A 55,948-nucleotide genomic window follows, 5' to 3' on the forward strand; every position below is an offset into this window, starting at 1 on the left:
ACGCGGGCGCAGCACGGACGCGGGCGCAGCACGGACGCGGGCGCAGCACGGACGCGGGCGCAGCACGGACGCGGGCGCAGCACGGACGCGGGCGCAGCACGGACGCGGGCGCGAGGCGGCAAGTGAGCAGTCGATGACCCAATGGCCATGCGGCGGGCAAGCGGCCGGCGCGACGAGGGCCGGGGGGCACGCGGTGGGACGGGTCAGGGGCGCAGCGCCTCGGCGAGGGCGCGGGCCGGTGGGGTGAGTGAGCCGTGGACGAGTTCCGTGCGGTGCACGAGTCGCGGCCGCGTCACCGGGACGCCGGCGACGCCCGGGTGGGTCAGTGGGCCGGGCAGCAGCGCCAGGCCCGCGCCCGCGGCCACGAGGGCGAGCAGGCCGCCGGTGTCGGTGCCCTGGTAGGTGAACCGTTCGCGGAACCCGCCGCTGTGCGCCAGCGCCCGCAGTTGCGGCAGGGGCGTGGCGACGTCGGGCGCGTCGATCCACGTCGCGTCGGACAGGTCGGCGAGGCCGACGGATGCGCGGCCGGCTAGTGGGTGGCCGGTGGGGAAGGCGACCAGGGCGGCGGACTCCGCCAGTACCGACGCCGCGAACTGCCCTGCGTCGGGCAGTGGCAACGGGTCGCTGGGTGCTGTCACGCCGTCGAGGAGTCCGACGTCGAGCGTCCCGGTGGCGACGCCGGTGGCCACCGCCTCGCGGCCGGCCAGCAGCAGCGTGAACCGCACGCGGGGCATGGCCCGCTGCACCTCGGCGAGGACCGCGGCGGCCCGCGCGCTGCCGGCGAACGGCGTGGCGCCGAGCACGACCGTTGCGGCGGGCTGGCCCGACAGGCGGGCCACGTCGGCGCGGGCGGCGCTCAGCCGCAGCAGGATCGGGCCGGCGTGTTCGAGCAGCCGCGCGCCCGCGTCGGTCGGCGCGACCGGCCGCCGGTGCAGCAGGGTGGTACCCAGGTCGGACTCGAGCGCGGCGATCTGTTGCGACACGGCGGACTGCGTGTAGCCCAGGTCCTGCGCCGCGGCGGAGAACGACCCGGCGCTCGCGACCGCGACGAACGTGCGCAGCAGGTGCGGATCCACGCCATCAGTATTGCTTATCCTGCTACGCGAATCAGTTGTTGGACTGATGTACGCCGGTCACGGGACAGTGGATGCATGACAGCGACCCGCACCGCCCGCATCGCCCTCGTGGGCGACCGCTCCCTGCACGTCCGTTCCCACTCCCGGATTCCGGGGCTGATCGACGTCCTCCGCGCGCAGCACGGCGTCGGCGTCGACGCGTACTGGATCCCGACGCCCGACGCGCCGGCGACCGACCTCGCCGGGTTCGACGGCATCTGGCTGCTGCCGGGCAGCCCGTACCTCAGCGAGGAGGGTGCCCTGCACGCCGTGCGGGTCGCCCGGGAGCACGGCATCGCGTTCCTCGGCACGTGCGGCGGCTTTCAGCACCTGCTGCTGGAGTTCGCCCGCACGGTCTGCGGCATCGCCGACGCCCGGCACGGCGAGTCCGAGCCCGACGCCGGCAAGCAGCTGATCGTCCCCCTTGCCTGCTCGCTCGTCGGCCACGAGGGCGCGGTCAACCTGACCCCCGGCTCGCTCGCCGAGCGCGTCTTCGGGGTCGAGCGTTCCATCGAGCGGTACCACTGCGCGTACGGGCTGGACCACGCCTTCCTGCCGGAGCTGACCCGGCACGGGCTGCGCTTCACCGGCTTCGACGACGAGGGTCAGGTGCGGGTCGCGGAGCTGGCCGGCCACCCGTTCCTGATGGGCACCCTGTTCCAGCCCGAGCTGGCCGGCGACGGCTCCCGCTGCCACCCGGTCATCCGCGCGTTCGCCGAGGCCGCCGTCTCCGTCGCCGGGCGGTCGCTGGTCGCATGACCGCCCGGCGGCGGCGCCTCGTTCCTGGGTCGGACAAGGCCGGGACGCCCGAGCGGCCGACCGGAAGCCGGAGGTGGTGTGCGATTCAGCGCAGGTCGGCGACGACGGCGAAGTGGTCCGACGGCCAGACGCCGTCGTGGGGGACGGTGCCCGCCAGGCGGACGCGCTCGACGGACCCGCGGCCCGGGCCTTGCAGGCCCACCAGGACGTAGTCGATCCGGGCGTTCGGCGTCGCGTGGCAAGTGACGTGCGGGTTGCGGCGGTCCCAGGTCCACCCTGGGTCGTCGCGGCCGTGGTACCGCCACGCGTCGACCAGCACCAGGCCCGGCACGACCGGCGCGGTGAGGTGTCCGCCCAAGCGCCGCATCTCGTCGGACTCGGGTTCGGCGTTGAAGTCGCCGGTGAGCACCGGCGGGTGCTCCGGGACGCGGTGCTCGGCCACGAACGGCACCAGCCGCTCGACCTGCGCGCACCGGGCCGCGGAGCCGTCGGGCGGGGAGTCCAGGTGGGTGGTGAACACCGGCACCGGACCGTCGGGGGCGTCGATGCGGGCGTGCAGCACCGTCCGGCCCTCGCCACCGAGGTCACCGATCGCGGTCGCACCGATCGGCCACCGGCTCAGCACCGCGTTGCCGACATCGATCGTCGTGTCGCCGACCCGGTCGTGCCAGCGCCCCGGCATCGGCGAGCTGCTGAACGCCCAGTGCATGCCGAGCTCCCTCGCCAGCAGCTCGACCTGGTGCTCCCCGCCGCGGACCGCCCAGGCCTCCTGCAGGCAGCACACGTCGGGCTGCTCGGACCGGAGGGTTGCGAGGATCGCCTCGTGCCGGGCCCGCCAGTCGCCGAACCGCCACCACACGTTCCACGTCATGACCCGCACCGTGCCGATCGTAGATCACCGATCCGTCGGGTGGTCCGCTCAGCGCAGGGCGGCGAGGACGGGCAGGAGCGCGGCGGGGTCCTCGACGTGGGCGTTGTGACCGAGGCCGGGAAGGTCGACCGGCTCCGGGACGAGCGCCGCGAGCTGCTCGTGGCTCACCATCTGGTCGTGCTCACCCCGGGCGAGGACGACCGGGACACGCGCGGCGGCGAGGAGGGCGGCGACCCCGGGCTCGCCGACCGCGAACGTCCGCGGGTCGTGCGTGCTCCGCCAGCCCTCGCCGTCGCGGGCCACGGCGGCGTCCGGCGCGTCGTCCTTGACGCCGACGAGCCCGGCGACGCGCTGGAAGCGAGTTGCGGCCTCCTCGCGGGTCGGGTGGATGATCGGCGGCTTCCTGGCGAGCGCCGCGGCGCGGTCGAGCTCCTCGGCGGTCCAGGCGACCTTGATGCCGAGCCCGACGACCGCCCGCACGCCGGGCAGCCCGGCGAGGTGCAGGCCGATCACCCCGCCGAACGAGTGCCCGACGACGACGGTCCCGCCCGGGTCGACCAGCCCGGCGACGGCGTCCGCGACCCCGGCGAACGTGTACTCCTCCTGCCACCCCGAGCCGCCGTGGCCCGGCAGGTCGGGTGCCACCCACGCCGTGCCGAGGAGGGCGGTCAGGTCGTCCCACACGTCGGCGGTGGCGCCGAGGCCGTGCAGGAGCAGGATCGCCGGGGTGCCGGAGCCACCGCGGAGCACTCGAAGGTCGGTCACCCCGACAGCATCCCCCACAACGGCGCCGGCACGAGCCGGCAACCACCCGCGCCCAGAATGAACGGGTGGCCCGCCCCGCGCCGGGACGAACGGTTCGGCGCTGGTTGTTGGCGCGTACGAGCGTCGGGTGGCCCGCCCCGCGCCGGGACGAACGGGTGATGCCTCGCGTGCTTCGCATGAGCACAGGTCGGTCATCACCCGCACGCCCACGACCGGGCCAGGCCGGGCCGGTCAGAGCGGCCCGGGTCGAGACGGGCGGCGGTGGGCGTTATCTGGCGGTGGCGTATGCCAGGAGGCGAGGGGTCGTGACGTCGCCCCAGGCGGCGGTGAGGGTCGGGGCGCCGGGAGGGGTCGGGGCGTCATCCTTGAGGACCCTGAGCACGGTGAGCTCGTGGGAGCTTGTTGCGATGCGGGTCGGGTCGGCGTCCTCCACGTGGAGGAGGTCGGTGATGTCGGGGGCCGCGGCGCCGGCGTGGCCGCTGCCGTTGGCCTGCACGTCGCTCGGGCGGGCCTGGCGGACGCCGTCGACCTCGAACTCCTCGGCGGCCTGGGGTTCGGCGGTCAGGATGATGCGGGCGAGGGCGGCGGCGTAGACGGGGTCGCCGGTCGCGTCGTACACCCACCTGGTGCCGAGGACCGAGTGCTCGGTGGTGCCGACGAGCCAGCGGTCGGCGCCGTCGAGCGGTGCGCCGCGGTAGGTGAGCGGGACCTGCAGGACCGGTCCGTCGCCGGCGCGGACGAGGATCGTCTCGATGCCGACCTCGTCGGCGGGGTCGTCGAAGCGGAACGCGCCGACCTTCGTGACGTCGGGGGTGGCGGGACCGACGTACCAGGATCGGGTGGGCAGCCACGCGTTGAGCAGTTCGAGTTTGGTGGGCGTCAGGTCCGCCCGGTGCAGGAGCGCCATGATCGCATCGTAGTGGCGGCGGCGGCCGTCCTGCTCAGGGCAGCGGGCTGTCGTCCTGCTCAGGGCAGCGGGCTGGCGGGCCACGCCGCAACGGTGTTGCCGCCGGTCCAGACGCAGTCGTCCAGGATCCAGCGCACCACGCCTGCGTCGTAGGCGCCGGACGCGGTCGCCCGCAGCACCCCCGCGCCCTCGTCGACGGTGACCTCGAGGATCCGCCGGCCGTCGGCGGTGCGCTCGGAGAGGCGGGCCGGGTGGCCGCCGATCGTGGTGTCCATGGCGGGCAGCCGGGCCGGCACCTGCGGCGGGACGCTGGTCAGCCTGAGGTCGGACGTGCCGTCGGTGAGGTCGAGGATGGTGTGCGTCTCGCCGGAGAGGAACGTCATCGTGCAGCGGTCCGCGTGCATGCCGTCGGGGAGGTTGGTGAGCCGGTAGGGCACGACGCAGCGGTACGCGCGGTCGAGGCGCACCCCGGTGGCGAACACCAGGGCGCGCGGCTCGTCGAGCGTGGTGACGACTTGCAGCCACAGTCCGTCGGCGTCCTGCCAGCGGATGACGGTGGTGCCGCCGAAGGAGGTCAGCACGGCGGGCCGGCCGGCGACGGTGACCGGGGTGGGTGCGCCGATCTGCGGCTCCCAGCCCTCGGTGGTGACGCCGGCCCGGACGGTGGTGCCGCCGAGCCGGTCGGTGGCGCCGGTGAGCTGGTCGGCGGTGCCGGCGAGCTGGTCGGTGGAGCCGGTGGAGCCGTGGAAGGTGAGGGATTCCTGGCGTTCGCGGACGAGCTGCTGGTAGGTGACGCCGAAGGACGGTGACGGCAGCCGGTCCACGCTGAGGTGCAGCACCAGGGGGCGGCCGATCCTGCCGGGTCCGGCCTCCGCGGCGGCCTCGCCGGTCGCGACCGGTGGGCGTGGCACGTCGACCATCAGCTCACCCCGGACCGCCCCACCCGCGCCGGGTGACGGCGACGCGCCGCCCGACGGGTTCAGGTTGGCCGGCAGGCCGGTGAAGACGTCCGAGGGTGTCGTCGGCGCCGGGTCGCCGCCCGGGAGCAGCGCCACCGCCGCGACGGAGGCGACGACAGCGGCCGCGCCGCCGAGCAGCAGCCACCGGCGCGGCCAGGAGGCGGTGCCCCCGCGGGACACAGCGGCCACGCCCCCGCGGGACACAGCGGCCACGCCCCCGCCGAGCAGCGGCCACCGGCGCCACCCCGGGTCGGCAGCGGCCGCACGGGACGACAGCGACGGCGTCGAGGCCGGTGCGGCAGGCATCACTCCGCGGGCAGGACCGGCGGTGGCGGCCTGTCCACTGTGGGCGTCGGTCCCGACGGCCGGGTCGTCGGTCATCGCGGCTCCGGGGGCGGTGAGGGGTGACTCAGCCATCGTGACCCCCATCGGCAAACCACGAAGCCGACGGCGAGATCGGTCATCGTCCATCCCTGACCCACGAAAAGGAGCCCGTGTCACGACACAGACGTCGGGAGAGGGGGTGGAGGTTGCATGGGCGCAGCACTCGAAGCCCGACGGCACGACGGCACGACCGAGCAAGGCCGACGCCAGGCCCGGGATGCAGGCGGTGGCGGAGCTCAGGCCAGGGGGCGGGCCGCCAGGGCGAGCAGGCCCAGGTCGTGCCCGGGCGGCGCGATGACGGCGACCCCGGCCGGCGGCGTCGAGGAGGTCGGCACGGAGACGCTGGGCAGGCCGAACGCGCTGGCGGGGACCGCGCACCGCAGCGTGTCGCGGCGCCAGGTGTCGCGGGCGGAGGGGCTCAGGTCGCGGGGGTGGCCGGGGCCGCCGGCCGGCAGGACGAGCCAGGCGTCGCGGTCGGCCAGCAGGTCGAGCAGCTCGGCCCGCAGCCCCGCGAGGAACGACCGGGCCGCGGCCTCCTCGGCGGCGGTGACGGACGCGCCGAAACGGAACCGGTCCTCGACGTCGACGGCGAGCGCCCGCGGGTGCGCGGTGATCCACTCGCCGTGCGCCCGCCACGCCTCGGCGGCCTGCACGCGCCGGAAGGCCAGCAGCAGCGGGTCGGGATCGTCCCAGGTGGACAGTGTGACGGGCGAGACCGGCAGGCCGAAGAGGGAGTCACCCGACAGGCCGGGGACCTCGCCGGCGGCGAGCAGCCGCGACGGCGGTGCCGACGGCCCGGACGGCAGCAGGACGGAGCCGACGAGGGCCAGGTGGGACGCGGTGGCGGTGATCCAGCCGACGGTGTCGAACGACGGCGCGAGCGGCAGCACCCCGCCGGTGGGCACGGCGCCGTGGGTGGGCCGCAGGCCGAAGAGGCCGCAGCAGGACGCGGGGACACGGATGGAGCCGCCGGTGTCGGTGCCGAGGCCGATGTCGGCGTGGCCGGTCGCGACCGCCGACGCGGGGCCGCTGGAGGAGCCGCCCGTGACGAGGCCGGGTGCCGAAGGGTTGGGCGGGGCACCATAGTGGACGTTCGTGCCGGAGAGGGAGTAGGCGAGCTCGTCGGTGTGCGCGATGCCCTGGATGGTGGCGCCCGCGGCGCGCAGCCGGGCGACGGCGGGGGCGTCCTCGGCGGAAGGCAGGGCGGACGCGAGCCACGTGGGGTTGCCGCCGCCGACGGCGAAGCCGGTGACCTCGAAGAGGTCCTTGACCGCGACCCGCAGGCCGTCGAGCGGGCCGTGCCCGGTGGCGTGGGCCAGCGGCATGCCTTTCACCCGCCACACCGTAGGGTCCGCGGACATACCGTCGCCTCCCACCTGCCGCCGCAGCGTCGCGGCGGGCCGTTGAGTGAGCGTAGCGCCCGCGCGACGAACGCACAGGGGGTCGGACCTCACCAGTCCGGCGGGCCGAGCCAGGTCGCCTTCGCCAGCGCGTTCTGCCCCGCGGAGTTGGGGTGGAAGAAGTCCTGCGCGACCACCATGTCGAGGGTGAACGCGACCCGGTGCGCCGCCCCGCCGTCGTCCCGGCACCGGGGGCCGTAGGCCTTGCAGGCGGCGGCGAGCTGGGTGTTGTACGCGTCGACCCGCGCCCCGAACGCCTTGCGCCGCGCCACGTCCGCGGGTGCGGTGGAGGTGGGCGCGGCGAGCAGCGCCTGGCAGATCCCGAACGACCAGGCCTTCACCGCGACCTGGCTGGTGTGCCCGATCTCCCAGAGCCGGTTGATGTCGGGGATGCTGACGACCAGGACGCGCGCCTGCGGCAGGCCCTGCTTGAGCACGGCGAGAGCGTCGTCGACCTGCTTGCGGAACGTGTCGACGGGCGTCATGTCGCCGAGGCCGGGGCGGCAGGCGTCGTTGGCGCCGATGAGGATCGTGACGTAGTCGGCCTTCGCGCCGACCGCGGCGCGGGCCTGCCCGGCGAGGGCGTCGGCGCGGGCGCTGCCGGCGGCGGCGTTGGTGCCGCGGAGGCCGGGGTGCTTCTTGGCCAGCCGCCGGTAGTGGCTGTCGACGCGGGTGCCGTCGCCGGTCGACCACGAGTTGCGCGGGCACGGCGAGGGTGCGAGGCACGACGCGAACGCGGTGGTGAGCGAGTCACCGAGGGCGGCCATGGCCAAGGAGCCGGACGACGGGGCCGGGCCGGCAGGACCCCCGCCACCCTCGCAGGCGAGCGCGAGGACGACGAGCGCGGCGAAGAGCACGTTGCGTGCCCAATTGACGACGATCAGCACATGGTAGCGTGCAGACGCTTCAGCAGCGACATCTCCAGCTCCTCCGGCAGCTGGAAGAAGCCGTCCTCGGTGAGCAGCCGGTGGTGGTCGTTCGGCCGGTAGGACATCGGCACCAACGCGCCGTCGCGCACCTCCACGCTCCCGATGACGTCGCACGCGGGGACGTCGCCCGAGGGGTCGGGGGTACGGGCGTCCAGCAGGTCCACCCAGCCGTGCCCGCCGACCTCGGCGGCCTGCTCGCGGATGCCGGGCACCACGAAGACGTCGTCGGCGATCATCTCGTGCAGGAAGCGCACGAACGCCGGGTTCTCCTCGAAGTGGTCGGGCTGCATCGCGGCGGGCCCGTCGACGCCGACGGCGAGGAGCCCGACGACCGCCTCCGGCAGCAGCCCGTACTGCGCGACCTCGTCCGGTTCGAGCGGTGACACCAGATGGCGCAGCCGCTCACCGACGTACACCTCGTACACGAACAGCGAACGCTTATCGGTCTCCACGGAGCTTCCCGTAGACGAGGACGTCGCGCCAGGCGCCGTCGCGGAACTCCGCGGAGCGCAGGATGCCCTCGCTGAGGAACCCGACCTTCTCCAGCGCCTTCTGCTCCGGGATGTTCTCCGGCTGCGTGCGGGCCTCGATCCGCGGCGCCGCGCTGTTGGCGAAGAGGTAGTCGCACAGCAGCGTCTGCGCGCGCCAGCCGACGCCGCGGCCGCGCCACTCGGGCAGCAGGATGATGCCGATGCTCCAGTACCGCGACCAGCCGGTGCCGGTCGCCTCCCAGCTGACGTAGCCGGCGGCGGTCTCGTCGGCCTCGACCATCAGCCGGCCGTCGTGCTCGCCGAGGAAGCCGTCCTCGGCGAAGCGCCGGGCCGGGCCGGTCGGCTCGCGGTAGCCGGACCAGGCCGGGCCGGCCAGCCCCGGCTCCGTCACGAACCGGCGGAACATCCCCAGATCGCTCTCGACCACCGGTCGCAGCCGAACCCAGGTCTTATTCAACGTTGCCTCACCTCGCCTCGGGGAACCGCCGAACGGGCCGCCGATGTCAGCCGGCCGCCCGCGCACGACGCGCAAGATCGTCTGCCATCCTCGCCGATGATCGGGGCGACCGCCATCCGACCAACCGCCGGGAAAGGCCAACCGACGGTAGATCGGCCACGCTACCGTCTGAGCCCATGTCCGTCGATGCCTTCGCGCACACGTTCCTCGTGGCCGCCCCGCCCGCCCGGGTCTTCGAGCACCTGGCGGACCCGCACTCGTACGTGGGCCTGTCGCCGCTCGTCGTGGCCGTCCGCGACGTGCGCGCCGACGGCGACCAGGTCAGCTACGTGGCCCTCGAACGGTTCCGCTTCTGGACGAACCCGATCCGCGTGACGATGACCCTCGACCCGGCGGCACCGGCGGTGGTCAGCGACGTCGTCTCGCCCGGCCGGGTCCGGCTGCGGGCGGCGGTCACGCTGGCGCCGTCCGGGGCCGGGACCGAGGTCACGGAGACGATCACGGTCGACTCGCCGTCGTTGCTGCGCCGGTACGTGGTGCGCACGGCGAGGTCCGTGCAGCTGCGACGGGCCGCCGAGCTGACCCGTCGCATGGCGGACCGGCCGGCCTAGCGGGTCAGGTGCGCCGCGACGTGCTCGCGGATCAGCGCGAACGAGCGGGCGCGGGCCTCGATGTCGTACACCATGCAGGTCAGCATCAGCTCGTCCGCCTGGGTGCGGTCCAGCAGCCCGGTCAGCTGCGCGCGGACGGTGTCCGGCGAGCCGAGGGCCTGACCCTCGCGCCGCTCCAGCACGAATTCGCGTTCACGGTCGCTGTACGGGTAGGCCGCCGCCTCCTCGGGCGTCGCCATCGCCTCGGGCCGGCCGGAGCGCAACCGCAGGAACGACAGCTGGCTCGGCCCGGCGAGGAACTCGGCCTCCTCGTCGGTCGGGGCGCAGACGGCGCTGACGGCGACCATCGTGTAGGGGGCGTCGAGCCACTGCGACGGCCGGAAGCTGTCGCGGTAGAGCCTCAGCGCGGGCAGCGTGTTGGCGCTGGAGAAGTGGTGCGCGAACGAGAACGGCAGGCCGAGCAGGCCGGCGAGCTGGGCGCTGAAGCCGCTGGAGCCGAGCAGCCACACGTCGGGCTTGTCGCCGCGCCCCGGTGAGGCGAGGATGCGCTGCCCGGCGTCGTCGCCGGTGAAGTAGGCGATGAGGTCCTGCAGCTCCTCCGGGAAGTGCTCCGCGGACAGCCCTTCCATGGTGCGGCGCAGCGCGAGCGCCGTGTGCTGGTCGGTGCCGGGCGCCCGGCCGATGCCGAGGTCGATGCGGCCCGGGTGCAGCGCCTCGAGGGTGCCGAACTGCTCGGCGACGACGAGCGGCGCGTGGTTGGGCAGCATCACGCCGCCGGAGCCGACGCGGATCGTGGACGTCGCGGCGGCCAGGTGCGCCAGCAGCACCGCGGGCGTGGAGCTCGCGATCGCGGGCATGTTGTGGTGCTCCGCGACCCAGAACCTGCGGTATCCGAGCGCCTCGACGCGTCTGGCCAGCTCCGTCGTGTTGCGCAGGGCATCGCCGGCGGACGCGTTCGCGGCGCGGGGCGCGACGTCAAGGACGGAAAGCGGAATCTCGGTCACAAGTCATGGTCAACAGCGCCGTCCCGGGGAATGTTCCCGAAGGCGGCGCCGTGTGACGTGACGCTGGTCGTACACCTGCCGCAAACGCCAACAGGCGCGGCCCTCCCCAGTGCGAAGGGGCGGGCCGCGCCGCGGTGCCGGTCAGACGCGGCAGGGGTTGCCGGTCGGGTTGACGGCGCTGCCGTGGACGTCGGCGCGCGCCTCGCCGATGACCACGTCCGTCAGCAGCGTGTCGAGGACGACGGCCTGCTGGGTGACGCTGGTCGGGGTGGTCGTGGTCGCGTTGAGCTTGAGCGCGCCGACCACCAGCGGCACGGTGAGCGGTGCGCCGCCGACCGCGACCGCGACGCCGTTGATCCTCAGGTACGCGACGCTCGAAGACCCGCTGAGGACCGGCGCGAGGCCGCCCGGGCCGGACGCGCAGGTCGCCTTCGCGGTGGCCTGGACGAGCCCGAGCTCGATCGTCGTCGGGACGAGGCCGCCGATGGTGATCTTCACCGCCTCGACGGTGGCCCTGGCCGTGCCGTTGTCGCCGGCCGCGGGTGCGGTGCCGAGGTCGTCGGGGGTGAGCGCCGTGTTCGCGTCCAGGGTCTTCGACTCCACCTTGATCAGGCCGGAGTCGAGGGTGAGCTGGGCGAGGACCTTGCCGTCGTCCACGCACGGCACGCCGGCCGGGTTCGCCGCGGGCGAGGACAGCGGGCCGACCCGCAGTACCTGCGCCGTGCAGGAGAACGTGCCGTTGCGGTCGGCGTCGACGATGGTGCCGAGGCCGGTGCCGTCGGCGATCGCGGCGCCGGTGGCCGCGGACAGGTTGACCGTGAAGGTCTCGTCGAGCTCGTCGAGCGCGTCGTCGACGATCGGCACGGTGACCGGCCGGCTGGTCTGGCCCGGCTGGAACGTGACCGTGCCGCCGCCCGCGGTGTAGTCGGCGCCGGCGGTGGCGGTGCCGTCGGCCGTCGCGTAGTTCGCGCTGACCGGGGACGTCGGCGGGCCGGAGAGCGAGACGGTGAAGGTCGCGGTGCCCGCGTTCTCGTCGACGACGACGTCGTTGACCGACATGGTCAGGACGGTGACCGACAGCGTCTGGACGAAGGCCGCACCCTGGCTGACCCCGTCCACCGTGAAGTCGACCTTGCAGGTGTACGTGCCGGGCGCGGCACCTCCCGCGACCGTGACGTGCTCGGTGAAGTCGGCGGCGGCGCCGCTGTCGACGGTCTTCGCGGCCGGGTCGAACGTCACCGACAGGTCGGCGGCGCAGTCGAGGACCACCGGGGTGACCTTGACCTGGATCGCCTGGACGCCGGCCAGGATGGCGGCGCTGACCTGGTCGGCGGGCACGTTCGGCAGGTACACGCCGCCGGTGCCGGACGTGATCGCCTCGGCCTGGCCGCCGGTGTTCATCGCGCCGACGTCGACGGCGACGACGCGGATGTGCGCGGCGTTGAGCGCGGCGACGGTGTCGGCGAGGTGGTGGCCGAGGCTCGGGTCGTGCGACGGCGCGTCGCCGAACATCACGATGATGCGGGTGCCGCCGTCGCGGAAGTGCACGGCGCCGTTCGCGAGCTGGAACAGCGCGTTGATGCCGTCCTCGGGCAGGTCGCCGCCGCCACCGGCGACCCACTGGCCGATGCCGGCCTGGACCGCCGCCTGGTCGGCGGTGACGTCCTGGCGGACCGTGAACGGCGCGGAGTCCTCGAAGTCCTTGTACTCCGCGACGCCGAACCGGGCCTGCGGCTGCGCGGCCGCGATCTGCCCCAGGACCGACGCGGCGTTCGCGCGCACGTCGGCGATCGGCCCGGTCATGCTGCCGGTGGTGTCGGCCAGGAAGACGATGTCGGGCTTCGGCGGGACCGGCGCGGTCTCGACGTGCTTGGCGATGTCGGCCGACTGGCCGGGTCCCAGCGTCAGGCTGACACCGGGCGGGGTGACACCTGGAGCGGCCTGCGCGGCGGTTGCCGTCGCGAGGACGGTCACCGCCCCTGCGGTCAGCGCCAGGCTGAGTAATGACGCGAGTTTCACGTGCTCCTCCTGCGACGGTCGGCGGTTGCCGAGGAGAAGCAAACAATGGTGCCGTCCGCGCGAAACAGGACTTGCCGGCCGGGCCGGCGTCGGATAAGAAGCGCTCAGCCACCCTTACGAATTCACTCCTGTGAGTGTCCGTGAATCGCGGTTCCACATTCAATTCAGTCCTTCGCCCGGGTGTACGAATGTCGACACACCCGCAGGAGTTACGGTTGTCCTCTACCGACGTACAGGGGGGTGGCGGCATGGCCGGGAGAACGCAGCTGACCGCGGCGCGGGCCGTGCAGCTCGTCAAGGAGCCGTCGGGGGCGCCCGCGGTCAACCTCGCCAAGGTGCGCGAGTCGGGCCACGTCGACCTCGCCAAGCGCGCCGACAAGGCCGGCCTGGCGCTCAGCAGGCGCGGGCTCGGCGGCATCCGCGCCCAGGCGATGCTCGTGCTCGACCACTCCGGCTCGATGCGCCCCGACTACAAGTCCGGCGCGGTGCAGACCCTGGTCGAGCGGGCCCTCGGCTTCGCGCTGCAGATCGACATCGACGGCACCGTGCCGGTCGTCCCGTTCGACACGAAGGTCCTGCCGACGGTCGCGGTGACCGTCGACAACTACAGCGGCGTCGTCGACCGCGAGATCAACCAGGGCTGGATGGGCACGACCAACCTCGCCGACGCGCTCGCCGTGGTCCTCGCCGAGGCGGAGCAGACGACGGCGCCGATCTTCTGCATCGTCGTCGCCGACGGCAGCCCGGACAGCAAGCGTGCGACGACCAAGGTGGTGTGCGAGCTGTCGCGCTACCCGGTCTTCCTGAAGCTGCTCGCCATCAAGCCCGTCGAGTACTTCCAGAGCCTCGACGACCTCGACGACTCCAAGCGCCTGCTGGACAACGTGGACACGAAGTACTCGACCGAGGCGCTCGACCTGCTGACGTGCAGCGACCTGCAGTTCGCCGAGGCGATGGCCGACGAGTGGGACACCTGGGTCGCCGCGGCCACGGCCGCCGGCATCCTCACCCCCTGACCGCACGGCCGGGGCGCCGGTCTCACTGCGGGCGGGTCCCCCGCACGATCTCGTCGACGATCTGCTCGGGGGTGGCGTCGATCGACACCGCCAGGATGTCCTCGCCGGGCTGCGGCGGCTCCAGGGCGGCGAACTGGCTGTCGAGCATCTCCACGCGCATGAAGTGACCGTGGCGGGCCGCGAGCCGGCGCGTGATCAGCTCGCGGGAGCCTTCGAGGAGCACCAGCCGCACCTGCGGGCGGCCGTCGCGCAGCTGGTCGCGGTACGCCCGGCGCAGCCCCGAGCACGACACGACCCCGGGGGTGCCCTCGGCGGCGTGCCCGTCGATCCAGCGGCCGATCGCCGCGAGCCACGGCGCGCGGTCCTCGTCGGTGAGCGGCTGCCCCGCCGCCATCTTGGCGACGTTGGCCGGCGGGTGGAAGTCGTCCGCCTCCGCATACCGCCAGCCGAGCCTCCCGGCGAGCAGCGCCCCGACGGTGGTCTTGCCGGTCCCGGCGACACCCATCACGACGATCACTGGAGGCGGGCTGTCCGGCATGGCGACACGGTACCCAAGCGACCGGTTCGCCACACACTGCGGTCGCTGCCGGAATCCGGGGTGGGCCGGTCGGTGGTCGCCGACCGGCCCTTGACGGCGCGCGGTCAGGACGCGGCCATCGCCACCAACGGGGGGAAGTGGCGGGCGACGAGCTGCTTGGCGACGGTCGCCGGGTCGGCGATGTCGCCGACCCGGTGGCGTTCGACGAGGCGGGCGTGGCCGGGCAGGCCCGTGCCGCGCTCGCGGAGCGTCCGCTGCATCTGCGTCTCGATGGCCCCCGGGTCGACGATCTCCACCGTGCAGGAGCGGCTCGACGCCTCGCTGACGCAGCGCATGAACGCCTCCGCGCCCGCCTTGGTGGCGCAGTACGTCGCCCAGCCCGGGTAGCTGCGGTGCGCCGCGGAGGAGGCGACGTAGACGATCCGCAGGCGGGGCACCGGGTCGTGGGCGAAGGCGGACAGGAAGGTGTTCGTGAGCAGGATCGGCGCGACCAGGTTGACCTGGACCGCGGCGAACACGTCCTCGGGGGTCAGCTCGCCGACCAGGCCGATGGGCTCGACCGTCGCGGCGTTGTGCAGCAGGACGACCTCGTCCTCGGGTGCGGTCCCGCCGATGAACGCGGCCAGCTCCGCCTCCGTCGGGAGGCTGACGGCCTCGGCGAGGTCGGTGGCGCGCAGCCGTACCGACGCCGGATGCCGAGCGGCGAGCACCTGCTGCTCCGAGGGGAAGGTGCGGGCCAGGCCGAAGACCCTGGCACCGTCGGCTTGCAGCGCGTGGAACAGGGCCGCGCCGAGCCCTCTCGAGGCGCCGGTCACGATGACCGAACGCTTGCGGATAGCGTCCGCGGGTGCGGACATGACATCACTCCAACCGTGTCGAGGTGACAACAACGACGGGGGTGGAGTTCGGCTTACGTGCGCCAGACCTGCAACGCGGCGCGGGCGGGCGCGTGGCCCGTCTCGGCGCCCGCGGACGGCTCGACACCGGAGGCCGGCATGAGCTGCGCGATGACGCCCGTGGTGAGCTGCGCGGCCTGATGGGCCGCGACCTCGGGGGTGTCCACCACCTGCTCGCCTTCGGCGTGCAGCATGAGCGGCTGCCGCTCGTCGTCCTCGTCGCCGTCCGACGACGACTCGTGGTGATGATGGCCGACGGCGAACGGGACGGGGCTGGACGTGAGGAGCTGGTGGACGATCCCGGCGTGGGACGCCGGCGAGCCGACGGTCGCCCCGAACAGCATCGCGAGGACCAGGGCGAGGACGCCGACGACCCAGCCGGGCGTGCGTGCCCGCGTGAGTCCGTCCAAGGTCCGCCCCTCCCCGGTGATGCCCACCGTCATCATGGCCCAACGGAGCGCTTCTCGGAATGTCGCGAATTTGCCAGCATCCGCGAAATTCAATTTCCCGGATAGGGTACGCAGGTGCTGGTCCGAGCGGTCGCCGAGGGCGACCTGTCCTGGTTGCAAGAATTGCTCGCCAATGCATACGGTGCGGTCCACGTCATCACGGGAGAAAACGGTCGCGACGCCGACCGGCTGCCGGGTCTGGTGGCCGAAAGCGCAACGGGCGAACGGGTGGGTCTTCTCACCTATGAGGTCGCGGCGACGGGCCTCGAAATCGTCACGCTCAACGCCGTCCGTCCACATGCCGGGATCGGGACGGCGCTGCTGGACGCCGCGCGGGCGGTCGCGGCCGACGCCGGCTGCAGCCGGCTGTGGCTCATCACCACCAGCGACAACCTGGACGCGCTGCGGTTCTACCAGCGGCGGGGGCTGCGGGTCCGGGCCGTGCACCCCGGCGCCGTGCAGCGCGCCCGCCGCCGCAAGCCGCGGATCCCCGAGGCCGGCGACTTCGGCATCCCGCTGCGCGACGAGGTGGAGCTGGAGCTGTCGCTGCGGGACGAGGAGGCGTACGTCCGGCCGGGCACCCTCGCCGACGTCAAGCCCGTCCTGGGGCTGATGGACGGCGCGACCCGCTGGCTCGTCGGGCTGGGCCGGACCGGGCAGTGGGGCACCGAGCCGCACTCGACCAACCCGCGCCGGCTGACCGCGATGATGCGGTGGGTCCCGCAGGGCCACCTGCACGTCGCCGAGATCGACGGCACCGCGGTGGGCGCGATCGTGGTCGGCGAGGCGCCGGAGAACATCCCGGTCGTCTACGAGCCCGAGCTGTACGTGAACCTCCTCGTCACCGACCGCGCCCGGCAGGGCCGCGGGCTGGGCGGGACGCTGCTGGACCACGCCCGGGTGCTCGCCGTGCGGCGCGGGATCGGGCTGCTGCGGGTCGACTGCTACGCCGGCGACGACCAGGCGCTGGTGGGCTGGTACCGCCGGCAGGGCTTCACCCCCACGGAGACCTTCACGGTCCGCCTCGCCACCGGCGTCGACTGGCCCGGCCAGGTCCTTGAACAGCGGCTCTGAACAGCGGCTCTGAACAGCGGCTCTAGAGCGGGGTGCCGCCGAGCGCGGCGGCGAGGGACTCCAGCAGGCGCAGGTCGTGCGCGTAGCCGGACAATTCGGACCGGCGGACCGCGACGAGCCCGCCGGGGCCGCCGCTGACGCGCACGTCGCGCCACGACGCCCCGGCCCGGCACAGCGCGGCGACGGCCGCCGGTGGCGCGCCCGCGTCGGGGACGAGCGTGCCGGCCGCGTTGCCGAGGGCCTGCAGCTCCGGCACGGCCGCCGCGACCCGGGTGACCATGGCGCCGCCGGTGTGGCGGATGTCGACCCGGAACCCGTCCCGCTCGCCGGTCAGGTGCACGCCGGCCGCGTCCTCCACGCGGCGCAGCCCGCGCGGCAAAAGCTCGCTCAGGTCCTCGTCCACGCGCCCAGCCTGCCCGCTCCCCCACCGGCGGGCGACGACGGCCGCACCACGAACGCCTGTGGTGCACGCACCACAAGGCGATCCTCAGTCGCGATCGGCCAGGTAGAGCAGCACGGCGCCGACGCGGCGGTGGGTCTCGCCCTCCTCGACGAGGCCGAGCTTGGCGAAGATCGAGTTGATGTGGCGCTCGACGGCGCGGACCGTGACGAACAGGCGCTCCGCGATCGTGGAGTTGTTGGCGCCGGTGGCCATCTCCGCCAACACCTGCCGCTCCCGGGCGGTCAGGTGGCGCAGCGCGCTGCCGGCCGGGCGGGCGCGGGCGGTGAGCATCGTCTCCACGATCCGCGGGTCGATGACGGAGCCGCCGCCGGCGACCGCCCGGACCGCGTCGGCGAGCTGGCCGGGCTGCGCCAGGCGCTCCTTCAGCAGGTACGCCCGGCCGGCCACCCCGTCCTGCAGCAGCGCGGTCGAGTGCGCGGGGTCGTCGTACTGGCTGAGCACCACCACGCCGATCGCCGGGTGGCTGCCCCGCAGCGCGATCGCGGCCCGGACGCCCTCGTCGGTGTTGGTCGGCGGCATGCAGATGTCGGTGACCACGACATCGGGCACCAACCGCTCCACAGTGGACAAAAGCTCCCCGTGGTCGGCGGCGAGTCCGATCACCGACAGGTCGGCCTGGTCACTGAGCAGTGCCTTGACTCCCTCCCTGACCAGGAGACTGTCATCCGCCACCACGACCCGGATACTCATGGGTCCGTAACCTACCGCCTGCCCCGGAGGACCCGTGAGCGTCGACTTCGCCCTCCTGCTCCGCCTGGAGCACGCCGTCGCCGACATCCTCGCCACCCCGGAGCCGGCCGGGCGGCCCGTCCTCGACGCGATCGGCCGGGCCCTCGGCTGGTCGGTGGGCGCGATGTGGCAGGTGACCCCCGGCGGGCTGCGGTGCGTGGCGACGTGGTCGACGTCGGACCGGTTCGCGGCGTTCGAGACCGCGACCCGCGACCTCGTGCTCGCCCGCGGCGAAGGGCTCCCGGGCGCGGTGTGGCAGCGCGGCGAGCCGGCGTGGGTGCGCGAGTTCGGGCGGCAGGCGGCGTTCCCGCGGGCGGCCGCCGCCGGGGAGGCCGGCCTGTCCGCCGCGTTCTGCTTCCCGTTGCGGAGCGCGGAAGGCGTGGAGGGGATCGTCGAGTTCTTCACCAGCACGCTCGCCGAGCCGCCGCCGGACCTGCTGTCGACGGCGAAGAGCCTGGGCCGCCGCATCGGCGACGCGCTGCACCGGGCGCGGGCGGCGGACGAGGTACGGCGCAGCGAGGCCCGCCTCCGCGCGGTGCTCGACTCCGCGCTGGACTGCGTCGTCATCGCCGACGCCGACGGGGTGGTCCTCGAGTTCAACCCCGCCGCGTGCCAGACCTTCGGCTACCGCCGCGACGAGGCCGTCGGGCGCGAGCTGGCCGAGCTGATCGTGCCGCCCGCGCTGCGCGAGGCGCACCGGCAGGGGCTGCGCCGGCTCCTCGCCTCGGGCGAGCCGCGCCTGCTCGACCAGCGCGTCGAGACGACCGGCCGGCGCGCCGACGGCACCGAGTTCCCGGTCGAGCTGACCATCACGCGGGTCGCGGTCGCCGGTCCGGCCGTCTTCAGCGGGTACCTCCGCGACCTCAGCGACAAGCACCGGGTGGCCGAGGAGCTCAAGGCGTCCCGCCGCCGGGTGCTCGAGGCGGCGGTCGGCGAGCGGCAGCGCCTCGAACGGGACCTGCACGACGGCGCGCAGCAGCGCCTCGTCGGCCTCGGCATGACCCTCGCCAGGGCCCGCACCGCCCTGCCCGACCAGCCGGCGCGGGCCGCGGCGATCCTCGACGACGCCATCGCCGCCCTGGAGGAGTCCGCGATCGAGCTGCGCGACCTCGCCAGGGGCATCCATCCGGCCAGCCTCACCCGGTACGGGCTGGGCGCCGCCCTCGCCGACATGGCCCGGCGCAGCCCGGTCGAGCTGCGCCTCGGCGAGCTGCCGGCCGACCGGTTCCCGCCGGCGGTCGAGGCGACCGCGTACTTCGTGGTGAGCGAGGCGGTCACGAACGTCGCCCGGTACGCGGGGACCGGCACCGCCCACGTCGACGTCGCCGTGTCCGGCGCGGAGCTGGTCGTGACCGTCACCGACGGCGGGCGCGGCGGTGCCGACGCCGGGCTCGGCTCGGGCCTGCGCGGGCTCGCGGACCGGATCGCGCTGCTGGACGGCACCCTGACCGTCGACAGCCCGGCCGGCGCGGGGACGACGGTGCGGGCGAGCATCCCCCTGTGATGTGGTGCCAGCATCCATCCGGCACTGGTGCCGGCGCACTGCTGCCCCGCCCCGGCGGGCGCGAGGATTCCCTTCAGTCGGACGACCTTCGAGGGGACACCACCATGACGCACGCCATCCGCTGGGCCGGCCCTTCCCGCGCACGCTGCCGGGTCAGGGGTTCCTGACGTCCCACAGCCACAGCCCGCCGGTCAGCCGCCCCGGCCCGAACAGCGCGTCGAGGGTGCCGCGCTCCGCCGCCGCGGCGGGACCGTCGGGGGCCAGGATGATCGACGTGCGCCAGTAGGCGAGGTCGAGCCTGGCCTGCTCCCGGTCGAGGTCGGTGACGGCGGTGACCTGATGGTTGCCGGTGGCGGCGTTGATCAGCCGGTCGGTCGGCCGGGCCGGCGCGCCGACGGTCGCGTGCCGGCCGAGCACGCCGCCGGCCGGGCCGAGGAAGTAGCCGTGCGACATCCGCAGCTCGGTGCCGGTCGCGGTCGCCCAGCTCATCGCCGTCCAGTGCTCGAACGTGGCGAGCGGCACGATCAGTACCGACTCCTGCGGCCCGACGAAGGAACGCCACTCCCCCGACGCGATGAACGCCGGGACCGCCGGCCGGTCGAACACCTTGATCGGCACCGGCGCCGCCGGCACCAGCACCGCCGCGACCAGACCCACCTTCAGCAGCCGCAGCCCCGCCGGCGCGGGCAGCCGGTCGAGGCCGATCGCGACCAGCGGCGCGACCGCCCAGGTGGCCGCCTCGCCGAGGCGCGTCGGGAGCAGGGTGTCGAAGAGCGGCAGGTGCCGCAGCAGGGCATAGGGGCCCGGGACGCCGATCTCGCGCTGGTACAGCGTGAGCTCGTTGCCCAGGGACAGCACCGCGAACAGGACGCCGGTGCCGGCGAGCGACCGCACGAGCGGCTCCCGCCACCGCCAGGCCACGACGGCGGCGACCGCGATGACGAGCGGCCAGCCGAAGTAGCCGTGCTGCTCGGCGGAGAACCCGGGCTCCGGCTGGAACTCGCTGAACCGCACGGCCACCGAGTTGCGCGAGAACGACGTGAACCCCAGCAGGTCCGTGTGGAACGCCGTCATCTGCTGCTCGCCGCCGCGGTAGGCGCCCGTGCCCGAGAACTGCCACCACAGCGGGAACGCGAGCACGACCGACGTCGCGAGGAGCGTGACCCCGAGCCCGGCGAGGACGCTCAGCGCCCGCGTCTCGCGGGGCCGCTGCACCAGCCACAGCAGCCCGAACACCCCGATGGCGAGCGCCGTGATGAACAGCGTCTCCTCGTTGATGAAGACCTGCCACACCACCAGCGCGGCCAGGATCAGCCCGCCCCGCACCGGCGCGTCGCGCAGCTTCACGACCCGCCACACGATGACCGGCACCAGGAACTGCGCCGTGAGGTTCGGGTGGAACGTGGCGTGGTTGGCGACGCTCGGCGCGAACGCGGCCACGAGCCCGCCCACCCAGGCGGCGACCCGGTTGTCCACGACGTGCCGGGACAGCAGCCAGAACCAGGCGGCCGCGGTCGCGGTGAGCGTCAGCACCACCAGCAGGTCGAACGTGATCCCCGGCCCGACCAGCATCGTCACCGGCGCGAGCGGCAGCCCCAGCCCGAACATCGTCGTGTTCGCCATGCCGTTGACGCCCACCGGCGCGTTCAGCCGGTCGAGGAGGAACGGGTTCTCCAGGTGCCGCACGCACCGCGCCGCCCACGCCAGGTAGTACTCGGCGAGGATCCGGTCCCCCGGCGTGTACGGCAGCCGCTGCCCGGGATGCGCGAGCAGCCGCCCGCAGAGCACGACCGCCCCGGCAAGATACCCGGCCACCGCCACCGCGTCGCCCGCCCACCGACTCCGGGATTGCCCCTCGTCCATGCCGAGACCCTAGCTGCTGCCGCATCGGCGACCCGTACGCGGGCGGCTCCGACAGTCGCCTACCCGACGCCGCAGCGAGCGACCGGTCACGCTCCGCTGTGTTAGCGTCGTCGCTATCCCGGGTCGATCCGGGCTATCCGGGGTGGTCCTGATGCGGTCGGTGCGGATCGTTCTGAGTTGGTGCCATCGGGACCAGCGACTCAAGGAAGCACTGCTGCGTGACCTGCTGCCGGCGCTCGGCCTGTTCCGGGACCTGGAGGTCCAGTGGTGGCAGGACAGCCACCTGACCTGCGGCGAGGAGTTCGGCCCGGCCATCGTCGGCCGGTTCGGCGAGGCCGACTTCGGGCTGTTGCTGCTGACCAGCGCCTACTTCACCCGGCCGTTCATCCGGCAGCACGAGCTCCCCCGGTTCGCCGGGCCCACCGCCGACAAGGGCTCGCTGCCGGTGGCGTTGGGGCCGCTGCCGCCGCTCAGCCCCCACCGCGACCTCGGCGGGATCGAGCAGCAGCTGATCTTCGGGCAGGAGCAGGGCAGCTACGCCGAGCTGTCCGGCGTCAAGCGGACGATCTTCGCGAACAGACTGGCCGACTCGATCCGCGCCCGGGTCCTCGACCTGAACGGGTTCGTGACGCTGTGACCCCACTCCCTCCGGCGGAGGCCGTCGCCCGCGTGGAGGCGCTGCGCGCCGCCGGTGCGGTGACCGAGCTGCAGGCGGCCCGGCTGAACGTGATCGTGGGCCTCCTCGACGCGGGCGGACGGTTCCTGCTGCGCTCCGCCCTGGACGAGGCGGAGTTCCCCGCCGACCAGGCGCGGGGCCAGGACGCCTTCCAGGACTTCCGGGGACGGGTCAACCGCGCGGCCGAGACGGCCGGCGTCGACCTGCAGCTGGAGCTGGAGCCCCGCAAGAGTCCGCCGGAGCGCCGCCACGGCTGGTTCGCCGGCGGCGACCTGACGGACGCGGGCATCGTCGCGTTCACCGGCAGGGCGGCCGACGACACCGGCATCGCGCACCCGATCGCACCCGAGGTCACCGAGCTGGGCGGCTCGCGACGCACCAGGGTGTATGTCAGCGTCGCCGCCGCCGACGCCGGCTCCCGGCCGACGCGGCAGCTGGTCCGGCTGCTCCGGCAGCACCTCCAGCTCGACGGCGAACGGCAGTGGGAGGTCGCCGACCCCGACTCGATCGGCCTCGGCGAGAACCTGCAGGACAGCCGCGACCGGCTGTGCGCGCAGGCGGACGTCCGCGTCGTGCTGCTCAGCCCGTCGTACCTGACCGACGAGGCGAACGCGGCCGAACGGCACCGCGTCCTGGACCGGCCCGGCCGCCGGGTCGTCTTCGCGCTGACCGCCCTGCCCGACGCGACGCCCACGCTCGGGCCGTTGCCGCGACGCGGGGTGCGCCGCCGCGAGCAGCCATGGGCCGCGCTGCGCGGGGACCAGCAGCGCAAGCAGTACATCGACGCGCTCGTCGACGCGCTGCACGCCGAGGTCCGGGCGCAACCGGCGCCGGCGCTCGACGCCACGGCCGAGCTCGCGGAGCACACCAAGCGGCTCACGGACCGCCGCGGCGGCAACGACAGCACCGTGCTGGTGGACGCCGAGGTCAGCGAGACCACGTTCCGCGAGTCCCACCTCGAGGCGCCGGACCGGGGCCCGGCGCTGGCGGCCGTCAACCGGCTGCTGGAGTGGGCCATGGCGCAGGACGGCCCGCGGCTGTGCGCGCTGCTGGGCGACGTCGGCCTGGGCAAGACCACGACGGCGAAGCTCTTCGCGCGGGCGCTGCTCGACCAGCGCTCGAAGGGGGCGCCGCTGCCGCTGCTGTTCGACCTCCGCGACGTCCGCGCCGGCGACCTGAGCCGGGCGATCACGCTGGACACGATCCTCGACAGCATGCTGGAGGCCAGCCGGCCCGCGGCGGTGCCCCGGGAGCGGCTCTCCGCCGACACCGTGCGCCGCCGGCTCGCCCAGGGCGACGCGGTCGTGATCTTCGACGGTCTCGACGAGGCGCTGGTCCACCTCGAGCCGCACGACCAGCGGCTCTTCATCCGCCAGCTGTGGCGCGCCGTCGAGGGCACGACCAGCACCCGCATGCTGGTCACCTGCCGGACGCAGTACTTCCGCACGATCCGCGACGAGGTCAACTTCTTCACCGGCGACGACCGGCAGGGCCCGCAGGGCAAGGACTACCTGGCGCTGCTGATGCTCCCCTTCGGCGAGCGGCAGATCCGCGACTACCTCGCGGGCAACCTCGACGCCGAGCCGGACAAGGTCGAGGCGTTCCTGACCCTCATCGGCAGCGTCCACGACCTCACCGACCTGGCCCGCCGCCCGATGACGCTGAAGCTCATCTCCGACCAGGTCGAGTTCATCGAGACCGCGAAGCTCCAGGGCCGGGCGGTGCGCGCCGTCGACCTCTACGGCGAGGTGGTCGAGCGGTGGCTGGCCCGCGACAGCGGCAAGCACACCCTGCTGCCCGACCACAAGCACCTGCTCATGGAGGCGATCGCCGCGGAGATCTGGCGCTCCGGCCGCAACTCCTGGACCGCCGGCGACGTGGACGACTGGCTGCTGGACCTCCTCCACCAGCGCCCGGACCTCCGCCGCCACTACCGCGACAACGTCCCCGACCTGTGGAAGACCGACTTCCGCACCGCCACGTTCCTCAGCCGCGACGGCGACGAGTTCACCTTCGGCCACCGCTCACTGTTCGAGTACTTCCTCGCCCGCCACCTCTTCCGCGCGCTGCGCGAAGTCCCCGCCACCGGCCCCGACCCGGTGGCCATGCCGGTGCCCGGCCCGGAAACCCTCGACTTCCTCGGCCAGTGCCTCGCGGCCGCCACCGCGTCCGCCCGCGCGGCGGCCCTCACCGGCCTCGCGGCGATCCGGGACCACTACACGCCGGAGGCGTCGGAGCTCGCCTTCGCGTACGCGCTGCGCGCCGCCGAGCACGGACACCCGCACCAACCCCTGACCCGGGTCCAGCTCCCCGGCGCGAACCTCGCCGACTGGACCATCGGCAACCCCGACATGAGCGGGCACGCGCTGAGCCTGGCCGGCGCCGACCTCCGCGGCGCCGACCTCCGCCGCGCCCGCATCCACCACACCGACCTCACCGGCGCGGACCTCACCGACGCCCGCCTCGACTCAGCCGAACTGCACGACACCCGCCTGCACCAGGCCCACCTCAACGGCGCACTGATCACCTCCGCACTCCTACGCCACTGCGACATCGGCGACGCCGACTTCACGCAGTCCATCCGCCACCGCACGCAACTCCTGTGGTGCACCCCCTCACCCCAGCCGGCCCAAGGCCTGCTCATCGCTCCCCTGCCGGGTGCGAAACAGGCTCGAACCACGCCGTGGGTCACGAGCGGGCACACCGGCACCGTGAACGCGGTGGCGTGGTCCCCGGACGGAACCCGCCTGGCCACCGGCGGCAACGACGGCGTCCGGGTCTGGAACGCAACGACCGGCGAGGAACATCTCCAGTTCGCCGGGCACACCGACTGGGTCCGGTCGGTGACGTGGTCACCGGACGGCACCCGGCTGGCCACCGGCGGCAACGACGGCGTGTGGATCTGGAATACGGCGACCGGCGCCGAACACCGTCACCTCGCCGGGCACACCAGCTCAGTCGAGGCGGTGGCCTGGTCACCGGACGGCACCCATCTGGCCACCGGCGGCGACGACAGTGTCCGGGTCTGGAACGCAACGACCGGCGTCGAACACCTCCAGCTCGCCGGGCACACCAGCTCAGTCGAGGCGGTGGCCTGGTCACCGGACGGCACCCATCTGGCCACCGGCGGCGACGACGGTGTCCGGGTCTGGAATACGGCGGCCGGCGCCGAACCCCTGCAGCTCGCCGGGCACACCGAATGGGTCCGGTCGGTGGCGTGGTCACCGGACGGCACCCGGCTGGCCACCGGCAGCAACGACGGCGTGCGAATCTGGAACACGGCGACCGGCACCGAACACCTCCGGCTCGCCGGGCACACCGGCGCGGGGAGCGAGGTGGCGTGGTCACCGGACGGCACCCGCCTCGCCACCGCCGGGAAGTACCGGGTGCGGATCTGGAACACGGCGACCGGCACCGAACACCTCCAGCTCGCCGGCCACACCGGCGCGGTGGACACGGTGGCGTGGTCGCCGGACGGCACCCGCCTCGCGACCAGCAGCGGCACCAACGTCCTGATCTGCGACGCGGTAACCGGCGCCGAGCACCTCCAGTTCGCCGCGCACATCGACTGGGTTCAGTCGGTGGCGTGGTCACCGAACAGCACTCACCTGGCCACCGGCGGCAAGGACAGGTTGCGGATCTGGAACACCGTGACCGGCGCCGAACATCTCCGGCTCGCGGGCCACGCCGGCTCGGTGAACTCGGTGGCATGGTCACCGGACGGCACCCGCCTGGCCACCGGCGGCAACGACGGCGCGCGGATCTGGAATACGGCGACCGGCGCCGAACACCGTCACCTCGCCGGGCACACCGATTGGGTCCGGTCGGTGGCGTGGTCCCCGGACGGCATCCGCCTCGTCAGCGGCGGCGATGACAGGTTGCGGGTCTGGAACGCGGCGACCGGCGAACACCTCCGGCTCGCCGTCCACACCAGCTCGGTGAACTCGGCGGCATGGTCACCGGACGGCACCCGCCTCGTCACCGGCGACTTTGGCAGTGTCCGGGTCTGGGACGCGGAGACCGGCGCCGAACGCCTCCACCTCGCCGTCCACACCAGCGCAGTGAACACGGTGGCATGGTCACCAGACGGCACCCGCCTAGCCACCGGCACCGGCGGTGACGTGCCGATCTTTGACGCGGTGACCGGCATCGAGCGCCTTCGGCTCGCCGGCCACACCGGCACGGTGAACTCGGTGGCGTGGTCTCCGGACGGCACCCGCCTGGCCACCGGCGGCAACGACGGCGTGCGGGTCTGGAACGCGGCGACCGGCGAAGCGCAGCTGCACATCTCCGGGCACACCGACTGGGTGCGATCGGTGGCATGGTCGCCGGACGGCACCCGACTGGCGAGCGGCGGCGATGACGCCACCCTTCGAATCTGGAACGCGACGAGCGGTCAAGCCGATCGGTTCGTTGCCCACGGATTCGCCGACGGCGAGATGGCGGTCTTCGACGCGGTGTCCGGGGATCTCATTGGCGCGAGTTCCGGGGCGTGGCGGTGGATCTTCTGGGGGGCCGACGGGCTGCCGGCCGAGACGTTCGGGGCGCTTCCGCCGCTCCCCACGTCGCACGGCTGAGCTACGCGGGGTCGCGGTTCGGGGCGGGTGGGGGTCAGGCGGGGATGACGTCGTCGACGGAGGCGGCGCCGGCGATGCGGTGGACGGCGGCGACGGCGGCGCGGGGAAGGGGGGCGTAGACGTGTGGGAACAGGCCGCCGGTGGCGGAGGTCTCCCAGCGCAGCCACATGCCCATGGTCTGTGCGTCGATGGCGACGACGACGAGGTCGGGCGCGTCGGCGAAGTAGCGCTGGGCCGTGCCGGCGACCTGGTCGCGGGACGAGCAGTGGATGTAGCCGTCGCGCAGGTCCAGGGGCGAGCCGTCGAAACGGCCGTTCGCCTCGAACGCCGCCCACTCGGCGGGCAGCAGGATCTTATAGATCAGCACGGGCACACAATGCCACGGGTGAGAGGTTCCTTCACCTGTCGCAGGTGAACGCGTGTGAGCGACGAGTCACCCGTTTGCGACCTAGCGTCCGCGATTATGAGAACTCGGACATGGGTGTGCGTCGCCGGCGCCGCCATCGCGGTGGGCTCGCTGAGCGCCGCGCAGGCTCGAAGACCTGACCCGCCGATGGTTCACACGGCGCAGACGACCGGGCAGCAGACCGCCGAGCAGCCGGATTCCATGGTGTACCTGCTGACCGGCACCGGTCTGGTCGCGATCGGCGGCGTGGTGCTCGTCGGCGGTGTATCCGGGCTCGGCGGCCTCGACATCCCGGGCGGCATCACGATGACCGTCGGCCGGACCAGGCTGTGGGCGAGGTCGGTGCGGGGCCGCGGAAGGCACCGGATCCGCCGGAGGATCACAGGCGGGTGATGCGGTCCTTCAGCAGCGTGGTGGCGATCGCGGCCTTGCGCGGCTGGCCGCGCACGAACGCCTCAGCGAACTTCACCGCCTGCTGGTAGGTGACGCTGGCCGGCATCGGGGGCTCGTCGGCGTCGACCGCGACGTCGACGAGCGCCGGCCCGTCGAAGGCGAACGCCTCGCCGAGGACGTTCTCCAGGGCGATCGGGTCGGTGACCCGGGCCGCGTACGCGCCGCAGCCGCGCGCCCACCCGACGTAGTCGGCCTGCGGGTCGTCGCCGTACCGGACGCCGAACTCGGGGAAGCCGTTGACCATCTGCTCCCAGACGATCATGCCGAGGGCGCTGTTGTCGTTGATGACGACCTTGATCGGCAGCTTGTAGCGGGCCGCGGTGTGGAACTCGGCCATGAGCATCGCGAAGCCACCGTCGCCGACGAACGCGATGACCTGCCGGTTCGGGTACTCGTGCTGCAACGCGATCGCGTACGGCAGGCCCGGCGCCATCGACGCGAGGGTGCCGGAGAGGTAGAACTCGCGGCCGCCGGTGGCGTTCCAGTGCCGGGCCGCCCACGTGGTGACGGTGCCGGAGTCGCAGGCGAGGATCGCGTCGGGCGCGGCGACCCGGTCGAGCGTGCTGGCCAGGAACTGCGGCGCGATGGGGTCCCGGTCCGCCCGCTCGGTGGCGGCCATGCGCTCCCGCCAGTCGCGCATCTTCTCCTGGTACCGCAGCAGCCACCGCCGGTCGGTGCGCCGCCGCAGCCGGGGCAGCAGGGCCTCGCAGGTGGCCGCGGCGTCGCCGACGAGCGGCACGTCGGTGGGGATGCGGGTGCCGACCCGCGCGGGCTCGACGTCGATCTGCACGACGTGCGCCTGGCCGGGCGCCGGGAGGAACTTCGTGTACGGGAAGTTCGTGCCCACCATCAGCAGCGCGTCGCACTCCTGCATCAGGTCCTCGCTGGGCGCGGTGCCGAGCAGGCCGAGCCCGCCGAGCGCGAAGGGCGAGTCGTCGGGCACGACCATCTTGCCCAGCAGCGACTTCACGATCGGCGCGCCGAGCACGTCGGCGACCAGCTCGACGAGGGGTCCGGCGCCGCGGGCGCCGATGCCGGCCAGGATCGCCGGCTTCGAGGCGTTGTTGAGCAGGTCCGCGGCGGCCTGGAGGTCGTCGTCGGCGGGGCGCACCGGCGGCGCGACCAGCACGGGCGCGGTGGCCGGCGCGCGGGTCGGCCCGACGGTCTCGAACGGGTTGTCGCCGGCGGTCGCGACCTGCACGTCGTTCGGGACCGTGAGGTGCGCGACGCCGCGCCGGGCGAGGGCGGTGCGGACGGCGATGTCGACCAGCGACGGCACCTGCGCCGGGTTGCCGATCGTCTCGTTGTACTCCGCCACGTCCTCGAAGAGCCGGTCGAGGTGGACCTCCTGCTGGTACGCGGTGCCGATCACGCTGGACTCCTGCATCCCGGTGATCGCCAGGACGGGGGCGTGGTCGAGCTTCGCGTCGTAAAGGCCGTTGGCGAGGTGGATGCCGCCGGGCCCGGAGGTGGCGAGGCAGACGCCGAGCCGGCCGGTGGCCTTGGCGTGCGCGACCGCCATGAACGCGGCGGCCTCCTCGTGGTGCACGAGCACGAACCTGACCCGGTCGGCGTTGCGCCGCAGGCCCTCCATGATCCCGTTGACGCCGTCGCCGGGCAGGCCGAACACCGTGTCGACCCCCCAGTCGGCCAGCCGCGCGATCAGTGCCTCACCGACAGTCGCTCTGCTCATGCATGTGTGCTTTGCCGGTACCGGCGGAACCAAACATCGCCCTGAGCCGGCGGCGCACCTCGGGGTCGTAGGCGTCGGGGTGCGCGCGGGCGGGCCGGTCGCCGTCGAAGAACCCGCCGGTGCCCCGCTCGTGCAGGATCAGCCGCAGGGTCGCCTCGCCGCCCTCCCGGACCGTCGACCTGGGCGCGGCGCCGTAGTCGCGGACCATCTGGGTGTCCATGAACGTCGCCGGGTGCAGGCAGTTGACGGACACCTCGCCGCCGGCCAGGCCGCCATCCAGCTCGCCGGCAAGCTCGCCGGCAAGGTCCAGGCTCCACGCCGCCAGGGCGAGCTTCGACCTCCGGTAGGCGGTGACGCCGTCGTACGAGCGGCGCAGCTCCACGTCGTCGAAGTCGATCGGCGCCTGGCCGATGGAGCCGACGTTGACGACCTTGGCGGGCGCGTTGGTGGTGAGCGTGGGCAGCAGCGCGGTGGTGAGGCGGACGGGGGCGAGGAAGTTGACGGCCCAGCGGCTGTCACGCCCTTCCGGCAGCTCCCGGCAGCTCGTGCCCGTCGGCGCTCTCCTCGCGGGCGCCGCCCGGCGCACCGAACCCGACGCCGGCGTTGTTGACCAGGATCGTCAGGTCGTCGCGGCCGGCGACCGCCGCGGCGAGCCGGTCCACCTCGGCCAGGCTCGCGAGGTCGGCGACGAGCCCCTCGGCGGTGCCGCCGGCCGCGCGGACCTCCGCCACGCCGCGCCCGACCTTGTCCGGGTCGCGGCCGTGCAGCAGGACGGTCAGGCCGGCCGCGCCGAGCCGCGGGGCGAGCCACCGCCCGAGGCCCGAGGTGGCGCCGGTGAGCAGGACAGCTGTCATCTTCCGACCGTAAACACGGCGAGGCCCCACCGGCCTGCTGCCGGTGGGGCCTCGCTCGCGTCGTGCGGGGCCGGTGCTCAGCCGCCGAAGCCGGCGGGCAGGCCGCCGCTGTCGTCCGCGTCCTTCGCGTCGAGGATGTCGACGATGAACCGGAGCGTGCCCTTCGGGTAGCCCTCGGGGGCGTCGTCGCCGTAAGCCTTGCTGCCGGGGATGTCGAGCTGGACGCGGCTGCCGATCTTCAGGCCGACGAGGCCCTCGTCCCAGCCCTCGATGACCTGGGGCTGCTTGCGGAGCTGCTTCTGCCCGACCGGGATCTCGATCGTCTTCTTCCGCGGCCAGGACGCGTCGAAGACCTTGCCGTCCTTCATGGTCGCGCCGACGTAGTTGACCGTGACGGTCTGGCCGGCCTTGACCGCCTTGCAGTCGCCCTGGATGAGGACCTTGGTCTTGACGGACTTGACCTCTTCGGTGCTGGCGGTGATCGTCGGCTCGGTCGCCAGGCCCTTGTTCATGCCGCCGAGCAGCGGCGGGAACGCGTTGGCGTCGCCGACCGGCTTGCACTTGATCCGGTTCTTCTCGGCCCGGTCGCCGAAGTACCAGACGCCGGCGAACGCGCCGCCGACGACCAGCAGGACGATCATCGTGCCGGCGATCGCCTGCCCGGCACGGCGACGGCGGGCGGCCTTCGCGGCGGCGATGCGCGCGGCGGCACGCTTCTCCGCCTTCGTCGCCGGCGCGACGGTCTTCGCGTTCTTCGCCTTATCCGCCTTATCGGACTTATCCGACTTTTCGGACTCGTCGTCGGCGGTCGCGTCCTGGTCGTCGCCGTCTGAGGCGTCCGAGGCGGCGTCCGGGTCGTCGGCCGTGTCACCGTCGTCGTCGGCGGCGGTGTCGTCGCCGGTACCGTCGGCCGCCTCGGCGTCCGCGTCCGGGTCGTCCTTCTTGCCCAACGACACGGTCTCCTCGGCCACGCCCTCGGCCTCGGTCGGCTCAGTGTTCGTCGTGTCGCTTTCCGCGTCCGCGGTGGGCTCGACCTCGGTGTCCGGTGCCGCCTGTGGCGGAGTGGCCTTGGTCGACCTCGCAGTGCGGCGGCTTCTGCCCCGATCGCTCACAGTTGGAAGACTCCCCTGCTGGACGGACCCGATAATCCGGCGGACCTGAGTTTTGTTCGCCAGAGCTTCCCATATCACACGCGCCGCGACACGCCCCGGGTGGCAGCGCAGCCGATAGGGTCATGTCATGGGCACTGTTCAGGGCGTCGAGATTACCGGACCGCTCGACGACCGATTCGCCGAGATCCTGACCGAGGAAGCTCAGAGTTTCCTGGCAGATCTGCACAGGACGTTCGACGCCCGTCGGCTGGAGCTGCTCCAGGCCCGCAAGGAGCGCGAGGCGGAGCTCGCCGCCGGCGGGACGCTCGGCTTCCTGCCCGAGACGCGCGAGATCCGGGAGGGCGACTGGCAGGTGGCCGAGCCGGCGCCGGGCCTGGTCGACCGGCGGGTCGAGATCACCGGGCCGACGGACGCGAAGATGACCATCAACGCGCTCAACTCGGGCGCGAAGGTGTGGCTCGCCGACCACGAGGACGCCAACACGCCGCTGTGGGCCAACGTCATCGGCGGCCAGCTGAACCTGCGCGACGCGAATGCCGGCAGCCTCTCGTACACCTCCGGCGAAAAGCACTACGAGCTCACCGGCGGACCGCGCCCCACCGTCGTGGTCCGCCCGCGCGGGTGGCACCTGCCGGAGAAGCACATCCTGGTCGACGGCGCGCCGACGTCCGGTTCGCTGACCGACTTCGGGCTCTACTTCTTCCACAACCACCTCGTCACCCGGCCGTACTTCTACCTGCCGAAGATGGAGTCGCATCTGGAGGCCAGGTTGTGGAACGAGGTGTTCGCGTTCGCGGAGGAGCGGTTCGGCCGCCCCACCGGCACGATCCGGGCCACCGTGCTGATCGAGACGTTCCCGGCCGCGTTCGAGATGGACGAGATCCTGTACGAGCTGCGCGAGCACTCGGCGGGCCTCAACGCCGGCCGGTGGGACTTCATGTTCAGCGTCATCAAGAAGTTCCGTACCCGTGGCAGCGACTTCCTGCTGCCGGACCGCAACACGGTGACGATGACGGTGCCGTTCATGCGCGCCTACACGGAGTTGCTCGTGCGGACGTGCCACCGGCGGGGCGCGCACGCGATCGGCGGCATGGCGGCGTTCATCCCGAGCCGGCGCGACCCCGAGATCAACAAGGTGGCGTTCGAGAAAGTTACCGCCGACAAGACCCGCGAGGCCGGCGACGGGTTCGACGGGTCCTGGGTCGCGCACCCCGACCTCGTCGAGACGTGCCGGACCGTGTTCGACGGCGTGCTCGGCGACCGGCCCAACCAGCTCGACCGGCTCCGCGACGACGTGACCGTGACCGCGGAGGACCTTCTCGCCGTCGGTGACACGCCCGGGCAGCAGACCGAGGCTGGGCTGCGCAACGCGGTGAGCGTCGGCGTGCAGTACCTCGACGCGTGGCTCAAGGGCAGCGGCGCCGTCGCGATCAACAACATGATGGAGGACGCGGCGACCGCGGAGATCTCCCGGTCGCAGGTCTGGCAGTGGCTGCACAACGGTGTCACCCTGGCCGATACGGGTGCGCCAGTGACGCGCGAGCTGGTCGAGCGGATCGCCGACGAGGAGCTGGCGGCACTCGGCCGGGACCTCGGCGAGGCGCGGGCGTTGTTCATGGAGGTGGCTGTGGCGGACGAGTTCGTTGACTTCCTGACGTTGCCGGCGTACGAACGCATGCCGTGAGCGGTCCGGAGCGCAGCGCAGTGGCCGCGAACCAGCATTGCAGGTTCGGGGCACGCCGACGCCGGAGCGGAGCGGAGGTGGCGGTGTGACCGTCGATGGGCTGGTGGCGCGGTTGCGGGGGTTCCTGCGGCCCGAGCAGGTGCTCACCGACCGCCAGCAGCTGCGCACGTACGAGTGCGACGGGCTGACCCACTACCGGGTGGTGCCCGCGGTCGTCGTGCTGCCGCGGACGGCCCGGGAGTGCGCCGACACGGTCCGGGCGTGCGTGGCCGCCGGGGTGCCGTTCGTCGCCCGCGGCTCCGGGACCGGCCTGTCCGGCGGGGCGCTGCCGCACGCCGACGGCGCGCTCATCGTCACCTCACAGCTGCGCGCGATCCGCGAGGTCGCCCCGCAGGACGAGCGGGCCGTGGTCGAGCCGGGCGTGATCAACCTGCAGGTGAGCCGCGCCGCGTCCCCGCACGGCTACTACTACGCGCCCGACCCGTCCAGCCAGCAGATCTGCTCGATCGGCGGCAACGTCGCGGAGAACTCCGGCGGCGCGCACTGCCTCAAGTACGGCTTCACCACCAACCACGTCACCGGCGTCGAGATCGTCACCCCCGACGGGGACCTGGTCCGGCTCGGCGGCCGGGCACCCGACGCGCCCGGCTACGACCTGCTCGGCGCGTTCGTCGGCTCCGAAGGCACCCTCGGCATCGCCACCGAGGTCACCGTGCGCCTCGTCCGGCTCCCGGAGACGGTCCGGACCCTCCTCGCCGCCTTCCCCGGCACCGACCAGGCCGGCGCCGCCACGTCGGCGATCATCGCGGCCGGGGTCGTGCCGGCGGCGATCGAGATGATGGACGCCCTGGCGATCGAGGCCGCGGAGGCGGCCGTGCACTGCGGCTACCCGGGCGGCGCCGGCGCGGTGCTCATCGTCGAGCTGGACGGGCCGCGGGCCGAGGTCGACGCGCAGTTCGCCGCGGTCGAGGCGTTCTGCCGGGAGCACGGCGCGTTCGAGATCCGCATCGCCGCCGACGACGCCGAGCGGGCCCTGTTCTGGAAGGGGCGCAAGTCGGCGTTCGCCGCCGTCGGCCGGATCAGCCCCGACTACATCGTCCAGGACGGCGTCATCCCCCGCACCGCGCTGCCGCAGGTGCTGACCCGCATCGGCGAGCTGGCCCGCGACCACGGCGTCAGGGTCGCCAACGTCTTCCACGCCGGCGACGGCAACCTGCACCCGCTCGTCCTCTTCGACGAGACCGTCCCCGGGCAGGCGGAGCGGGCCGAGGCGGTGTCGGGCGCCATCCTCGACATCTGCGTCGAACACGGCGGGTCGATCACCGGCGAGCACGGCGTCGGCGTCGACAAGGCCAAGCACCTGCCCAGCATGTACAGCGCCGACGACCTCGACACGATGCAGCTGGTGCGGTGCGCGTTCGACCCGCACGGGCTGTCGAACCCGGGCAAGGTCTTCCCGACGCCCCGCCTGTGCGGCGAGGTCCCGGGGCGGCGCAAGGGCACCCATCCGCAGCATCAGCCAGGCATCGCGGAGGTCTTCTAGGTCATGATCGCTGGAGCTTCGCCGGCGCCGGCAGCGCGGATCGCGGGCGTGCCGGCCGCCGCCATCGCCTCGCCCGCGTCGACCGCTGAGGTCGCCGACGTGGTCCGCGGCGCCGCCGGCGACGAGCTCGCGCTCGTCGTGCGCGGCGGCGGCACCAGGCAGGACTGGGCGCTGCCGCCGCAGCGGCTCGACCTGATCCTGGAGACGTCCAACCTGTGCGGGCTCGTCGAGCACGCCGCCGGCGATCTCGTCGCCGTCGTCCGCGCCGGCACGCCGCTGCGGCAGGTCCAGGAGGCGCTGCGCCCCGCCGGGCAGCAGCTCGCGCTGGACGAGCCGCTGCCGGGCGCCACCGTCGGCGGCACCGTCGCGGTCAACGCGTCCGGCCCGCGGCGCATGCTGTACGGCACCGTCCGCGACCTGCTCATCGGCGTCACCGTCGTCCGCGCCGACGGCGTCGTGGCGAAGGCCGGCGGCAAGGTCGTCAAGAACGTCGCCGGATACGACCTCGGCAAGCTGGTCGCGGGGTCGTACGGCACCCTCGGCGTCATCACCGAGTGCGCGTTCCGGCTGCACCCGCTGCCCGCCGCCCGCCGGTTCGTGTCGGTCCGCGTCGACGGCCCGGGCGACGCCGCGCGGGTCCTGGCGGCGGTCCTCGGCGCCCAGGTCGTGCCGAGCGCCCTGGAGGTCGACACCGACCCGCTGACGGTGACCGCGCTCGTGGAAGGCGTGCCCGAGGGGGTCGCCCAGCGCGCGGCCGACCTGGAGAAGCTGCTCGGCGACGGCGCCAGCACGGCCGAGACCCCACCGCCCGGCTGGGGCACCTACCCGTGGCGGCCGGGGGACATCGGCATCAAGCTCACGTCCGCGCTGTCGCGGGTGCCGTACCTGCTGACCGCCGCGAGCGTCACCGCCCAGCTGCACGACGTCAGGCTGCACGTGCGCGGCTCGGCCGGCACCGGCGTCCTCTACGCGGGCCTGCCCGGCGACACCGACCCGGGCTCCGTCGTCGGTGTCGTCAGCGACCTGCGCGCCGCCACCCGCGCCGGCGCCGGCCACTGCGTGGTGCTCACCTCCCCGCCGGCGGTCCGGTCCCGCGTCGACGTGTGGGGGCACGTCGACGGCCTCGACCTGATGCGCCGGGTGAAGGAGCAGTTCGACCCGCTCGGCATCCTCGCTCCCGGCCGGTTCGTGGGGGGCATCTGATGGTGCTCGAAGGCCCCTTCGTCGACCCCGGGCTCGTCTCGGACTGCGTGCACTGCGGGTTCTGCCTGCCGACCTGCCCGACGTACGTGCTGTGGGGCGAGGAGATGGACTCCCCGCGCGGCCGCATCCAGCTGATGCGCCAGCGCCTCGAGGGCGAGCCGCTGACCCCGTCCGCCGCCGGCCACTTCGACGCGTGCCTCGGCTGCATGGCGTGCGTGACCGCGTGCCCGTCCGGCGTCCGGTACGACACCCTGATCGAACAGACCCGCGTCGCGGTGGAGCGGGAGCACCCCCGGCCGTTGCCGGAACGGGCGCTGCGGGGCCTGGTGTTCGGCCTGTTCCCCCACCCGCGGCGGCTGGCGCTCATGAAGCGGCCGCTCGGGCTGTACCAGCGGCTCGGCTCCCCGCTGCTGTCCCGGCTGCCGGGCCGGCTGGCGACCCTGGCCGCGCTCGCCCCGCCGGTCCGCCGATCCGTGCCCCTGCCCGCGCTGCTGCCGGCCCTGGGCCCGCGCCGCGCCGTGGTCGGGATGCTCACCGGCTGCGTGCAGCGCGAGTTCTTCCCGTCCGTGAACGCCGCGACCGCCCGCGTCCTGGCCGCCGAGGGCTGCGACGTGGTGATCCCGCCGGCGCAGGGCTGCTGCGGCGCGCTCAGCGTCCACAGCGGCCGCCACGCCGAGGCCGCGGACTTCGCCCGGGGCATCGTGGACACGTTCGCCTCGGCGGGCATCGACGCCCTGGTCGTGAACGCCGCCGGCTGCGGCTCGTCGCTGAAGTCCCTCGGCGACCTGCTCGCCGACGACCCCGCGTACGCCGCCCGCGCGGCCGCGCTCGCCGGCCGCGTCACCGACTTCTCCGAGCTCCTCGCCGGCCTCGGCCCGGCCGCCCCGCGCCACCCGCTCCCGCTGACCGTCGCCTACCACGACGCCTGCCACCTCGCCCACGCCCAGGGCGTCCGCTCCCAGCCGCGGGCCCTGCTGCGCGGCATCCCGGGCCTCGACCTGCGCGAGATCCCCGACGCCGAGATCTGCTGCGGCTCCGCCGGCGTCTACAACATCCTGAACCCCGCCCCGGCGGCCGACCTGGCCGCCCTGAAGGCCCGCAACGTCCTGTCCACCGGCGCCGACTGGCTCGTCACCGCCAACCCCGGCTGCCTCATGCAGATCACCGCCGGCCTCCACACCACCGGCGCCACCATCCGCACCGCCCACACCGCCCAGGTCCTCGACGCCTCCATCCGCGGCGTCCGCCTCAACCCCGACCCCGCGTAACGGGCGGCGCGGCACGGCGGCGATCGCGGCCGCTGCGCCCGTTCATGCCGGTCGGCCCGGACCATGCCCCGCGGCGTCGGGTAGACGACGGGGCCGAGCCTGGTGGCTCGGCCCCGCGTGGGTGCCGGTATGACGACGAACCTCGTGGACTGTCCCGAGTGCGGGCTCCCGGCCACCGTGCGCAGCGACGGGCCGGCGCGGAGCACCGGCGGGCCGGTCGAGCACATCCGGCTGCACTGCGTGCTCGGCCACCGCTTCTTCGGGCCGGTCGCCACCCTGCGGCGCCCGCCCGGGGGCGCCTGGCGGGGCCGGTCAGTTCGGGCGCAGGGGGCGGCCCTGGCCGTCGACCGGGCGGCCGGTCAGCAGGATGATGCCGTCGACGACGAACCAGACCCACAGGCCGAAGACGATCAGGAACGGCAGCCAGAAGAGGAAGCCGCACCAGAACGACGTCCAGCCGACGACGACGCTCAGCACCAGCTGGGTCACGCCGAGGGCGGTGTTGCCCGCGTACAGCCGGCCGATGCCGCCGAGGATGAGGAACAGGCCCGGCAGGAGCTGGAGCAGGCCGGCGGCGAGCTTCGACTTGTCGGAGTACGGCTGGCCGGTCGCCGGGTCGTAGCCCGCGTTGGCCGCGCCGAGGACGGGGACGCCGTAGCCGGGCTGGCCGTAGGCCGCCTGCTGACCGTACGCCGCCTGCTGCTGGCCGTACGGGTCGTAGCCGCCGGACGTGGGGGCGCCGGAGACCGGCAGCTGGTAGGTCGGCGAGTACGGCGGGCTCGAGCCGGGCGGCGACGAGGACGGCGGGCCCGACATCGGCTGCTGTCCGGCCGGCAGCGCGTACGGGTCGGAGGGCTGCTGCCCGTACTGGGGCTGCTGGCCATACGGGTTGGGCTGATATGGGTCCTGCTGCCCGTAAGGTGGCTGCGTCATGGGAGCAGGTTACCGCCACCGGCCGAAGGGACATGACCCTGTGAGCATGGTGACGTTGAGCCGCCCCGTGTCATGCGATCGGATTGACGCATGGACTTCGACGGCCGCAGGCCGCTGCGCACCACCGTCCGGCTGCTGGCCCACCGGAAGTGGCGCATCGCGCTGGCCACCGTCGCGTTCGCGGTGAAGGACAGCCCGATCTGGCTGCTGCCGCTGCTCACCGCGAACATCATCGACGTGGTCGTGGAGCACCGGCCGCTCGCGCAGCTGTGGCTCAACGCGGCCGTGCTCGCCGTGGTCCTGCTGCAGAACATCCCCGTCCACATGCTGTGGGTCCGGCAGATGAGCCTGATCGTGCGGGACCTCGGCACGGACCTGCGGTCGGCGCTCGCCGGGCGGTTGCAGCAGCTGTCGATCAGCTTCCACACGAAGGCGGGCGCGAGCCTGCTGCAGACGAAGGTCGTCCGCGACGTGGAGAACGTCGAGATGATGCTGCAGCAGGTGGCGGCGTCGGGGACGTCGGCGGTGCTGACCCTGGCCGGGGCGCTGAGCCTGACCGCGGTCCGGGTCCCGCAGTTCGTGCCGCTGTTCCTGCTGGTGGTGCCGGCGACCGCGGGGCTGGTCGCGATGGTGCGGCGGCGGTCCGGGGCCCGCAATGAGGAGTTCCGCCGCCGGGTCGAGGACCTCTCGGCCCGCGTCGACGAGATGGCGCACCTCATGCCGATCACGCGCGCGCACGCCCTGGAGACCGAGGCGCTGCACCGGGTCCGCGGGACCGTCGAGGAGGTGCGCGCGGCCGGCCGCCGGCTCGACCTGGTCAACGGGCGCTTCGGTGCGCTGTCGTGGGTGACGTACCAGCTGCTGGGCGCGGCCTGCCTGATCGCGGCGGGATGGGCGGCGTGGAGCGGGTTCGCGCCGGTCAGCGCCGGCGACGTGGTGCTGCTCAGCACGTACTTCGCGGTGCTGACGTCGTCGGTCATCGGGCTCTTCGGGCTGGCCCCGATCATCACCAAGGGACTCGAGTCGATCCGGTCGATCGGCGAGATGCTCGCCGCGCCCGACCTCGAGCGCAACGAGGGCAAGCAGGTCGTCACGACGGTCGCGGGCGCCGTGACGTTGCAGGGCGTCGGCTACCGGTACACCGAGGGCGCGGACCCGGCGGTGAGCGGCGTCGACCTCGACGTGCGGCCGGGAGAGACGATCGCGTTCGTGGGCCCGTCCGGGTCCGGCAAGTCGACGATGCTCAACCTGCTGATCGGGTTCATCCGGCCGACCGAGGGCCGGATCCTGCTCGACGGCGTCGACATGGAGCGCATCGACCTGCGCAGCTACCGCCGCAGCGTCTCGGTCGTGCCGCAGGAGTCGGTGCTGTTCGACGGCACGATCCGCGACAACGTCACGTATGGGCTGAGCGGCATGACGGAGGAGACGGTGACGCGGGCGCTGCGGGACGCGAACGCCCTGGAGTTCGTGGAGCGGCTCCCCCACGGCTGGGACACCGTCGTCGGCGAGCGCGGCGCGCTGCTGTCCGGCGGTCAGCGGCAGCGGCTCGCGATCGCCCGGGCGCTGGTCCGGGACCCGCGGGTGCTCCTGCTGGACGAGGCGACCTCGGCGCTGGACAGCGAGTCCGAGGCGCTCGTGCAGGAGGCGCTGACCCGGCTCATGCGGGGACGGACGACGTTCGTCGTCGCGCACCGGCTGGCCACGGTCCGCAACGCCGACCGGGTCGCGGTCCTGTCCGGCGGCCGGCTCACCGAGCTCGGCACCCACGACGAGCTCGTCGCGGCGGGCGGCACGTATGCGAGGCTGCACCGCCTCCAGCACGTGTAGCCCTCCGCCCGGCACGCGCGGCGAAGCCGCCCGCGAGCGGCGCGTGTGAGCGTCCCTCCCGGGGTCTGCGACACTGGGCAGGTGAAACCCGGTGCGTCTGACGAGCTGGCCAGCGCGAGCCTGGTCGATCTCGCCATGTCACGGCTGCGCCGGGAGATCCTCAGCGGCACCACCGACCCCGGCGAGCGGCTCGTGGAGGAGCAGCTGACCCGCAGGTTCGGCATCAGCCGCGCCCCGCTGCGGGAGGCGCTGCGCCTGCTCGCGCAGCAGGGACTCGTGGAGCACGTGCCGCGGCGCGGGGTTCGGGTCGCCACCCTCTCCGCCGACGACATCCAGGAGTTGTACGCGGTCCGCGACGTCCTCGAGCGGCACGCCGTCTCCGTCACCGCATCCGACGCGGACCTCGCCGGCGTCGCCGCCGCGGTGAAGGCGCTGCAGGAGGCCGACGCCCGCGGCGACCAGTTCGACGTGGCGACCGCCCACCGGGAGTTCCACGTCGCGGTCGTCGCCCTCGCCGGCAACCGCCAGCTGACGCAGGTCTACGAGTCGATCCTGGTGAAGATCCAGCTGTACATGGCGCTGAACCTGCGGCGCGAGGCCGAGGTCGCCCGCCCGCACGACGGCGTCCACCGCCACGAGCGGCTGTTCGAGGCCGTGTCGGCCCGCGACACGGCCGCCGTGCTCGCGGCGCTGGACGAGCACGGCGCCCGGTCGTACATCGGCTGACGACGCCGGACGCGCGGCGGGCGGGACCAGGCGGGCCCCCCGCAGGTGGCGGGGTGGGCAGCACCTCGCGCAGCGTCGCGGCGAACGCCTCGTGGGCGTGGTGCGGGAGCGGCCAGTCGCCGTCCATGCCGACCCGCCCGCCCGCCGAGGCGCCCGCCGAGGCGCCCGGCGTGCTGCGGCCGGGGGGGGTCGGGGGTCAGGCGCTCGGCGAGGTCCAGCCGGAGTGCGAAGGCACCGGCGGGGCCGCGGCGAGCGGCGTGGGCACGGGCTCCGCGGCGGGCTGGGCGGTGGCCCAGACCGTGGAGGGCGCGGCGGTGGCGGGGACGGTCCAGCCGTCGGGCATCGGGTACTCCGGCAGCGGCTGCGCCGCGAGGGCCGCGACGAACGCGGGGTGCGGGCGCCGCGGCTCCAGCCACAGCCCGTCGCGGCTGACCCGGACGCCGGCCACCGCGGCGTGGGTGCCGCGGGCGACGACGACGAGCCCGGTGCCCATGCAGGCCACCGTGCCGGCGATGGCGGCGAGCGCGGCCGTGCCGTGGACCCGCTCGCTCAGGTACAGGGCGGCGACGAGGCCGGCGACGATCGTGGCGGCGCCGGCGGCGATCCGGGCGGCGCGGCGCAGACCGCAGCGGCGGCACGACGGCCAGGCCGGCGCGAGCGCCTCCTTCCGCAGGGGCCTGAGCAGGATCCGGTAGAGCAGGCGGCCGGCGAGCACCGCCAGGGGCCACGCCCACAGCGGCAGCGGCGACAGGAACACCATCGGCCGCATGCTCGTGGCGGGCCGCCCGTGACGCGGGCAGATCGGCGGCACGAACGCGCCGGCGGGGATGCGGACGGGCGGCATGGCAGGCTCCGGGGGCCGAAGGGTCGGCGGGATTCTGCCACGCCGCGCGCCGTCCGGGAACCCGTCAGGGCAGTGGGGCGAGGATGGAACAGCTGCTGGTGGTGGCGCCGTCGGCGCCCGGGTAGCAGATGTCGGAGTCGGCGCCGCCGTTGAGGCTGTCGAAGCCGGCGTCGCCGTACAGGGTGTCGTTGCCGGTGCCGCCGTTGATGGTGTCGGCGCCCTGCCGGCCGCGGAGGCTGTCGGGGCCGCCGCCGCCGTTGATGACGTCGTCGCCGGAGTAGGTGGTGCACGGCGGCGGCGCCTGGGCCGCGGCCGGCACCAGCAGGCCGGCGCCGGGGAACGGCAGGCACGGGGTGGTGTACCAGCCGCCGTCGATGACGTTGGCGTTGCCGTCGCCCGTGAGGGTGTCCGCGGCGCCGCCGCCGGTGAGGTTCTCGATCTCCTGGTACACGTCGGACTCGCCGGTCAGCGGGTCGCCGCCGTGCGCCGGGCTCACCAGGGTCGCGGTGATCTTCGCGGTCCGGCCCTGGAACGTGACGGTGTCGGAGCCGGTGCCGCCGTTGATCCAGTCGTCGCCGGGGCCGGAGTGGATGACGTCGTCGCCCGGTCCGCCGGACGCGTCGCCGGCCGCGGCGGGCGTGGCGTGGCCGCCCATCTTGATGACGTCGTTCCCGTCGCCGCCGGAGGCGTGCACGTTGGACGTGGTGCGGTTGTCGATGACGTCGTCGAGGTCGGAGGTCTTGATGTCCAGGAAGGTCGCCGCATGCACACAGTGGACGGTGGTCTGGGTGGCGTACGGGTAGCTGCAGGTGCTGCCGTCAGGCGTGCTGAACGTGATCGGGTAGACGTCGGTGAAGGCGACGACACCGGGCGACGGGTTGCTGATGGTGAGCCGGTTGGCCTGGTTGAGCGCCGCATCGTAGTGCATCTCACCGCTCATGGTGAGGGTGGCGACCAGTGGTTCAGCGTGTGCGGGACTCACGGCGGCGACGGTGAAGCCGACGCCGAGGATGACCGCGAGTCCGAGCCGGGACAGTCGTCTCATCGCGGCAGGGTCGCAGTGGCGGCGATCACATACGAGCAACTGTCGGGTACCGGCCTCCGGACATCGACGCGTTACATGAGCCGCGGTTCGGCGTAACAGAACTGTCGACAATCGACAGCATGCCCGCACTCGACGAGATCGCCGAGGAGCCGCCGCGGCGCAGGGGTTCCTGTGCGAGGCATCCGCGGCGGCACCGCGCGGGACATCACCGCCCGGCGGGGGGCTTTCGGGCACACCGTCACCTGGAGGGGCAATGACTGCAAGCATCGGCCCGGTCGTCGAGGCCCGGCCCTACGCCTGGCCGTACGACGGCTCGGTCCCGGTCGAGCGCACAGCGCTGCTGTGCATCGACTGGCAGACGGACTTCTGCGGACCGGGCGGCTACGTCGACAGCATGGGCTACGACATCGGCCTGACCCGGGCGGGGCTGCCGGCGACCGCGAAGCTGCTCGACCACGTGCGCGGGCTCGGCATGCTGGTCGTGCACACCCGGGAGGGCCACGACCCGGACCTGTCGGACCTGCCGCCCAACAAGCGCTGGCGGTCCGCGCGGATCGGCGCCGAGATCGGCGCCGCCGGCCCGTGCGGGCGGATCCTCGTCAAGGGCGAGCCTGGCTGGCAGATCGTGCCGGAGGTGGCGCCGGCGCCCGGCGAGGTCGTCGTCGACAAGCCCGGCAAGGGCGCGTTCTACGCCACCAACCTGGACCTGGTGCTGCGCACGCACGGCATCACCCACCTCATCCTCACGGGCATCACGACCGACGTGTGCGTGCACACCACGATGCGCGAGGCGAACGACCGCGGCTACGAGTGCCTCATCCTGTCGGACTGCACCGGCGCGACCGACCCGGCCAACCACGCCGCGGCGCTGCACATGGTCACCATGCAGGGCGGCGTCTTCGGCTGCGTCGCCACCTCCACCGACGTCATCGCGGCGACCGTCGCCGGCACGGTGGTCTGAATGGCCACGGTGGACGCCTCGCCCGGACCCTTCACCTTCGACCCGGCGAGCACCGCGCTCCTCGTCATCGACATGCAGCGCGACTTCATGGAGCCCGGCGGCTTCGGCGAGACCCTCGGCAACGACGTCGCCCAGCTGCGCCGCGTCATCGAGCCGACGGCGGCGCTGCTCGCCGCCTGCCGGGCGCTGGGCCTCACGGTCATCCACACCCGCGAGGGCCACCTGCCGGACCTGTCGGACTGCCCGCCGGCGAAGCTCAACCGGGGCGACCCCAGCATGCGCATCGGCGCGCCCGGGCCGATGGGCCGCATCCTGATCCGCGGCGAGCACGGCCACGACATCATCGACGAGCTGGCCCCGGCCGGCGGCGAGCTGGTCATCGACAAGCCCGGCAAGGGCGCCTTCTACAACACGTCCCTCGGCGACGTCCTCGCCGCGCGCGGGATCCGCAGCCTGGTCGTCACCGGTGTGACCACCGAGGTCTGCGTGCACACCACCGTCCGGGAGGCGAACGACCGCGGCTACGAGTGCCTCGTGCTGTCGGACTGCGTCGGCTCCTACTTCCCGGAGTTCCAGGAGGCGGGCCTGCGGATGATCGCCGCGCAGGGCGGCATCTTCGGCTGGGTCGCGCCCTCATCCTCGTTCATCGCCGCACTGCAACCCTCTCCGCAGAGGACGTGAGACATGACCACTCCCGCTTCGCTCAAGGTCCCGTGGTGGGTCCGCGGTGACACCAACGCGTTCTTCGGCTTCGGCGTGAACGTGCTCGTGAACGTGCTGACCCTGACGTCGCTGTGCCTGTTCGTGGTGAAGCTCAGCGAGCGCGACGTCTTCCACGCGATCCTGCCGGCGCTCGGCATCGCGCTCGTCGCCGGCAACGTCTACTACACGTTCCTGGCCCGGCGCCTGGCCCGCAAGGAGAACCGCACCGACGTCACCGCCCTGCCCTACGGGCCGAGCGTGCCGCACATGTTCATCGTCATCTTCGTCATCATGCTGCCGGTCTACCTGAAGACCAACAACCCGACGCTGGCCTGGAAGGCCGGTCTGGCCTGGGCCTTCATCATCGGGGTCATCGTCATCGTCGGCGCGTTCGTCGGGCCCTACATCCGGAAGTACGCGCCGCGGGCGGCGCTGCTGGGCACCCTCGCCGGCATCTCCATCACGTTCATCTCGATGCTGCCCGCCGCCCGGATGTGGGACCTCGCGTGGGTGGCGCTGCCGGTGTTCGCGCTGCTGCTGATCGGCCTGCTCACCGACACGAAGCTGCCCGGCAACTTCCCGATCGGGCTGGCCGCGCTGCTCGTGGGCACCGCGATCGGCTGGGCCGGCGGCGCGATGGACGGCAACGCGGTCAGCGCCGCCGTCGACGACATCGGCTTCGCCCTGCCCGGCCTGCACCTGGACCTGCTCACCTCCGGGCTGTCCGACGTGGCGCCGCTGCTCGCGACCGCGATCCCCCTCGGCGTCTACAACTTCACCGAGGGGATGTCCAACGTGGAGAGCGCCGCGGCCGCCGGCGACAACTACAACCTGCGCAGCGTCCTGCTCGCCGACGGCGCCGGGGCGCTGATCGGCGCGGCGCTCGGCTCGCCGTTCCCCCCGGCCGTGTACGTCGGGCACCCCGGCTGGAAGAAGGCCGGCGGCGGCAGCGGCTACTCGATGGCGACCGGCGTCGTCATCGCGATCCTGTGCTTCCTGGGCCTGTTCGGCTTCCTCGGCGCCATCTTCCCGCTGCCGGCGATCGTGCCGATCCTGCTCTACATCGGCCTGCTGATCGGCGCGCAGGCCTTCCAGTTCTCCCCCAAGGCGCACGCCGCGGCGGTCATCGCGGCGCTGATCCCCAACATCGCCCAGTGGGCCACCAGCCAGATCGACAACTCCCTGGCGGCCGCGGGCACCACCGCCGCCAAGGTCGGCGACGCCGCGCTCGCCGGCAACGGCGTCATCTACAGCGGGCTGCTCACCCTCGGCCAGGGCGCGATCCTCGCCGGCCTCGTGTTCGGCTCGATCGTCGCGTTCATCATCGACAAACGCTTCATCCACGCGGGAATCTTCGCGCTCGCGGGCGCGGCGCTGGCCTTCGTCGGCCTGATCCACGGCGAGAAGGTCGCCTGGAACGCCAACGGGCAGGTCGCGCTCGGCTACCTCTTCATCGCGGTGGTCTGCGGCCTGTTCGCGCTGAGCCGCCCCGAACCCCGGCCGAAGGACGCCGACGAGATCGAGCTGGACCGCCTGCACGGCGACGCCCCACCGGCTGACGCCCCACCGGCTCCCGCTCCGGCGGCCTCGGCCCCCGCCGCCGCTCCGGCTGCGTAGCTCCTCCCCGACTGCGCGGTGGTCCCCCGTCCTCCCTGGGGACCACCGCGCGACCAGCACCGTGCAAGCCAGTCGCGTCAGAAGGGACACCCGTGCGGATCAACAGGGACGACATCGTCGCCGAGGTGGAGGCGGCGTTCGTGGCGTACGAGAAGGCGCTCGTCGCCAACGACGTCACCGCCCTGAGCGAGGCGTTCTGGGACTCCCCGGCCGTGGTCCGCTTCGGCGTCGCGGACCACCAGACCGGTGCCCGCGAGCTCCGCGACTGGCGGTCCGCGCAGCGGCCGCTCCCGCCGGGCCGCCGGCTGTTCGGCACGAGGATCACCACGTTCGGCACCGACCTGGCCACCGTCACCACGATGTTCGACTACCCCGGCACCGACGACCGTCCCGGACGGCAGTCCCAGACCTGGGTCCGCCTCCCGGAGGGCTGGCGCATCGTCCACGCCCACGTCTCCCATCCCCGCGGCGACTGAGCGGTTTCAGGCTGCCGACAGCCGTCCCCGCCCCTGATGCGTCAGCTGGTACGCGGCAACGAGGAGCAGCACGCCGCTGGCGATCGCGTACAGCCCGATCGCCCACGCGATCGCGACCGCGCCCGCCTCGGGCCGCACCACCACGAACAGCCCGGCCACCACCGAGATCGCGCCCACCAGCGCCAGGGTCCAGCCGCCGTGCTGGCGGGCGGCGAGCCACAGGTCGGCGACGCCGGTCACGATCGCCCAGGCGCCGACGATGACGGCCAGCACCACCCCGGTGATGCCCGGCCACACGATGGCGAGGACCCCGACGACGAGCCCGAACAGCCCGGCGACCGCCCGCGCCAGCCGCGGCCCGTTGCCGTCGGCGAAGCCGGTGACCGGGTTCGTGGCGCCCGCAGAGGGGCGCATGGCGTGGACGAGCTGCTCGATGCCGGTCGCGATCGTGAAGATGCCGAACAGCACCGCGAGCGCGATCACCGTCACCCCGGGCCAGATGACCGCGACGATGCCGAACACGATGGCGAGGACGCCTCGCACACCGAGCAGCCACGCTTCTCTTCTGAGCATCATGCCCTCCTTGCGAGTCGGTCTTCGAGTTCGTCGATCCGGTCGAGCAGGTCCAGCACCACGCCGACGGCGGCGTAGTTGAGCGTCAGGTCGTCGTGCAGCCGGCGGATGCGGGCGACGGTGGCCAGCTCCCGGACGGCGAAACCGGGTGCGCCGTCCGGGAACGTGGTGACCTCCACCAGCCCGAGCGTGACCAGCCGCGCCACGAGCTCGGGGTGCAGCCCGGCCGCCGCGGCGAAGTCGGGCAGGGTCAGTTCGTCGGGAAGCCGTGCCGCCCGCACCAGTGGAAACGTCATGCCGGGCTCCGGGGGTCGGTCGTGGACGCCGCGGCGAGCTCCGCGTACAGGCGCCGCTCGCGCTCGGACAGGTCCGGCGGGACGACGATGCGGACCTTGGCGTACAGGTCGCCGGCGGCGCCGCGCGGGTTGGGCAGGCCGAGCTCGGGCAGGCGCAGCCGCCGGCCCGACGACGAGCCGGGCGGCACGTCCAGGCGCACCGGACCGGCCGGGGTCTGCACCCGCACGGGTGCGCCGAGCGCCGCCTCCCACGGCGTCACCGGCAGCTCGACCAGGATGTCGCGGCCACGGACCCGGTACCGGGGATGCGGCGACAGGCGGACGACGAGGTAGAGGTCGCCGTCCGGGCCGCCGCCGGTGCCCGGCCAGCCCTGACCGGCGAGCCGGACGCGCTGCCTGTCGGCGACGCCCGCCGGGATGTCCACTGTGTACTGCCGGGGTCGCCCCGTCGGTCCGGGCAGCGTGATCGTGCGCCGGCCGCCGCGGTACGCGTCCTCGACGGAGACGGCGAGCTCGGCCTGGTTGTCCGCGCCGGCCCGCCCCCGGGGACCGGTCCTGTCCCGGGAGCCTTTCCCGTCCCGGGGGGCGGACCGGTCCCGGGCGCCGGTCTGGTCCGCGGGCCCGGTGGGGTCGCCGGGAGCCGCCTGGTCCCGGGGGCCCGGCTGGTTGTACGGGGGCTGGCGGCGCTGCGGCCCGGGGGCCTGGCGCCCGGGGGCGGCCGCCGGGCCGGGACCGCCCCGCTGGAACAGGCTGCCGAGCCAGTCGTCGGCGGCCGCCTGGGTCGCGTCGTAGTCGCGGCGGCGGCGCGGGTCGGACAACACCCGGTACGCCTCGGCGATCCGCTTGAAGCGCTCCTCCGCGCCGGGTTCGCGGCTCACGTCAGGGTGGTGCAGGCGGGCGAGGGTCCGGTACGCGCGCCGGACCTCCTCCCGGCGGGCGTTCCTCGGCACGCCGAGGTCTGCGTAGTAGTCGCGGGTGTCAACCGTCGTCATCGGTACCCCCAACTCGTGCGCCGACCGCGTCGACCGGCGAGCGGCCCCTCAAGGGGCGGCATCGCCGTGTCGCGCGCCTGGACCCGGCCGCTCAGGTCATGCCGCTGCGACCGACCTGCCCCGTGCTGCCGGTGCCGGTACTCCCGGCCTGCTGGCTCGCCGGCCGGGGACGGGACTGACCCTCACGCATCTGCTTCGCCTGCGCTGCGGGCGTGTCGGCGGGGTCTGTCTGCGGTGGCCGGCCGGCCCGCGCCTGCTCCAGACCGGGCCTGGCCGCCGACGACTGCACGGTGATGCGGCGGCGCTGCTCGCCGCGCGCCTTCGGCGCCACGATCGTGAGCACGCCGCTGTCGAGGTTCGCCTCGACCCGGTCGCCGTCGATGTCGCCCGGCAGCGCGACCAGGTACTCGAACTCGCCCTCCTGCCGCGCGTGATGGTGCATCGTGCCGGTGCGGGTCCGGGCCCGGTAGCTGCCCGCCACCCGGATCTCGTTGTCCCGCAGGTCGATCCGCACGTCGGCGGCGTCGACGTCGGGCAGGTCCAGGTCGACCCGGTAGGTGTCGGTGGTCTCCTCGATGTCGACCGGCACGCCACCGATGCGCGGCATCGCCGCCGACGGGAACGGGAACGCCCGGCCGGGTCGGGTCACCAGGAATGCCATCAGTAGGTCTCCCAACGGTGAGGGGATGTACGCGGCCATGCTGGGCGCGCGCCGGGTGACCCCGTCCCACCTCCGGCGGATGAGCGGACGTGGTAGGCCCGTTCGCTCCCTGCTGGTGATGGTGCTTCACCTGCGGGCTGGGGAGCGTTCCACGCATGTATGAAGACGTGTTCATCACGGAGGTCCGCGAGAAGACCGGCCTTGCCACCGCCGAGGAGACCCGGCGCGCGGTCCGGGGTGTGCTGCACGCCCTCGCCACGCGCCTGCCCGACGGCTGGGTGCACCACCTCGCGGCGGAGCTGCCACCGACGCTCGCGGAGCCCCTGTGGTCCTATCAGCACCTGTACGACCAGGAGGTCCACGTGGACTTCCTCGCCGACGTCGCCGCCCGTGCGGCCGTGCCACCGGACCTCGCCGAGCGCCTGGCCCGCGCGGTCTTCGCCGTCATCGCGAGCGCCGGCGACCCGGCCCTGCTTCGCCGCGTGTACGCCCCGCTGACCAGCGACATCCTCGTGCTCACCGAGTCCGACCGCTCCCTCCTGCCCGTCTGACCGGGCCTGGAGACAGCAGCCACAAGGACCCCGTCCGCGCGGGCGGGGTCCCCGCATCCGGCCTGCGCCGCGGGGCCGGACGCGACCGGCCCGGGGACCTGACGGCGCGGCACCCCCTCGCGGCCGACGGCGGCACGCATCGACGGCTGCGGGTATCGTCGCTCGGATGGCTGCCGTGTGCGGGATCGACGACTGTGGCGTGCTGGCGATCGGGAGGTGCCGGGACTGCGGCAGCGCGTTCTGCATGTCGCACCAGGGGCGCAACCCGGCCTCCGGCGACGGCTACGCCGCGCTGTGCGAGCGGTGCGCCGCCCGCCGCCACGCCGCCACCACCTCGGACCGTGACGTCGCCCCCGTGCAGCGCCTCGGCGACGAGCAGCGCTGGGTCATGTCGGGGCAGGCCGTCCGCGACCTGACCGCGAAGGGTGTGCCGGCGCTGCCGGTGATCGAGCAGCGCCGCCGCGCCGTGAAGCTCCGCTTCGGCGGTGAACGCGTCGAGATCGACGAGATCGAGGTCGGCACGGTGTGGGTCCTCGGCAGGTTCGAGTGGACGCAGCCGGTCGACGGCGTCGCCGAGACCCGGGAGCGCACCACCGGGCTGCTCGCCGAGCCCCGCGGCGGCTACCCGGTCGCCGCGTTCCGCCAGGCGGTCGCCCGCTGCCGCGTCACCGAGCTCGGCGCCACCCTGGTCCGCGACGGCGGCGCCGAGCTGGAGTCCCGCGCCGTCCCCCTGATCGCCCAGGCCGCCCGCCGCCTCCTGCGCTGAACTGCGCCGGACAAAGGCCGCCGCGCTGATCATGCGACCCCGAATGACACGTTCGGTAGTTGACCCTGGCGGCGGCGGTACGCCAATCTGGCTGCCATGCTGTCGTGGGGGCGCTTCCGGCGGTCCGCGCCCGACCTTGCCGCGGCAGGGCGGGCGCTGCTCTACCGCAGCGGGGTCGGGCTGGCGTACCTCGGGACGGTGCGGGTCGACGGCGGGCCGCGGGTGCACCCGGTCAGCCCGCTGCTGGTCGAGGACGGGCTCTACGCGCTGCTCATGGTCTCGCCGAAGCTGGAGGACCTGCTCCGGGACGACCGGTTCGCGCTGCACACGTTTCCGCTCGGGGACACCGAGGACGCGTTCTACCTGACCGGGCGGGCCCGGTTCCCGCGCGAGGAGGCGCTGCGGCGCAGCGTCGCGGCGGCGTTCCTCGCCGAGCGGGGCATGTCGGGGCCGCCGCCCGGCTTCGGGCAGAACGTGCTGGTCGAGCTGGTCGTGGAGACCTGCGTGCTGAGCCGGGCGGGCGAGCAGATCACCTGGGCGGCGGCCGGCCCCTACCGGCACGAGGTCGGCCGCCACCGCGCGATGCGCTGAGCCCGGAGGCTACCGCGCACCGCGCGGTGCGCTGAACCCAAAGGCGCTACCGCGAGTAGGCCTCCAGCTCCCACAGCGAGTAGCCGTAGCCGGTGGCGCGGGCGACGCCGGCCATGCGGACGTACCGGGCGCTGACCGGGGCGAAGGTCACGCTGTCGGTGCCGCCGTTGCCCGCGTCGACGGTGGCCGCGGTGGTCCACGCGGTGCCGTTGGCGGACACCTCGATGCGGTAGCGGGTGCCGTACGCGGCCTCCCACCGCAGGATCACCCGCCGCAGGGTGCGGGCCGAGCCGAGGTCGACGGTCAGGGACTGGTCGTCGCTCCACCAGCTCGCCCAGCGGGTGGTCGGGTCGCCGTCGACGGCGGCGCCGGCGCTGTAGCCGATGAACGTGCCGTTGCCGGTCGCCTTGCGGCCGAGGGCGAGGTTGGTGATGTCGTCGCCGCGTTTCGCCGGGAACGACACGGCCTGCTGGTAGGTGGGCCGGTTCTGCCAGGAGATCTTGTCGTGGGTGATGCCGCCGAGCGGGGACTGGATGATGCTGTCGGCGCACCACTGGTCGCCGGCGCCGCAGGAGGCGTCGCCGGGGTAGGTGGTGGTGGCCGGCTCGGCCGCCGCGGCCGCGAGGGTCGAGGACAGCGTGGCGCGGCAGGCGGCCGGCGTGCCGCAGTAGGTGCGGCCGAGACCGCCCTGGACGGGGTCGCCGAGGACCGTGCGGAGGTCCTTGTCGAGGTAGCCCCACCAGCCGTTCTGGAACGACGAGCCCTTGTGGCTCTGCGACTGGTTCAGCGACGTGGCGCCGGTCGAGCCGGTGTGGCCGGACGGCGACTCGTCGATCTGCAGGGCGCCGGTGAGGGCCGTGTACACGTCGTCGCCCAGGCCCGGCTTGAAGACGCCGGCGATCAGCTTCGGCCACCAGGCGTCGAAGAGGCGGATGGCGTCGGCGTGCTGGTACACGTGGGACCCCGGCGCCGTCTCGATCCGCTTCGCGCCGGCCGCCTGCCACGCGGCCAGCGCGGCGTAGGACGGCGCGCCGGGGCCGAGGACGCGCAGCAGTTCCGGCAGCAGCGCCTCGGCCCGCAGGTCGGTGACGGCCGCGTCCTCGACGAGGCGCACCACCGCCGCCCGGTCGACCTTGCCGCCGCCGGCGAGGGCGGCCTTGACCCGGCGGTCGAGCAGGTCGGCGCGGTGCACGGCGCCGAAGCTGAAGTTGCCGTCCGCGGCGCTGTAGCCGGCCGCCTGCTTGTTGTTCCAGCTGACGAAGTAGTCCTGGCCCGCTGACTGGGGGTGCTGCGCGACGGTCGTGTAGTCGGCGGTGTTGGTGTCGGGGTTCCAGTTCTGCCACTCGTAGGCGGCCTCGGCGCGGGTCGGCAGGTTCGGGTTCGCGCCCGCCCCGCGGACCGGGTTGGCGCCGGAGTTGAAGTACGCGGTGTCGGTCGCGTTCACGTAGAACCAGTTGAACGCGTAGCCGACGTCCGCGGCGGAGGCGATGAACGCCGCCGGCGAGCCCATCGCGGCCGGGTCGTTGAACGCCTGGAACCCGATCGCGGAGTCCGCCTCGTGCCGGTAGGTGGACCGCAGCCGGGTGAAGGCGACCGGCACACCGCCGACCTTGCCGCGCCACGCGACGAGCCCGTACTTCGTGCGGAACGTGGTCAGCCGGTAGGAGCCCGCCGGGGTCGAGTCGGCGAGCGTCGGCGTCCACGCGTTGGTGCGGGTCAGCGCCTCCATCGGCGTGCACGTGCCGCGGAACAGGTACGCCGAGGACTGGACGGTCGGCGCGGAGCCGTCGGTGTTGCACAGCGGCACCGAGTAGGTGTCGGTGATGTCCTGCTCGGCGGAGGTGGCGCTCCAGGCGTAGTCCTGGCCGCGGCCGAGCAGCACGTACAGGTTGAGGCCGGCGAACGCGACGCCGTGCGCGCTGATCCCGGGGCCCTGCAGCTCCTGCAGCATGAGCAGCTGCGGCGAGAAGTAGCCGGTCTGCGGGCCGAACACCGCGATCGGGTGCCCGGTCGCGGAGTGCGCGGCGTCGACGACGACCGCGTTGGACATGCCCTTGTGCTGGGCCGAGAACGAGCCGGTGGCGGCCGCGGTCCCGGAGCCGGTGGGGTCGAAGACGACCGGCTGCGCGGTGACGGTGCCCGCGTCCGGCAGCGCGACGCCGGGCCCGTCCGGGTCGGCGGCGCCGTAGGGGAACGACTGTCCGTTGTGGAGGGTGAGGACCGCCTCGGGGTCGTTCTGGCCGCGGAACGCCGCCCAGAGGCGGTCGCCCTCGACGGGCCCGTAGCGGGCGCGGGCGGTCACCCGTACCAGGGCCGACTCCACCTCGCCGCCGCCCCCGCCGCCGAAGAGGCCGCCGACGACGCCGGCGATCGCGATCAGGTCGGTCATCTTGAACTGCTCCGGCCCGCCGGCGTTGGTGACCGCGTCGAGGTGCCCGGTCAGCACGTACTCGCCGGGGCAGTTGCGGCCGGACATGCAGGCGGCGATGTAGGCGTTGACGCCGGCGACGTAGTCCTGCACGTCGGTGTAGAGCTGCGCGCCGCGCGGGCCCTTGGTCCGCAGCTGCTCGACCTGGGCCTGCAGGTCGGCCTCGGTGTAGGGGGCGTTGCGCCAGATGCTCTGCTCCAGCTCGCGGTTGCCCGGGGAGCCGCCCGCGAACGGGGTCAGCTGCCCGCGGCCGACCCGCCGCAGCAGGTCCATGACGAACAGCCGGTCCTCCGCGCCCGCGTAGCCGGCGCCGAACATGGTGCCGGCGCGGGTCGTGCCGGTCACGTGCGGCACACCGGCGCTCTTGTCCCGCACGATCGTGACGTCGGCGCGCGGGCTGTAGGTGCGCTCGGCCTGGCCGGCGGGGACGCCGAAGGAGGCGCTGTTGTAGAAGCGGTCGATCTGCTCGCCCGTTAGGCCGGTGTACGCGGCGACCAGGTCCGCGTACTTGCCGAGCTGGTCGGCGGAGTGCGGGGGCCGGTAGCCGAGCGCCTGGTGCGCCAGGATGTCGGCGAGGGTGGCGTTGCCGTTCTGGCCGGGCGGGACGATGTCGTCGCACTCGTCGAGGCAGTAGTCCGTGGGGACGAGGACGGCGGCGGGAGCCTGCACGGGGGTTGCGACGAGCACGCCGGCCGTGATGAGCAGTGCCGCGGCGGCGCGTTTCAGCAGGGGCAGGGACATGGCGGATCCCTTCCGGGGGTCGCGAGTCAATGTGAATATGACTCGGGTTACCGGATGGTAACAACGACACCCATCACTGAACAGAGGTTCAGCCGTCCGTGTCGGCCGGGCTGGGCTAGGCTCCCTGAGGTGATCGCAGGGTGATCGTCGTGCACGCAGCCTGGCTCGACGGCCGCCTCTGCCTCTGGGCCGAGGACACCGACACGCCGCCCGCACAGCGGCGGGGGCGCCGGCCGAAGATCCCCGCGCACCCGTTCGCCGTCCCCGGCCTCCGCCTCGACGAGGACACCGGCCTCCAGGCGACCCGCACCCTCACCCTCCCCACCCGCGGCGACCTGCCCGAGCCGTCGCCCGCCGCGTCGGTGCGGCTCCCGCCCGCCGACGCCCCGCTCCGGCTCAGCGAGTGGACCGTCGACACGATCGAGTACGACGCGGACGACGCCTACGCCCTCCTGCGCTCCAGCCTGGTGGCGATCACCGGCAACGACGGCGATGGCGACGACGACTTCGTCTTCGGCGAGACCATCCGCGCCCTGGCCACGGTGGCCACCTTCGCCGGATCCCTGGTCCGCCGCGGCCGCATGCTGCCGGGGCTGACCGGCGCCGAGGCGCGGTGGGTCCCGGTGCTGACCGGCCGGGACGCCGCGTACACGCGCTCCCTGGCGCTGTCGCTGCCGCAGGCCGTGCTCGGCGGCGCGCCGTCCCGGGCGGCGCTGCTCACCGAGGTGCTCGACACGCTCGTCGACGCCGCCGCCCGCGCCGTGCTCCCGCCCGCCACCCACCGGCTCACCGGCGTCGCCGGCGCCTGGCTCACCGCGCTCACCGGCACGGACCGTGCCGTCGAAGGGCCCCCGGCCGAGCTCGACGCCCTGAGCGCCGACCTGCGGGCCTGGCAGGCCGACGCGGTCGGCGGCGCGGTCCGGGCCTGCTTCCGGCTCGCCGCACCCCCCGACCCCGGCACCATCGAGTACGCCCGCCTCGACCTGGACGACGACGAGGAGCCGGAGTGGCGCCTCGAGTTCGCGCTGCAGGCCGCCGACGAGCCCAGCCTCGTCGTCGACGCCGCCACCGTCTGGCAGGCGCCCGGCCCGATCGAGCTGTCCCAGTGGCAGGTCCCCGCCCCGCAGGAGACGCTGCTCGCCGAGCTCGGCCGGGCCAGCCGCCTGTACCCGGCCCTGGAGGACTCGCTGCGCTCGGCCCGGCCCGCCGCGCTCACCCTCGACACCGCCGGCGCGCACCAGCTGCTCAGCGAGCACGCGCCGCTGCTGTCGGCCGCCGGGTTCGGGATGCTGCTGCCCGGCTGGTGGCGCAAGCCCCAGGCCAGGCTCGGCGCCCGGCTCACCGCCCGCAGCCCGTCCACGACCCAGCCCGGCACCGTCGCGACGAAGAGCGCCGTCGGGCTCGGCTCCGTCGTCGACTACCGGTGGGAGCTCGCCATCGGCGGCGACCCGCTCACCGGCGAGGAGATGCGCCGGCTCGCCGACTCCAAGGCGTCCCTCGTGCGGCTGCGCGGCGAATGGGTCGAGCTCGACCAGCGCCGCCTCGCCGCCGGCCTCGAGATCATGCGGCGGCAGGCTGAAGACGCCGAGATGACCGTCGCCGACCTGCTGCACCTCGCCGGCGGCGACACCGAGGGCCCCGGCGGCCTGCCGGTCGAGGTGACCGCCGACGGGTGGCTCGGCGACCTGCTGTCCGGCGACACCGAGCTGCGGGTCCCGGCCGCGACGCCGCCCGCGCGGTTCGAGGGCAGCCTCCGCCCGTACCAGCTGCGCGGCCTCAGCTGGCTCAGCTTCCTCGAATCGGCCGGGCTCGGCGGCATCCTCGCCGACGACATGGGCCTGGGCAAGACCGTCCAGCTCCTCGCCCTGCTCGCCGGCGACGCGCCCGGCCCGACGCTGCTGATCTGCCCGATGTCGCTGGTCGGCAACTGGCAGCGGGAGGCGGCGAAGTTCGCGCCGGCCCTGCGCGTGCACGTCCACCACGGCGCCGAGCGCGCCCGCGGCGCCGACTTCCGCGCCGCCGTCGCCGCGTCCGACCTCGTCATCACCACCTACTCGATCGCCGCCCGCGACGCGGCCGCGCTGAAGTCGCTGCCGTGGCACCGGCTCGTGCTCGACGAGGCGCAGGCGGTGAAGAACGCCGCCACCAAGCAGGCCGTCGCGGTCCGCGGGCTGCCGGCGCGGCACCGCATCGCGGTCACCGGCACCCCGGTGGAGAACCGGCTCGCCGACCTGTGGTCGATCATGGACTTCGCCAACCCGGGGCTGCTCGGCAGCGCCACGAAGTTCCGCGAGCGTTTCGCCGAGCCCGTCGAGCGCCGCGGGGACGCCGACGCCGCCGCCCGGCTGCGCCGCATCACCCAGCCCTTCGTGCTGCGCCGGCTCAAGACCGACCGCGGCATCATCTCCGACCTGCCGGAGAAGCTGGAGATGGAGGTGCTGTGCAACCTCACCCGCGAGCAGGCGTCGCTCTACCAGGCCGTCGTCGACGAGATGCTCGGCAAGATCGAGCGCAGTGACGGCGTCGCCCGGCGCGGCCTGGTC

At 73.8% G+C, this 55,948-nt stretch carries 52 protein-coding genes (1 of these 52 cut by a window edge); 22 read left to right on the forward strand and 30 right to left on the reverse strand.

The annotated features are described in order from the left end of the window. Window positions 1-203: 203 nt before the first annotated feature. On the reverse strand, window positions 204-1,076 hold the full coding sequence (locus tag AB0J72_RS40705) for a LysR family transcriptional regulator (RefSeq protein ID WP_363409280.1): 873 nt from the start codon (window positions 1,074-1,076) through the stop codon (window positions 204-206). Window positions 1,077-1,151: 75 nt separating this feature from the next. On the opposite strand from AB0J72_RS40705, the gene AB0J72_RS40710 reads away from it, so the two are divergent. Then, a complete protein-coding gene (locus AB0J72_RS40710; protein WP_363409283.1) occupies window positions 1,152-1,874 on the forward strand; it encodes a hypothetical protein in 723 nt (240 codons plus the stop codon). 85 nt (window positions 1,875-1,959) lie between these two features. Here the strand turns inward: AB0J72_RS40710 and AB0J72_RS40715 are convergent, their stop codons facing one another. The 8 genes from AB0J72_RS40715 to AB0J72_RS40750 form a co-directional block, all read right to left on the reverse strand. Continuing rightward, a complete protein-coding gene (locus AB0J72_RS40715) occupies window positions 1,960-2,745 on the reverse strand; it encodes an endonuclease/exonuclease/phosphatase family protein (protein WP_363409286.1) in 786 nt (261 codons plus the stop codon). Window positions 2,746-2,793: 48 nt separating this feature from the next. Beyond that, window positions 2,794-3,510 carry an alpha/beta fold hydrolase gene (locus AB0J72_RS40720; RefSeq protein ID WP_363409289.1) on the reverse strand — a complete coding sequence of 239 codons (717 nt, stop codon included), beginning with the start codon at window positions 3,508-3,510 and terminating at the stop codon, window positions 2,794-2,796. 268 nt (window positions 3,511-3,778) lie between these two features. Next, on the reverse strand, window positions 3,779-4,417 hold the full coding sequence (locus AB0J72_RS40725; protein ID WP_363409292.1) for a hypothetical protein: 639 nt from the start codon (window positions 4,415-4,417) through the stop codon (window positions 3,779-3,781). A gap of 59 nt (window positions 4,418-4,476) precedes the next feature. Further along, window positions 4,477-5,793: a hypothetical protein gene (locus tag AB0J72_RS40730; protein WP_363409294.1), complete on the reverse strand. Its 1,317-nt coding sequence runs from the start codon at window positions 5,791-5,793 to the stop codon at window positions 4,477-4,479. A gap of 203 nt (window positions 5,794-5,996) precedes the next feature. Continuing rightward, window positions 5,997-7,085, reverse strand: a complete 1,089-nt coding sequence (locus AB0J72_RS40735) for an amidase family protein (RefSeq protein ID WP_363409494.1) — start codon at window positions 7,083-7,085, stop codon at window positions 5,997-5,999. 125 nt (window positions 7,086-7,210) lie between these two features. Next, window positions 7,211-8,047, reverse strand: coding sequence for a GDSL-type esterase/lipase family protein (locus AB0J72_RS40740; protein ID WP_363409297.1), 837 nt, complete (start codon window positions 8,045-8,047; stop codon window positions 7,211-7,213). Then, window positions 8,041-8,541, reverse strand: a complete 501-nt coding sequence (locus tag AB0J72_RS40745; RefSeq protein WP_363409300.1) for a hypothetical protein — start codon at window positions 8,539-8,541, stop codon at window positions 8,041-8,043. Before AB0J72_RS40745 ends, AB0J72_RS40740 begins: the two co-directional genes overlap by 7 nt. Beyond that, a complete protein-coding gene (locus AB0J72_RS40750; RefSeq protein WP_344502722.1) occupies window positions 8,528-9,007 on the reverse strand; it encodes a GNAT family N-acetyltransferase in 480 nt (159 codons plus the stop codon). Before AB0J72_RS40750 ends, AB0J72_RS40745 begins: the two co-directional genes overlap by 14 nt. Before the next feature lie 206 nt (window positions 9,008-9,213). Here AB0J72_RS40750 and AB0J72_RS40755 point away from each other — a divergent pair, with 206 nt between their 5' ends. Next, on the forward strand, window positions 9,214-9,648 hold the full coding sequence (locus tag AB0J72_RS40755) for an SRPBCC family protein (protein WP_363409303.1): 435 nt from the start codon (window positions 9,214-9,216) through the stop codon (window positions 9,646-9,648). Here the strand turns inward: AB0J72_RS40755 and AB0J72_RS40760 are convergent. Then, the gene (locus AB0J72_RS40760) at window positions 9,645-10,652 is read right to left on the reverse strand and encodes an LLM class flavin-dependent oxidoreductase (RefSeq protein ID WP_363409306.1); all 1,008 of its coding nucleotides are present in this window, start codon (window positions 10,650-10,652) and stop codon (window positions 9,645-9,647) included. The genes AB0J72_RS40755 and AB0J72_RS40760 overlap by 4 nt on opposite strands. A 141-nt stretch (window positions 10,653-10,793) precedes the next feature. Continuing rightward, window positions 10,794-12,671 carry a Calx-beta domain-containing protein gene (locus AB0J72_RS40765; protein WP_363409309.1) on the reverse strand — a complete coding sequence of 626 codons (1,878 nt, stop codon included), beginning with the start codon at window positions 12,669-12,671 and terminating at the stop codon, window positions 10,794-10,796. A gap of 248 nt (window positions 12,672-12,919) precedes the next feature. On the opposite strand from AB0J72_RS40765, the gene AB0J72_RS40770 reads away from it, so the two are divergent. Next, a complete protein-coding gene (locus AB0J72_RS40770; RefSeq protein WP_363409312.1) occupies window positions 12,920-13,687 on the forward strand; it encodes a VWA domain-containing protein in 768 nt (255 codons plus the stop codon). A gap of 22 nt (window positions 13,688-13,709) precedes the next feature. Here the strand turns inward: AB0J72_RS40770 and AB0J72_RS40775 are convergent, their stop codons facing one another. From AB0J72_RS40775 to AB0J72_RS40785, 3 genes are all read right to left on the reverse strand, one after another. Beyond that, the gene (locus AB0J72_RS40775) at window positions 13,710-14,225 is read right to left on the reverse strand and encodes a gluconokinase (RefSeq protein ID WP_363409315.1); all 516 of its coding nucleotides are present in this window, start codon (window positions 14,223-14,225) and stop codon (window positions 13,710-13,712) included. 104 nt (window positions 14,226-14,329) lie between these two features. Next, on the reverse strand, window positions 14,330-15,082 hold the full coding sequence (locus AB0J72_RS40780; RefSeq protein ID WP_363409318.1) for an SDR family NAD(P)-dependent oxidoreductase: 753 nt from the start codon (window positions 15,080-15,082) through the stop codon (window positions 14,330-14,332). Between the two features lie 53 nt (window positions 15,083-15,135). Continuing rightward, window positions 15,136-15,531: a hypothetical protein gene (locus AB0J72_RS40785; RefSeq protein WP_363409321.1), complete on the reverse strand. Its 396-nt coding sequence runs from the start codon at window positions 15,529-15,531 to the stop codon at window positions 15,136-15,138. Window positions 15,532-15,645: 114 nt separating this feature from the next. Between AB0J72_RS40785 and AB0J72_RS40790 the strand changes: the two genes are divergently transcribed. After that, window positions 15,646-16,644 (forward strand): GNAT family N-acetyltransferase, encoded by a 999-nt coding sequence (locus AB0J72_RS40790; protein WP_363409324.1) that lies wholly within the window; start codon window positions 15,646-15,648, stop codon window positions 16,642-16,644. A 22-nt stretch (window positions 16,645-16,666) separates the two neighbouring features. Here the strand turns inward: AB0J72_RS40790 and AB0J72_RS40795 are convergent, their stop codons facing one another. Then, complete coding sequence (locus AB0J72_RS40795; protein WP_363409326.1) at window positions 16,667-17,047, reverse strand: hypothetical protein; 381 nt, start codon at window positions 17,045-17,047, stop codon at window positions 16,667-16,669. Between the two features lie 84 nt (window positions 17,048-17,131). Continuing rightward, window positions 17,132-17,797, reverse strand: a complete 666-nt coding sequence (locus AB0J72_RS40800) for a response regulator transcription factor (RefSeq protein WP_363409329.1) — start codon at window positions 17,795-17,797, stop codon at window positions 17,132-17,134. 34 nt (window positions 17,798-17,831) lie between these two features. On the opposite strand from AB0J72_RS40800, the gene AB0J72_RS40805 reads away from it, so the two are divergent. Beyond that, window positions 17,832-19,340, forward strand: coding sequence for a PAS domain S-box protein (locus AB0J72_RS40805; RefSeq protein ID WP_363409332.1), 1,509 nt, complete (start codon window positions 17,832-17,834; stop codon window positions 19,338-19,340). Window positions 19,341-19,493: 153 nt separating this feature from the next. Here the strand turns inward: AB0J72_RS40805 and AB0J72_RS40810 are convergent, their stop codons facing one another. Next, window positions 19,494-21,203: a glycosyl transferase gene (locus AB0J72_RS40810; RefSeq protein WP_363409335.1), complete on the reverse strand. Its 1,710-nt coding sequence runs from the start codon at window positions 21,201-21,203 to the stop codon at window positions 19,494-19,496. 160 nt (window positions 21,204-21,363) lie between these two features. On the opposite strand from AB0J72_RS40810, the gene AB0J72_RS40815 reads away from it, so the two are divergent. After that, on the forward strand, window positions 21,364-21,840 hold the full coding sequence (locus tag AB0J72_RS40815; RefSeq protein WP_363409338.1) for a hypothetical protein: 477 nt from the start codon (window positions 21,364-21,366) through the stop codon (window positions 21,838-21,840). Further along, window positions 21,837-26,456 carry a pentapeptide repeat-containing protein gene (locus tag AB0J72_RS40820; protein WP_363409341.1) on the forward strand — a complete coding sequence of 1,540 codons (4,620 nt, stop codon included), beginning with the start codon at window positions 21,837-21,839 and terminating at the stop codon, window positions 26,454-26,456. The genes AB0J72_RS40815 and AB0J72_RS40820 overlap by 4 nt, the downstream gene beginning before the upstream one ends. Window positions 26,457-26,490: 34 nt before the next feature. On the opposite strand, the gene AB0J72_RS40825 is transcribed toward AB0J72_RS40820, so the two are convergent. Then, complete coding sequence (locus tag AB0J72_RS40825; RefSeq protein ID WP_363409344.1) at window positions 26,491-26,823, reverse strand: DUF952 domain-containing protein; 333 nt, start codon at window positions 26,821-26,823, stop codon at window positions 26,491-26,493. A gap of 96 nt (window positions 26,824-26,919) precedes the next feature. On the opposite strand from AB0J72_RS40825, the gene AB0J72_RS40830 reads away from it, so the two are divergent. Then, window positions 26,920-27,255 carry a hypothetical protein gene (locus tag AB0J72_RS40830; RefSeq protein WP_363409347.1) on the forward strand — a complete coding sequence of 112 codons (336 nt, stop codon included), beginning with the start codon at window positions 26,920-26,922 and terminating at the stop codon, window positions 27,253-27,255. Here AB0J72_RS40830 and AB0J72_RS40835 read toward each other — a convergent pair. The 4 genes from AB0J72_RS40835 to AB0J72_RS40850 all read right to left on the reverse strand — a co-directional run bounded on the left by AB0J72_RS40835 (window position 27,242) and on the right by AB0J72_RS40850 (window position 30,833). Further along, entirely contained in the window at window positions 27,242-29,008 is a 1,767-nt protein-coding gene (locus tag AB0J72_RS40835; RefSeq protein ID WP_363409350.1) for a thiamine pyrophosphate-dependent enzyme, read from the reverse strand. The genes AB0J72_RS40830 and AB0J72_RS40835 overlap by 14 nt on opposite strands. After that, window positions 28,986-29,594, reverse strand: a complete 609-nt coding sequence (locus tag AB0J72_RS40840) for a hypothetical protein (protein WP_363409353.1) — start codon at window positions 29,592-29,594, stop codon at window positions 28,986-28,988. Before AB0J72_RS40840 ends, AB0J72_RS40835 begins: the two co-directional genes overlap by 23 nt. Next, a complete protein-coding gene (locus tag AB0J72_RS40845; RefSeq protein ID WP_363409356.1) occupies window positions 29,524-29,862 on the reverse strand; it encodes an SDR family NAD(P)-dependent oxidoreductase in 339 nt (112 codons plus the stop codon). The genes AB0J72_RS40840 and AB0J72_RS40845 overlap by 71 nt, the downstream gene beginning before the upstream one ends. A 77-nt stretch (window positions 29,863-29,939) precedes the next feature. Further along, complete coding sequence (locus AB0J72_RS40850) at window positions 29,940-30,833, reverse strand: FKBP-type peptidyl-prolyl cis-trans isomerase (RefSeq protein WP_363409359.1); 894 nt, start codon at window positions 30,831-30,833, stop codon at window positions 29,940-29,942. Between the two features lie 268 nt (window positions 30,834-31,101). Between AB0J72_RS40850 and aceB the strand changes: the two genes are divergently transcribed. The 4 genes from aceB to AB0J72_RS40870 all read left to right on the forward strand — a co-directional run bounded on the left by aceB (window position 31,102) and on the right by AB0J72_RS40870 (window position 36,672). After that, entirely contained in the window at window positions 31,102-32,658 is a 1,557-nt protein-coding gene (aceB, locus tag AB0J72_RS40855) for a malate synthase A (RefSeq protein ID WP_363409362.1), read from the forward strand. An 85-nt stretch (window positions 32,659-32,743) separates the two neighbouring features. Beyond that, the gene (locus AB0J72_RS40860) at window positions 32,744-34,201 is read left to right on the forward strand and encodes an FAD-linked oxidase C-terminal domain-containing protein (protein ID WP_363409365.1); all 1,458 of its coding nucleotides are present in this window, start codon (window positions 32,744-32,746) and stop codon (window positions 34,199-34,201) included. 3 nt (window positions 34,202-34,204) lie between these two features. Continuing rightward, the gene (locus tag AB0J72_RS40865; protein WP_363409368.1) at window positions 34,205-35,404 is read left to right on the forward strand and encodes an FAD-binding oxidoreductase; all 1,200 of its coding nucleotides are present in this window, start codon (window positions 34,205-34,207) and stop codon (window positions 35,402-35,404) included. Continuing rightward, a complete protein-coding gene (locus AB0J72_RS40870) occupies window positions 35,404-36,672 on the forward strand; it encodes a heterodisulfide reductase-related iron-sulfur binding cluster (protein WP_363409371.1) in 1,269 nt (422 codons plus the stop codon). The genes AB0J72_RS40865 and AB0J72_RS40870 overlap by 1 nt, the downstream gene beginning before the upstream one ends. 312 nt (window positions 36,673-36,984) lie before the next feature. On the opposite strand, the gene AB0J72_RS40875 is transcribed toward AB0J72_RS40870, so the two are convergent. Further along, window positions 36,985-37,605, reverse strand: coding sequence for a hypothetical protein (locus AB0J72_RS40875; RefSeq protein WP_363409374.1), 621 nt, complete (start codon window positions 37,603-37,605; stop codon window positions 36,985-36,987). 90 nt (window positions 37,606-37,695) lie between these two features. Between AB0J72_RS40875 and AB0J72_RS40880 the strand changes: the two genes are divergently transcribed. Continuing rightward, window positions 37,696-39,435: an ABC transporter ATP-binding protein gene (locus tag AB0J72_RS40880; RefSeq protein WP_363409377.1), complete on the forward strand. Its 1,740-nt coding sequence runs from the start codon at window positions 37,696-37,698 to the stop codon at window positions 39,433-39,435. Window positions 39,436-39,516: 81 nt separating this feature from the next. Continuing rightward, entirely contained in the window at window positions 39,517-40,161 is a 645-nt protein-coding gene (locus AB0J72_RS40885; RefSeq protein WP_363409380.1) for a GntR family transcriptional regulator, read from the forward strand. A gap of 196 nt (window positions 40,162-40,357) precedes the next feature. Here the strand turns inward: AB0J72_RS40885 and AB0J72_RS40890 are convergent, their stop codons facing one another. Both AB0J72_RS40890 and AB0J72_RS40895 read right to left on the reverse strand, forming a co-directional pair. Beyond that, window positions 40,358-41,005: a hypothetical protein gene (locus AB0J72_RS40890; RefSeq protein ID WP_363409383.1), complete on the reverse strand. Its 648-nt coding sequence runs from the start codon at window positions 41,003-41,005 to the stop codon at window positions 40,358-40,360. A 64-nt stretch (window positions 41,006-41,069) separates the two neighbouring features. Then, a complete protein-coding gene (locus AB0J72_RS40895) occupies window positions 41,070-42,050 on the reverse strand; it encodes a calcium-binding protein (protein ID WP_363409386.1) in 981 nt (326 codons plus the stop codon). A 253-nt stretch (window positions 42,051-42,303) separates the two neighbouring features. Between AB0J72_RS40895 and AB0J72_RS40900 the strand changes: the two genes are divergently transcribed. From AB0J72_RS40900 to hpxZ, 4 genes are all read left to right on the forward strand, one after another. Next, on the forward strand, window positions 42,304-43,011 hold the full coding sequence (locus AB0J72_RS40900) for an isochorismatase family cysteine hydrolase (protein WP_363409389.1): 708 nt from the start codon (window positions 42,304-42,306) through the stop codon (window positions 43,009-43,011). Next, window positions 43,012-43,692: an isochorismatase family cysteine hydrolase gene (locus AB0J72_RS40905; protein WP_363409392.1), complete on the forward strand. Its 681-nt coding sequence runs from the start codon at window positions 43,012-43,014 to the stop codon at window positions 43,690-43,692. A gap of 3 nt (window positions 43,693-43,695) precedes the next feature. Continuing rightward, entirely contained in the window at window positions 43,696-45,330 is a 1,635-nt protein-coding gene (locus AB0J72_RS40910) for a regulator (RefSeq protein WP_363409395.1), read from the forward strand. 92 nt (window positions 45,331-45,422) lie between these two features. Then, window positions 45,423-45,806, forward strand: a complete 384-nt coding sequence (hpxZ, locus tag AB0J72_RS40915; RefSeq protein ID WP_363409398.1) for an oxalurate catabolism protein HpxZ — start codon at window positions 45,423-45,425, stop codon at window positions 45,804-45,806. Window positions 45,807-45,812: 6 nt separating this feature from the next. On the opposite strand, the gene AB0J72_RS40920 is transcribed toward hpxZ, so the two are convergent. The 4 genes from AB0J72_RS40920 to AB0J72_RS40935 all read right to left on the reverse strand — a co-directional run bounded on the left by AB0J72_RS40920 (window position 45,813) and on the right by AB0J72_RS40935 (window position 48,328). Then, window positions 45,813-46,379 carry a DUF308 domain-containing protein gene (locus AB0J72_RS40920; protein WP_363409401.1) on the reverse strand — a complete coding sequence of 189 codons (567 nt, stop codon included), beginning with the start codon at window positions 46,377-46,379 and terminating at the stop codon, window positions 45,813-45,815. Then, entirely contained in the window at window positions 46,379-46,675 is a 297-nt protein-coding gene (locus AB0J72_RS40925) for a chaperone modulator CbpM (protein ID WP_344502758.1), read from the reverse strand. Before AB0J72_RS40925 ends, AB0J72_RS40920 begins: the two co-directional genes overlap by 1 nt. Continuing rightward, a complete protein-coding gene (locus AB0J72_RS40930; RefSeq protein WP_363409404.1) occupies window positions 46,672-47,667 on the reverse strand; it encodes a DnaJ C-terminal domain-containing protein in 996 nt (331 codons plus the stop codon). Before AB0J72_RS40930 ends, AB0J72_RS40925 begins: the two co-directional genes overlap by 4 nt. A 91-nt stretch (window positions 47,668-47,758) precedes the next feature. Then, window positions 47,759-48,328 carry an Hsp20/alpha crystallin family protein gene (locus tag AB0J72_RS40935; protein WP_363409407.1) on the reverse strand — a complete coding sequence of 190 codons (570 nt, stop codon included), beginning with the start codon at window positions 48,326-48,328 and terminating at the stop codon, window positions 47,759-47,761. A 155-nt stretch (window positions 48,329-48,483) separates the two neighbouring features. Between AB0J72_RS40935 and AB0J72_RS40940 the strand changes: the two genes are divergently transcribed. The 3 genes from AB0J72_RS40940 (at window position 48,484) to AB0J72_RS40950 (ending at window position 50,236) form a co-directional block, all read left to right on the forward strand. Beyond that, window positions 48,484-48,879 (forward strand): DUF2267 domain-containing protein, encoded by a 396-nt coding sequence (locus tag AB0J72_RS40940; RefSeq protein WP_363409410.1) that lies wholly within the window; start codon window positions 48,484-48,486, stop codon window positions 48,877-48,879. A 166-nt stretch (window positions 48,880-49,045) separates the two neighbouring features. Next, on the forward strand, window positions 49,046-49,645 hold the full coding sequence (locus tag AB0J72_RS40945) for a hypothetical protein (RefSeq protein WP_363409413.1): 600 nt from the start codon (window positions 49,046-49,048) through the stop codon (window positions 49,643-49,645). Between the two features lie 96 nt (window positions 49,646-49,741). Further along, window positions 49,742-50,236 (forward strand): pyridoxamine 5'-phosphate oxidase, encoded by a 495-nt coding sequence (locus AB0J72_RS40950; protein ID WP_363409416.1) that lies wholly within the window; start codon window positions 49,742-49,744, stop codon window positions 50,234-50,236. 46 nt (window positions 50,237-50,282) lie between these two features. On the opposite strand, the gene AB0J72_RS40955 is transcribed toward AB0J72_RS40950, so the two are convergent. Further along, complete coding sequence (locus AB0J72_RS40955) at window positions 50,283-53,405, reverse strand: penicillin acylase family protein (protein ID WP_363409419.1); 3,123 nt, start codon at window positions 53,403-53,405, stop codon at window positions 50,283-50,285. A gap of 140 nt (window positions 53,406-53,545) precedes the next feature. On the opposite strand from AB0J72_RS40955, the gene AB0J72_RS40960 reads away from it, so the two are divergent. Then, window positions 53,546-55,948 carry the 5' portion of a DEAD/DEAH box helicase gene (locus AB0J72_RS40960; RefSeq protein WP_363409422.1) on the forward strand. It continues 627 nt past the right edge of the window, so the window shows 2,403 of its 3,030 coding nt (coding positions 1-2,403); it begins with the start codon at window positions 53,546-53,548; the stop codon falls past the right edge of the window.

The organism is Dactylosporangium sp. NPDC049742, from assembly GCF_040674675.1.
Taxonomy (GTDB): domain Bacteria; phylum Actinomycetota; class Actinomycetes; order Mycobacteriales; family Micromonosporaceae; genus Dactylosporangium; species Dactylosporangium maewongense.

Bases quoted from the DNA above. Each gene is read 5' to 3' on its own strand.
- AB0J72_RS40800 (WP_363409329.1), bottom strand. From the start codon at position 17,797: ATGAGTATCCGGGTCGTGGTGGCGGATGACAGTCTCCTGGTCAGGGAG.
- AB0J72_RS40935 (WP_363409407.1), bottom strand. From the start codon at position 48,328: ATGGCATTCCTGGTGACCCGACCCGGCCGGGCGTTCCCGTTCCCGTCG.
- AB0J72_RS40710 (WP_363409283.1), top strand. From the start codon at position 1,152: ATGACAGCGACCCGCACCGCCCGCATCGCCCTCGTGGGCGACCGCTCC.
- AB0J72_RS40890 (WP_363409383.1), bottom strand. From the start codon at position 41,005: ATGCCGCCCGTCCGCATCCCCGCCGGCGCGTTCGTGCCGCCGATCTGC.
- AB0J72_RS40835 (WP_363409350.1), bottom strand. From the start codon at position 29,008: ATGAGCAGAGCGACTGTCGGTGAGGCACTGATCGCGCGGCTGGCCGAC.
- AB0J72_RS40955 (WP_363409419.1), bottom strand. From the start codon at position 53,405: ATGTCCCTGCCCCTGCTGAAACGCGCCGCCGCGGCACTGCTCATCACG.
- AB0J72_RS40810 (WP_363409335.1), bottom strand. From the start codon at position 21,203: ATGGACGAGGGGCAATCCCGGAGTCGGTGGGCGGGCGACGCGGTGGCG.
- AB0J72_RS40715 (WP_363409286.1), bottom strand. From the start codon at position 2,745: ATGACGTGGAACGTGTGGTGGCGGTTCGGCGACTGGCGGGCCCGGCAC.
- AB0J72_RS40775 (WP_363409315.1), bottom strand. From the start codon at position 14,225: ATGCCGGACAGCCCGCCTCCAGTGATCGTCGTGATGGGTGTCGCCGGG.
- AB0J72_RS40920 (WP_363409401.1), bottom strand. From the start codon at position 46,379: ATGCTCAGAAGAGAAGCGTGGCTGCTCGGTGTGCGAGGCGTCCTCGCC.
- AB0J72_RS40735 (WP_363409494.1), bottom strand. From the start codon at position 7,085: ATGCCGCTGGCCCACGCCACCGGGCACGGCCCGCTCGACGGCCTGCGG.
- AB0J72_RS40770 (WP_363409312.1), top strand. From the start codon at position 12,920: ATGGCCGGGAGAACGCAGCTGACCGCGGCGCGGGCCGTGCAGCTCGTC.
- AB0J72_RS40945 (WP_363409413.1), top strand. From the start codon at position 49,046: ATGGCTGCCGTGTGCGGGATCGACGACTGTGGCGTGCTGGCGATCGGG.
- AB0J72_RS40950 (WP_363409416.1), top strand. From the start codon at position 49,742: ATGCTGTCGTGGGGGCGCTTCCGGCGGTCCGCGCCCGACCTTGCCGCG.
- AB0J72_RS40725 (WP_363409292.1), bottom strand. From the start codon at position 4,417: ATGGCGCTCCTGCACCGGGCGGACCTGACGCCCACCAAACTCGAACTG.
- AB0J72_RS40940 (WP_363409410.1), top strand. From the start codon at position 48,484: ATGTATGAAGACGTGTTCATCACGGAGGTCCGCGAGAAGACCGGCCTT.
- AB0J72_RS40900 (WP_363409389.1), top strand. From the start codon at position 42,304: ATGACTGCAAGCATCGGCCCGGTCGTCGAGGCCCGGCCCTACGCCTGG.
- AB0J72_RS40730 (WP_363409294.1), bottom strand. From the start codon at position 5,793: ATGGCTGAGTCACCCCTCACCGCCCCCGGAGCCGCGATGACCGACGAC.
- AB0J72_RS40875 (WP_363409374.1), bottom strand. From the start codon at position 37,605: ATGACGCAGCCACCTTACGGGCAGCAGGACCCATATCAGCCCAACCCG.
- AB0J72_RS40780 (WP_363409318.1), bottom strand. From the start codon at position 15,082: ATGTCCGCACCCGCGGACGCTATCCGCAAGCGTTCGGTCATCGTGACC.
- AB0J72_RS40870 (WP_363409371.1), top strand. From the start codon at position 35,404: ATGGTGCTCGAAGGCCCCTTCGTCGACCCCGGGCTCGTCTCGGACTGC.
- AB0J72_RS40830 (WP_363409347.1), top strand. From the start codon at position 26,920: ATGAGAACTCGGACATGGGTGTGCGTCGCCGGCGCCGCCATCGCGGTG.
- aceB (WP_363409362.1), top strand. From the start codon at position 31,102: ATGGGCACTGTTCAGGGCGTCGAGATTACCGGACCGCTCGACGACCGA.
- AB0J72_RS40845 (WP_363409356.1), bottom strand. From the start codon at position 29,862: ATGACAGCTGTCCTGCTCACCGGCGCCACCTCGGGCCTCGGGCGGTGG.
- AB0J72_RS40910 (WP_363409395.1), top strand. From the start codon at position 43,696: ATGACCACTCCCGCTTCGCTCAAGGTCCCGTGGTGGGTCCGCGGTGAC.
- AB0J72_RS40905 (WP_363409392.1), top strand. From the start codon at position 43,012: ATGGCCACGGTGGACGCCTCGCCCGGACCCTTCACCTTCGACCCGGCG.
- AB0J72_RS40930 (WP_363409404.1), bottom strand. From the start codon at position 47,667: ATGACGACGGTTGACACCCGCGACTACTACGCAGACCTCGGCGTGCCG.
- AB0J72_RS40925 (WP_344502758.1), bottom strand. From the start codon at position 46,675: ATGACGTTTCCACTGGTGCGGGCGGCACGGCTTCCCGACGAACTGACC.
- AB0J72_RS40895 (WP_363409386.1), bottom strand. From the start codon at position 42,050: ATGAGACGACTGTCCCGGCTCGGACTCGCGGTCATCCTCGGCGTCGGC.
- AB0J72_RS40865 (WP_363409368.1), top strand. From the start codon at position 34,205: ATGATCGCTGGAGCTTCGCCGGCGCCGGCAGCGCGGATCGCGGGCGTG.
- AB0J72_RS40755 (WP_363409303.1), top strand. From the start codon at position 9,214: ATGTCCGTCGATGCCTTCGCGCACACGTTCCTCGTGGCCGCCCCGCCC.
- AB0J72_RS40880 (WP_363409377.1), top strand. From the start codon at position 37,696: ATGGACTTCGACGGCCGCAGGCCGCTGCGCACCACCGTCCGGCTGCTG.